The 55,687-nt window shown below is 70.6% G+C and carries 53 protein-coding genes and 1 riboswitch (1 of these 54 cut by a window edge); of the genes, 23 read left to right on the top strand and 30 right to left on the bottom strand.

Features of this window, described 5'->3' with window-relative positions; translation table 11 throughout:
- Positions 1–450 carry the 3' portion of a CGNR zinc finger domain-containing protein gene (locus tag ACIRP2_RS12165; protein ID WP_404249043.1) on the top strand. The gene continues 180 nt to the left of window position 1, outside the view, so 450 of the gene's 630 nt are visible here — the last part of the coding sequence; its start codon lies beyond the left edge, outside the window; the stop codon is at positions 448–450.
- Here the strand turns inward: ACIRP2_RS12165 and sodX are convergent.
- On the bottom strand, positions 354–869 hold the full coding sequence (gene sodX / locus ACIRP2_RS12160; protein WP_404249041.1) for a nickel-type superoxide dismutase maturation protease: 516 nt from the start codon (positions 867–869) through the stop codon (positions 354–356). The genes ACIRP2_RS12165 and sodX overlap by 97 nt on opposite strands.
- A 123-nt stretch (positions 870–992) precedes the next feature.
- Between sodX and sodN the strand changes: the two genes are divergently transcribed.
- Positions 993–1,388: a superoxide dismutase, Ni gene (gene sodN, locus ACIRP2_RS12155; protein WP_093899557.1), complete on the top strand. Its 396-nt coding sequence runs from the start codon at positions 993–995 to the stop codon at positions 1,386–1,388.
- 258 nt (positions 1,389–1,646) lie between these two features.
- Here the strand turns inward: sodN and ACIRP2_RS12150 are convergent, their stop codons facing one another.
- From ACIRP2_RS12150 to ACIRP2_RS12140, 3 genes are all read right to left on the bottom strand, one after another.
- The gene (locus tag ACIRP2_RS12150) at positions 1,647–1,922 is read right to left on the bottom strand and encodes a hypothetical protein (protein WP_404249039.1); all 276 of its coding nucleotides are present in this window, start codon (positions 1,920–1,922) and stop codon (positions 1,647–1,649) included.
- A 51-nt stretch (positions 1,923–1,973) separates the two neighbouring features.
- Complete coding sequence (locus ACIRP2_RS12145; RefSeq protein ID WP_404249037.1) at positions 1,974–3,500, bottom strand: hypothetical protein; 1,527 nt, start codon at positions 3,498–3,500, stop codon at positions 1,974–1,976.
- A gap of 136 nt (positions 3,501–3,636) precedes the next feature.
- On the bottom strand, positions 3,637–4,554 hold the full coding sequence (locus ACIRP2_RS12140; RefSeq protein WP_404249035.1) for an alpha/beta fold hydrolase: 918 nt from the start codon (positions 4,552–4,554) through the stop codon (positions 3,637–3,639).
- Between the two features lie 113 nt (positions 4,555–4,667).
- On the opposite strand from ACIRP2_RS12140, the gene ACIRP2_RS12135 reads away from it, so the two are divergent.
- The 3 genes from ACIRP2_RS12135 (at position 4,668) to ACIRP2_RS12125 (ending at position 7,588) form a co-directional block, all read left to right on the top strand.
- On the top strand, positions 4,668–5,303 hold the full coding sequence (locus ACIRP2_RS12135; protein WP_404249033.1) for a TetR/AcrR family transcriptional regulator: 636 nt from the start codon (positions 4,668–4,670) through the stop codon (positions 5,301–5,303).
- 330 nt (positions 5,304–5,633) lie between these two features.
- Positions 5,634–6,203, top strand: a complete 570-nt coding sequence (locus ACIRP2_RS12130) for a DinB family protein (RefSeq protein WP_404249031.1) — start codon at positions 5,634–5,636, stop codon at positions 6,201–6,203.
- Between the two features lie 905 nt (positions 6,204–7,108).
- Positions 7,109–7,588, top strand: a complete 480-nt coding sequence (locus ACIRP2_RS12125; protein ID WP_404249029.1) for a VOC family protein — start codon at positions 7,109–7,111, stop codon at positions 7,586–7,588.
- Positions 7,589–7,687: 99 nt separating this feature from the next.
- On the opposite strand, the gene ACIRP2_RS12120 is transcribed toward ACIRP2_RS12125, so the two are convergent.
- Entirely contained in the window at positions 7,688–9,193 is a 1,506-nt protein-coding gene (locus ACIRP2_RS12120; RefSeq protein WP_404249027.1) for an MFS transporter, read from the bottom strand.
- A 101-nt stretch (positions 9,194–9,294) separates the two neighbouring features.
- Between ACIRP2_RS12120 and ACIRP2_RS12115 the strand changes: the two genes are divergently transcribed.
- Entirely contained in the window at positions 9,295–9,906 is a 612-nt protein-coding gene (locus ACIRP2_RS12115; protein ID WP_404249025.1) for a TetR/AcrR family transcriptional regulator, read from the top strand.
- Positions 9,907–9,997: 91 nt separating this feature from the next.
- Here ACIRP2_RS12115 and ACIRP2_RS12110 read toward each other — a convergent pair whose 3' ends face one another.
- From ACIRP2_RS12110 to ACIRP2_RS12095, 4 genes are all read right to left on the bottom strand, one after another.
- On the bottom strand, positions 9,998–10,924 hold the full coding sequence (locus ACIRP2_RS12110; protein WP_404249023.1) for an NAD(P)H-binding protein: 927 nt from the start codon (positions 10,922–10,924) through the stop codon (positions 9,998–10,000).
- Entirely contained in the window at positions 10,921–11,280 is a 360-nt protein-coding gene (locus tag ACIRP2_RS12105; RefSeq protein WP_404249021.1) for a DUF952 domain-containing protein, read from the bottom strand. Before ACIRP2_RS12105 ends, ACIRP2_RS12110 begins: the two co-directional genes overlap by 4 nt.
- 424 nt (positions 11,281–11,704) lie before the next feature.
- Positions 11,705–12,712: an NAD-dependent epimerase/dehydratase family protein gene (locus ACIRP2_RS12100; RefSeq protein WP_404249482.1), complete on the bottom strand. Its 1,008-nt coding sequence runs from the start codon at positions 12,710–12,712 to the stop codon at positions 11,705–11,707.
- An 85-nt stretch (positions 12,713–12,797) separates the two neighbouring features.
- Positions 12,798–13,751 (bottom strand): LysR substrate-binding domain-containing protein, encoded by a 954-nt coding sequence (locus ACIRP2_RS12095; protein ID WP_404249019.1) that lies wholly within the window; start codon positions 13,749–13,751, stop codon positions 12,798–12,800.
- 246 nt (positions 13,752–13,997) lie between these two features.
- Here ACIRP2_RS12095 and snpA point away from each other — a divergent pair, with 246 nt between their 5' ends.
- A complete protein-coding gene (snpA, locus tag ACIRP2_RS12090) occupies positions 13,998–14,672 on the top strand; it encodes a snapalysin (protein WP_404249017.1) in 675 nt (224 codons plus the stop codon).
- Positions 14,673–14,804: 132 nt separating this feature from the next.
- Here snpA and ACIRP2_RS12085 read toward each other — a convergent pair whose 3' ends face one another.
- The 5 genes from ACIRP2_RS12085 to ACIRP2_RS12065 form a co-directional block, all read right to left on the bottom strand.
- A complete protein-coding gene (locus ACIRP2_RS12085) occupies positions 14,805–15,164 on the bottom strand; it encodes a GntR family transcriptional regulator (RefSeq protein WP_404249015.1) in 360 nt (119 codons plus the stop codon).
- Between the two features lie 2 nt (positions 15,165–15,166).
- Positions 15,167–16,150, bottom strand: coding sequence for a DUF1648 domain-containing protein (locus tag ACIRP2_RS12080; protein WP_404249013.1), 984 nt, complete (start codon positions 16,148–16,150; stop codon positions 15,167–15,169).
- Between the two features lie 235 nt (positions 16,151–16,385).
- Positions 16,386–17,054 carry a DUF6304 family protein gene (locus tag ACIRP2_RS12075; protein WP_404249011.1) on the bottom strand — a complete coding sequence of 223 codons (669 nt, stop codon included), beginning with the start codon at positions 17,052–17,054 and terminating at the stop codon, positions 16,386–16,388.
- Positions 17,055–17,317: 263 nt separating this feature from the next.
- A complete protein-coding gene (locus ACIRP2_RS12070) occupies positions 17,318–18,448 on the bottom strand; it encodes a family 2 encapsulin nanocompartment cargo protein polyprenyl transferase (RefSeq protein ID WP_404249009.1) in 1,131 nt (376 codons plus the stop codon).
- A gap of 88 nt (positions 18,449–18,536) precedes the next feature.
- A complete protein-coding gene (locus ACIRP2_RS12065; protein ID WP_404249007.1) occupies positions 18,537–19,943 on the bottom strand; it encodes a family 2B encapsulin nanocompartment shell protein in 1,407 nt (468 codons plus the stop codon).
- A gap of 178 nt (positions 19,944–20,121) precedes the next feature.
- Between ACIRP2_RS12065 and ACIRP2_RS12060 the strand changes: the two genes are divergently transcribed.
- From ACIRP2_RS12060 to ACIRP2_RS12050, 3 genes are all read left to right on the top strand, one after another.
- A complete protein-coding gene (locus ACIRP2_RS12060; RefSeq protein WP_404249005.1) occupies positions 20,122–20,571 on the top strand; it encodes an RrF2 family transcriptional regulator in 450 nt (149 codons plus the stop codon).
- 106 nt (positions 20,572–20,677) lie between these two features.
- Positions 20,678–21,874 carry a globin domain-containing protein gene (locus ACIRP2_RS12055; protein WP_404249002.1) on the top strand — a complete coding sequence of 399 codons (1,197 nt, stop codon included), beginning with the start codon at positions 20,678–20,680 and terminating at the stop codon, positions 21,872–21,874.
- 172 nt (positions 21,875–22,046) lie between these two features.
- Positions 22,047–22,985: a 1-aminocyclopropane-1-carboxylate deaminase/D-cysteine desulfhydrase gene (locus ACIRP2_RS12050; RefSeq protein ID WP_404249000.1), complete on the top strand. Its 939-nt coding sequence runs from the start codon at positions 22,047–22,049 to the stop codon at positions 22,983–22,985.
- A 38-nt stretch (positions 22,986–23,023) separates the two neighbouring features.
- Here the strand turns inward: ACIRP2_RS12050 and ACIRP2_RS12045 are convergent, their stop codons facing one another.
- Positions 23,024–24,628 (bottom strand): Na+/H+ antiporter, encoded by a 1,605-nt coding sequence (locus ACIRP2_RS12045; protein WP_404248998.1) that lies wholly within the window; start codon positions 24,626–24,628, stop codon positions 23,024–23,026.
- Positions 24,629–24,663: 35 nt separating this feature from the next.
- Here ACIRP2_RS12045 and ACIRP2_RS12040 point away from each other — a divergent pair, with 35 nt between their 5' ends.
- The 3 genes from ACIRP2_RS12040 to ACIRP2_RS12030 all read left to right on the top strand — a co-directional run bounded on the left by ACIRP2_RS12040 (position 24,664) and on the right by ACIRP2_RS12030 (position 26,552).
- Positions 24,664–24,924, top strand: a complete 261-nt coding sequence (locus tag ACIRP2_RS12040) for a UBP-type zinc finger domain-containing protein (protein ID WP_404248996.1) — start codon at positions 24,664–24,666, stop codon at positions 24,922–24,924.
- 264 nt (positions 24,925–25,188) lie between these two features.
- Complete coding sequence (locus tag ACIRP2_RS12035) at positions 25,189–25,602, top strand: anti-sigma regulatory factor (protein WP_073781878.1); 414 nt, start codon at positions 25,189–25,191, stop codon at positions 25,600–25,602.
- Entirely contained in the window at positions 25,599–26,552 is a 954-nt protein-coding gene (locus tag ACIRP2_RS12030; RefSeq protein WP_404248994.1) for an RNA polymerase sigma factor SigF, read from the top strand. The genes ACIRP2_RS12035 and ACIRP2_RS12030 overlap by 4 nt, the downstream gene beginning before the upstream one ends.
- Positions 26,553–26,891: 339 nt before the next feature.
- Here ACIRP2_RS12030 and ACIRP2_RS12025 read toward each other — a convergent pair whose 3' ends face one another.
- On the bottom strand, positions 26,892–27,269 hold the full coding sequence (locus tag ACIRP2_RS12025; RefSeq protein ID WP_404249480.1) for a hypothetical protein: 378 nt from the start codon (positions 27,267–27,269) through the stop codon (positions 26,892–26,894).
- Between the two features lie 266 nt (positions 27,270–27,535).
- Between ACIRP2_RS12025 and ACIRP2_RS12020 the strand changes: the two genes are divergently transcribed.
- Both ACIRP2_RS12020 and ACIRP2_RS12015 read left to right on the top strand, forming a co-directional pair.
- Positions 27,536–28,504 carry a diacylglycerol/lipid kinase family protein gene (locus ACIRP2_RS12020; protein WP_404248992.1) on the top strand — a complete coding sequence of 323 codons (969 nt, stop codon included), beginning with the start codon at positions 27,536–27,538 and terminating at the stop codon, positions 28,502–28,504.
- Positions 28,505–28,823: 319 nt separating this feature from the next.
- Positions 28,824–29,081 (top strand): WhiB family transcriptional regulator, encoded by a 258-nt coding sequence (locus ACIRP2_RS12015; protein WP_003953983.1) that lies wholly within the window; start codon positions 28,824–28,826, stop codon positions 29,079–29,081.
- A 172-nt stretch (positions 29,082–29,253) separates the two neighbouring features.
- Here ACIRP2_RS12015 and ACIRP2_RS12010 read toward each other — a convergent pair whose 3' ends face one another.
- Both ACIRP2_RS12010 and ACIRP2_RS12005 read right to left on the bottom strand, forming a co-directional pair.
- Positions 29,254–30,720, bottom strand: coding sequence for a histidine kinase N-terminal domain-containing protein (locus tag ACIRP2_RS12010; RefSeq protein WP_404249478.1), 1,467 nt, complete (start codon positions 30,718–30,720; stop codon positions 29,254–29,256).
- Positions 30,721–31,061: 341 nt separating this feature from the next.
- The gene (locus tag ACIRP2_RS12005) at positions 31,062–32,132 is read right to left on the bottom strand and encodes an SIS domain-containing protein (RefSeq protein ID WP_404248990.1); all 1,071 of its coding nucleotides are present in this window, start codon (positions 32,130–32,132) and stop codon (positions 31,062–31,064) included.
- Between the two features lie 194 nt (positions 32,133–32,326).
- Here ACIRP2_RS12005 and nagB point away from each other — a divergent pair, with 194 nt between their 5' ends.
- Positions 32,327–33,112, top strand: coding sequence for a glucosamine-6-phosphate deaminase (gene nagB, locus ACIRP2_RS12000; protein ID WP_404248988.1), 786 nt, complete (start codon positions 32,327–32,329; stop codon positions 33,110–33,112).
- Positions 33,113–33,385: 273 nt separating this feature from the next.
- Here nagB and ACIRP2_RS11995 read toward each other — a convergent pair whose 3' ends face one another.
- The 4 genes from ACIRP2_RS11995 to ACIRP2_RS11980 all read right to left on the bottom strand — a co-directional run bounded on the left by ACIRP2_RS11995 (position 33,386) and on the right by ACIRP2_RS11980 (position 38,224).
- Positions 33,386–34,930 (bottom strand): glycoside hydrolase family 3 protein, encoded by a 1,545-nt coding sequence (locus tag ACIRP2_RS11995; RefSeq protein WP_404248986.1) that lies wholly within the window; start codon positions 34,928–34,930, stop codon positions 33,386–33,388.
- 9 nt (positions 34,931–34,939) lie between these two features.
- Complete coding sequence (locus tag ACIRP2_RS11990; RefSeq protein ID WP_404248984.1) at positions 34,940–35,797, bottom strand: carbohydrate ABC transporter permease; 858 nt, start codon at positions 35,795–35,797, stop codon at positions 34,940–34,942.
- On the bottom strand, positions 35,794–36,789 hold the full coding sequence (locus tag ACIRP2_RS11985) for a carbohydrate ABC transporter permease (protein ID WP_404248982.1): 996 nt from the start codon (positions 36,787–36,789) through the stop codon (positions 35,794–35,796). The genes ACIRP2_RS11990 and ACIRP2_RS11985 overlap by 4 nt, the downstream gene beginning before the upstream one ends.
- A 133-nt stretch (positions 36,790–36,922) precedes the next feature.
- Positions 36,923–38,224, bottom strand: a complete 1,302-nt coding sequence (locus ACIRP2_RS11980) for a sugar ABC transporter substrate-binding protein (RefSeq protein ID WP_404248980.1) — start codon at positions 38,222–38,224, stop codon at positions 36,923–36,925.
- A gap of 279 nt (positions 38,225–38,503) precedes the next feature.
- Between ACIRP2_RS11980 and ACIRP2_RS11975 the strand changes: the two genes are divergently transcribed.
- The 5 genes from ACIRP2_RS11975 to ACIRP2_RS11955 all read left to right on the top strand — a co-directional run bounded on the left by ACIRP2_RS11975 (position 38,504) and on the right by ACIRP2_RS11955 (position 45,302).
- Positions 38,504–39,268, top strand: a complete 765-nt coding sequence (locus ACIRP2_RS11975) for a GntR family transcriptional regulator (RefSeq protein WP_404249476.1) — start codon at positions 38,504–38,506, stop codon at positions 39,266–39,268.
- A gap of 270 nt (positions 39,269–39,538) precedes the next feature.
- The gene (locus ACIRP2_RS11970) at positions 39,539–39,793 is read left to right on the top strand and encodes a DUF3311 domain-containing protein (RefSeq protein ID WP_404248979.1); all 255 of its coding nucleotides are present in this window, start codon (positions 39,539–39,541) and stop codon (positions 39,791–39,793) included.
- Positions 39,790–41,427 carry a monocarboxylate uptake permease MctP gene (gene mctP, locus ACIRP2_RS11965; RefSeq protein ID WP_404248977.1) on the top strand — a complete coding sequence of 546 codons (1,638 nt, stop codon included), beginning with the start codon at positions 39,790–39,792 and terminating at the stop codon, positions 41,425–41,427. The genes ACIRP2_RS11970 and mctP overlap by 4 nt, the downstream gene beginning before the upstream one ends.
- Before the next feature lie 171 nt (positions 41,428–41,598).
- Positions 41,599–41,734: riboswitch (cobalamin riboswitch) on the top strand.
- A 137-nt stretch (positions 41,735–41,871) separates the two neighbouring features.
- A complete protein-coding gene (locus tag ACIRP2_RS11960) occupies positions 41,872–44,283 on the top strand; it encodes a ribonucleoside-diphosphate reductase subunit alpha (RefSeq protein ID WP_404248975.1) in 2,412 nt (803 codons plus the stop codon).
- Positions 44,283–45,302, top strand: a complete 1,020-nt coding sequence (locus tag ACIRP2_RS11955) for a ribonucleotide-diphosphate reductase subunit beta (protein WP_404248973.1) — start codon at positions 44,283–44,285, stop codon at positions 45,300–45,302. The genes ACIRP2_RS11960 and ACIRP2_RS11955 overlap by 1 nt, the downstream gene beginning before the upstream one ends.
- Before the next feature lie 58 nt (positions 45,303–45,360).
- On the opposite strand, the gene ACIRP2_RS11950 is transcribed toward ACIRP2_RS11955, so the two are convergent.
- Positions 45,361–45,573, bottom strand: a complete 213-nt coding sequence (locus ACIRP2_RS11950; RefSeq protein WP_404248971.1) for a hypothetical protein — start codon at positions 45,571–45,573, stop codon at positions 45,361–45,363.
- An 81-nt stretch (positions 45,574–45,654) separates the two neighbouring features.
- On the opposite strand from ACIRP2_RS11950, the gene ACIRP2_RS11945 reads away from it, so the two are divergent.
- Both ACIRP2_RS11945 and ACIRP2_RS11940 read left to right on the top strand, forming a co-directional pair.
- A complete protein-coding gene (locus ACIRP2_RS11945) occupies positions 45,655–46,629 on the top strand; it encodes a GlxA family transcriptional regulator (protein ID WP_404248969.1) in 975 nt (324 codons plus the stop codon).
- A 104-nt stretch (positions 46,630–46,733) separates the two neighbouring features.
- Entirely contained in the window at positions 46,734–48,644 is a 1,911-nt protein-coding gene (locus tag ACIRP2_RS11940) for a family 20 glycosylhydrolase (RefSeq protein WP_404248967.1), read from the top strand.
- A gap of 69 nt (positions 48,645–48,713) precedes the next feature.
- On the opposite strand, the gene ACIRP2_RS11935 is transcribed toward ACIRP2_RS11940, so the two are convergent.
- The 7 genes from ACIRP2_RS11935 to ACIRP2_RS11905 all read right to left on the bottom strand — a co-directional run bounded on the left by ACIRP2_RS11935 (position 48,714) and on the right by ACIRP2_RS11905 (position 55,315).
- On the bottom strand, positions 48,714–49,451 hold the full coding sequence (locus tag ACIRP2_RS11935; RefSeq protein WP_404248965.1) for a D-Ala-D-Ala carboxypeptidase family metallohydrolase: 738 nt from the start codon (positions 49,449–49,451) through the stop codon (positions 48,714–48,716).
- Positions 49,452–49,619: 168 nt separating this feature from the next.
- A complete protein-coding gene (gene def / locus ACIRP2_RS11930; RefSeq protein ID WP_391741658.1) occupies positions 49,620–50,258 on the bottom strand; it encodes a peptide deformylase in 639 nt (212 codons plus the stop codon).
- 104 nt (positions 50,259–50,362) lie between these two features.
- A complete protein-coding gene (locus ACIRP2_RS11925) occupies positions 50,363–51,355 on the bottom strand; it encodes a hypothetical protein (protein WP_351075401.1) in 993 nt (330 codons plus the stop codon).
- Between the two features lie 91 nt (positions 51,356–51,446).
- The gene (locus ACIRP2_RS11920) at positions 51,447–52,715 is read right to left on the bottom strand and encodes an HD-GYP domain-containing protein (protein ID WP_404248962.1); all 1,269 of its coding nucleotides are present in this window, start codon (positions 52,713–52,715) and stop codon (positions 51,447–51,449) included.
- Positions 52,712–54,166, bottom strand: coding sequence for an HD-GYP domain-containing protein (locus tag ACIRP2_RS11915; protein ID WP_404248960.1), 1,455 nt, complete (start codon positions 54,164–54,166; stop codon positions 52,712–52,714). Before ACIRP2_RS11915 ends, ACIRP2_RS11920 begins: the two co-directional genes overlap by 4 nt.
- 175 nt (positions 54,167–54,341) lie before the next feature.
- Positions 54,342–54,662 carry a mycothiol system anti-sigma-R factor gene (rsrA, locus tag ACIRP2_RS11910; RefSeq protein WP_404248958.1) on the bottom strand — a complete coding sequence of 107 codons (321 nt, stop codon included), beginning with the start codon at positions 54,660–54,662 and terminating at the stop codon, positions 54,342–54,344.
- Positions 54,659–55,315 (bottom strand): sigma-70 family RNA polymerase sigma factor, encoded by a 657-nt coding sequence (locus ACIRP2_RS11905; RefSeq protein WP_189273941.1) that lies wholly within the window; start codon positions 55,313–55,315, stop codon positions 54,659–54,661. The genes rsrA and ACIRP2_RS11905 overlap by 4 nt, the downstream gene beginning before the upstream one ends.
- Positions 55,316–55,687: the final 372 nt, after the last annotated feature.

Below are 55,687 nucleotides of genomic sequence, written 5' to 3'. Positions count from 1 at the left end.
CTGCGCGCGGTCTTCGAGGCGGCCGACGGCGGTGACGAGACGCTCGCCGTCGACCTGCTCAACTCGCTACTGCTGGAGTTCCCCGTCAGCCCGCAGATCTCCGGGCACGACCTGCGCGACGAGGACGGCAAGCCGGACTGGCACATGCATCTGGCCGACCACCCGTCGAACGCGACGGCCGGGTACGCCGCCATCGCGGCGATGGGCCTCGCGTTCCATCTCACCTCCTACGGCGTGGACCGGCTCGGCCTGTGCGAGGCGGCGCCCTGCCGCAACGCCTACCTCGACACCTCGACCAACCGCTCCCGCCGCTACTGCTCGGACCGCTGTGCGACCCGCGCCAACGTGGCCGCCTACCGGGCCCGCAAACGCCTGGAGACCGAACGCGCCGCCGACACCGGCCGCAGCGCGGAGACCGCCCAGGTCACCACGGACCACAACGACCGCTGATCCTTCTTCAACGGCCGGTAGCGCGCCCGGACCCTGGCCAGCACGAACTCGTCGGGCACCGTCCCGTAATCCGTGCTGTCGCCACCCGCGAAGCTGTTGTCGGCCAGCACCCACCAGCCGCCCCGTCGGCGCTCGGCGGCCCGTTTGACGATCAGCAGGTCCTGCTGGAACGGATGGCGCAGAATCACCACGTCCCCGGGGCGCACCGGCGCCCCGTACTGCACGAGCAGCCAGTCCCCGTGATGCAGCGTGGGCACCATCGACGGCCCGGTCACCTCCACCACCTGGAACGGCACACGCCCGGCCAGCCCTCGTGCGGGCTGCTCCCGCGTCAGCTCCGGCACCTCCGGCACCTCCCGCATCTCTCCGGCACCTTCCCGGTCCATCCAGTACACCGTCCAGTACAGCGTTCCGTACATTCGGCCACTGGGCCCACTCCCACCCTGGACTTTTGGCCTAAGCCCATGGGGGCACCCACGAAAACCCTCCTCTCACGGAGTAATGTCCCACCTGAGAAGACGATCACGAGGAAGGACAGCTCAATGCTTTCCCGCCTGTTTGCCCCCAAGGTGAAGGTCAGCGCCCACTGCGACCTGCCCTGCGGCGTGTACGACCCGGCCCAGGCCCGCATCGAGGCGGAGTCGGTCAAGGCCGTCCAGGAGAAGTACCAGGCCAACGAGGACCCGCACTTCCGGGCCCGCGCGGTGGTCATCAAGGAGCAGCGCGCCGAGCTCGCCAAGCACCACGTCTCGGTGCTGTGGAGCGACTACTTCAAGCCCCCGCACTTCGAGAAGTACCCGGAGCTGCACCAGCTGGTCAACGACGCCCTGAAGGCGCTGTCGGCGGCGAAGGCCTCCACGGACCCGGCGACGGGCCAGAAGGCGCTGGACTACATCGCCCAGATCGACAAGATCTTCTGGGAGACCAAGAAGGCCTGACCCTGGCCCGGGCCGCCCGACCTTCCTTTCGTGGGTCGAATCGCCCACCCGACCGCACCCGGTCCGCGGGCCGCCGAACACGGCGTCCATGACGGACCGGGTGCGGTCTTCTGCGTACGTGCACATGGGGGCGTGGATCCGCGGCGTGACGACGGCGGACGCGTGACCGAGGACGGGCTGGGCCGCTTGATGCGCCGCCGCGGTGTTGAGGACGCAAGCGTGGGAGTGGCGCAGGCCGTGGGTCACCGTGCGGGGCGGCTAGACGGGCTCGCGGCCCTCGCGCTCGGCCGCCTCGCCCTCTGCGGCCCGGGGTGCGCGGCAGGCGCAGTTCCATTCGGCTTTCCGGCGAAGGAAGTTGAGGGGCTCTCCCCTCTCCGCCGTGAACAACCGCTCCTTGGAGGGGCGCGCGTCGACGTGCATGAGGAGAGCGCCGGTTCCGCCCTCGTCGACCGGGACGGTACGCAGGGACTCGGCGGTCTTCGGCGGGCCGCCCCTCCCGGACCGACCGCCGATATCGCTCCAGTGGACGGGCATGTCGCTCCGGTCGGCCTCGCATCCGGGCGAGGCCGACCGGCGAACCACGCTTCAGAAGCAGTTCCACTCTTCGCCGGGCAGCGAGTGCCACAGGTCGAGCCAGTCTTGGAGCAGGAAGAGCGGTCGGGTCAGGGCGACGTCGCCGGCCCGCTGGGACCGGATCACCAGGCCGAGGTCGGTGAAGACCGGATCGGCAGCGGGGCTGTACATCAGGCTGCCGGGCCGGGGCGCCGCGCGGTGGGCGAGCCAGTCCTCCACCTGGGAGGGCGCGCAGCCGGTCAGCGGGGCTGCGTCCAGTCTCACCTGGGGGCCGGTGAGTGCGTTCACGGCCACACACCCCAGGCGGCCGCCCCGGAAGAGGGTCCTGATCCCGCTCGCGTCGAAGTCGGCGAAGTTCAGCCGGTGGTCCTCACCGTGAGGGGAGCAGGACGAACCGGTCGGTCGTTCGCCGAGGGCGCTGGTGATCTCCTCCAAGGTCATCCCGAAGTGCAGCGGGCCGACCCCTATGTACGGCGTGAACGTCCACTCGGAGCGCTCCTCGCCCCTGGCGATCCGCCACGGGCCCTCGTACCCCGCCTCGCTCCCCGGGGCGGCCACAGGCGGCTCGGGTGCCGGCTCCTGCGGGACGGCCGCCCGCGCAGGTGGGGTCCGGCCTGCACGCCGGCGGCCGGACCGTTCCAGGGCCGCGGTGTCCTCGGGTTGCTCTTCCAGCCAGTGGATCGCCTGTTCCTGGCCTTCCTCGAACGGGTCGTCCGCCAAAGCGCGTGCCCGGTCCAGGGCCGCACGGTGCTCCTCTTCCGCGGCGACGAGACCGGTGACGTCCTCGCCCCAGGCCGCCAGCCGTTCCCGGGCGATCCACCGGTAGTGCGAGTCCACGCTCGCGGAAAGGATCGCGCGAACGGCGGGCGCGTAGCGGGGTATGGACGAGGCGAGGACGGGGTCGGCCATGAGCAGGGCGGTGGCCGCGAGCGCGGCCTCCCTCACCTGCGGATCGTCGTCGTCGCAGAAATCCGCGATGCGGTCGTGGAGCATCGGCCGTACCGCACGGGCAGCGGCCAGATCCTGCGCCGTGCCGGCACCGTCCTCGACGTCCAGGCGGGCGATGTCGGCGAATGAGGCCAGCCAGTTCAGCAGTTCGGCGCGCAGCGGCCGCCGGCCTGCCCTGCGCTCCCACCGGTCTTCGGCGAGAGTGCGCGGATCGTCGAGAAGACGAGCGACGACCGAGGCCGCCGGAGCGGTTGCCGGAAACACGCGCTCCTGATTGAGGAGCAGCCGGTAGAGGTCCCCCACCGCCCGAACCCGGCGGCCCGGATCGGCGGAGAGCACATCGATGAGGACGTCCGGCGTATCGGGCACATTGTGTCGACCTGTACAGAAGTGCGGCAGTTCCTCCCAGGCGGTCCCGGCGAGCTCCGCCCGAGCTGTGGGCGGCAGGTGGTCGACACAAGCACCAGGAAGGTCTGCGGTTGTCTCGTTGATCACGGCCGCAGTGTTCCAGCCGCCTCCGACACCGGCGGCGCCGATGAGAATCCCCATCACGTCGTCGTCGATCCGGACGGCGGGGGCGTCGACGCTCACGGGTCCGACGGCGCCGGCCGGCTTGTCAGGACGACATCGCCGTGCTCTCGGCCGCCCAGGCACACCGTGTTCGTGGCGGAGATCCTCATGATGCGGCGACGAGAGCCGTTCCTCGGGCCCCCGGATGCGGGGACCGTCAGTCCATGGAGTCCATGAAGCTCAGCATGCGGCGGTTGATCTCGTCCGCGTGGTCGATCTGGGGTCCGTGGCCGGTGTCGGAGATGATTTCGGCTCGTGCGCTCGGTATCAGGCGTGGGACGCGCTCGACCTGCCTGTGCGGGTGCACGAGAAGGCTTCGCTTGCCGAGCGCCAGGTAGAGCGGGGTGTGGATGGTGGACAGTTCGTCCTCGGACAGAGGCAGCGGGGCGGGACGGCGTATGCGGTAGGCGCGAACGCCCAGCCTGATCATGGTGCGCAGCTCCGGCACGACGAGGACCGGCTGTTCCAGCCACGCCGCCAATCGCGGGCGCAGCGTCTTGGGCGCGGAGGTCGCGAACAGGCTGGCGAAGATCCATACGAAGAAGCGCAAACCCACTTTCTCCAGGCCGCCGGGATCGAGGAGTGTGACCGAGGCGAGGCGGTCGGGCCTGCGGTGGGCCTGGTTCAGAGCGAGCCATCCGCCGTAGGAGGAGCCGACCAGGTGCACTCGTTCGAGCCCCAGCTCTGCAAGTGTCTCGTCCAGCCACTGCGCGGCGCGTTCGGGGCGATGGATGGGTTCACGCTGGAGGCTGCGGCCGGGATCGCCCGGGGTGTCGATCGCGTAGACCGGGCGGGCGGCGCTGAGGGCGGGGGTGTTCGGGTACCACATGGCGGAGCAGGAGCCTGCTCCGTGCACCAGGACGACGGGGGTGCGCGACTGGGCGGCCGGGTCCGTGGGGCCGTACCGGTAGACATGCGTGGTGCCGAAGGACGTCTCCACGTCCGTTTCCGCGAGAGCGGGAGCTCCCAGCCCATAGACCGCATCACAGGCCGCGAAGTAGCGATCGCGCCAGGCATCGCTCACATAGCGGCCGACATCGGCCTGGGTGCGGGTCTCGGTCCGGGACACGTCCACCTCCGGGTGTCGATTCTTTATGGTACGAACGTATCACGATGATGGTACGGCCGTACCATCAAGGTGGGTGGGAGGTACCCGTCCAGCGAGAACAGTGAGCGGAGGGGCGGTCGATGCCCAAGCGTGTGGACCACACAGAGCGGCGTACCGAGATCGCCGAGGCGCTCCTTCGGGTGGCGGCGCGTCGCGGGCTGCATGCCGTGGGCATGCGCGATGTGGCGGCGGAGGCGGGCGTCTCGCTGCGGCTGGTGCAGTACTACTTCGAGACCAAGGAGAAGCTGCTGCTCTACGGGCTGCAGCATCTGGCCGAGAGGTTCGGGGAGCGGGTCGCCGCCCGGGTCCGGGGCGCCGGCCACCGACCGGGACCGCGCGCGATGATCGAGGCGATACTGACGGCGGCATTGCCGACCGACGAGGAGAGCCGCACCTTCCATCTCGTCTTCACCTCGTACGCCGTTCTGTCCGTCACCGACAAGGTGCTCGCCACCCAGCCCTTCATCACGAACCCCGATGCCGCCGAGAGCACCCTCGTCGCTCTCCTCCGGCAGGCAGAGGAGGGCGGTCTCATTCAGCCCGGCGTGGACGCGCACCTGGAAGCCGTCAGCCTGCTCGCCATGTCCGCAGGACTCGGCACCAGCATCCTTGTCGGCCAGCGCACCCCGGAATCGGCCACCAGAGTTCTGGACCACCACCTGGACCGAATCTTCCGAGACGACCCTGTCGACACGGGGACGCGGACGCAGGAGTGACGTCTTCCCGGAACAACGCCGGTGCGCTTGCCGACCGGCCCGGTGCGCGCCCATGGCTGTTCCATCGGCCCCGGGGCCGGTTCCGCAGGGGCGACGTTGCAGGCGGGTTCGGCGGATCGCCGGGTCCACTGTCCATGGGTTCGCCGTTCGTCAGCGACACCTCGATCCGGCGAGTTCACTGCGCCGCGCCCCGTCCTGCGGCTCGCCGGTGCGGGCGCGGATCCGCGGCGTGACGGCGGCGGACCCGTGACCGAGGACCGAGACCGACCTGCTGGACGCCCGCACGCCGATGAGAAACGCACTGGCCGACTCGGGCCCTCGCGGCCCAACATGACACGCATGAGCGACACGCCCGCACGCTGGAGCCCGGCAACCGTCCACCCCGACATGTGGGTCGATCCGGACGACGACCCCCGCCACAACGAAGGAGGCGGCTCGGACGGTGAGTTGGCGACGCTGCAGGACTTCCTGACGAACTACCGGCTGACCCTGCGGATGAAGTGCCAGGGCCTGGACGCGGAGCAACTGGCCCGTCGGTCGGTTCCGCCGTCGACGATGTCATTGCTCGGCCTGGTTCGGCACCTCGCCGAGGTGGAACGGGACTGGCGCAACTGGATCAGCGACGGTGATCCGCTGCCGAAGCTGTACGGCAAGCGCGACGCGGACTTCGACGGCGCCGTCGCCGAGCAGGCCGAGGTCGACACCGCGTACTCGGACCTGGAGCGCGAGCAGGCCGCGACCGATGCCGCGCTGGCCGAGCACCCGGATCTGGGCGAGCGTGTGGGGAAGGACCGGATTGCGGTGCGGGAGCTGATGGTTCACCGGATCGACGAGTATGCCCGTCACTGCGGGCACGCCGACCTGCTGCGCGAGTGCGTCGACGGAAGGGTGGGCCAGTGAGGTTCCCCCGGAGAGGACCGTCTCCGGGGCTTGCCGAGGACGAGGGTGGGGCTCCTGCACCTGCTCCGTGAACGAGCTCGCCGGTCCACGGGCCGGCGGCCACGATAGGCGCCGCCCCGGGACTCTCCGACGGCACCCTGGGCATCGGCAGTCGTGCGACCGTGTCCGAAGTCGGTTGCGGGGACGCGGGGTTGCTGGAGTGCCTGGCGCGAATGGTGCCGGGCGGCCGCGCGCTGCGCGAGGGGCCGCCGAGGACGGCACCGGGAACGGCCCGGCGGGCCGGGCTGTCCGGGCCGTTCGCACGGCATCGGCCAACGGCTGCGGGACCGGCGGGATTCGAACCCGCGGACGGGGAGGGCAGGTCCGCCCGAACCCCCTCGGTCGACATGCGGAGGACCTCCCGCACGCCGATTGCAATGGGCCGCTCTGCCACGGCTCCCGCAACCTGCGGGACCGCGCGGTCCCGTTCCGAGGAGCCTAGGGTCAACTCCCTTCGGAGAACAGCCGTTTGTTGGGGGCGAGAACCGGGCGGCCGCCACGGCCCGCACCGTCACCAAGGACGCGCCGGCCCTCGTCCGATACGGGGGGGCGATCGTGCCGGTCCGTTCGCCTGCTGCGATGCTGTCGGTCGCCGTCCGTGCGGCCGCCGCCTTCGTCGCCGGTCGCGCCCGCCGCACCCACCGGGACCATATGGAGCCGGACGGGACCGATTCCCCTCTTCGTGGACGGAGGCCGGGATCGATCCCGGCCCGGACCGGACGCGCACCGATCCGTGGCTGTCGGCCGTCGACCGGGGTGTCACCGATACCCCACATGTGACCGATGAGTTTCCGGGGCGGGATCAGTCGGTATGGGTGGACATGCGCGCAGCACGGACAGACATGCGCTCACGACAGGAGACAGCGATGACCACCGAGGGCTTCACCACATGTCTGTGGTTCGACGGACAGGCAGAGGAGGCTGCGGAGTACTACCTCACGGTCTTCAAGAACTCCCGCCTCGGCAGGATCGGCCGCTACACCGAAGCGGGCCCCGGGCCCGCCGGGTCGGCGATGGCGGTCGAGTTCGAGATCAACGGCCAGAAGTTCGTCGGGCTGAACGGCGGACCGCAGTTCACCTTCAACGAGTCCATCTCGTTCCAGATCCACTGCGCGGACCAGGACGAGGTGGACTACTACTGGAGCAGCCTCACCGACGGTGGCGAAGAGGGGCCCTGCGGCTGGCTGAAGGACAGGTACGGCGTCTCCTGGCAGGTCGTCCCCGACGCGCTGATCGATCTGATCGGCGACCGGGACGCGACGAAGGCCGCCCGGACCACCGCGGCGATGATGGCCATGAAGAAGCTGGACATCGCCGCGCTGCGAAAAGCGCACGACCAGGGCTGACAGAGCGGAGAAGCCGGACGGGAACCGATCCGTCCGGCATCCTCGCACCACCGCGGGAACCCACGAAGCAGGCCCGTGTCGCCGCGGAGGCGTCCCGCGTCACCGCCGCGAGCCGACCCTCGTCCGACGGGGGCCGAGGAAGGCTCCCGCCAGCAGCGCGCCGGCCAGCACCAGGACCGAGTCGACCAGGATCGCGACCGAGACACCCGACAGGACACCTTCGGGTCCGGTGTCGCCGAGGAAGGACATCCGGGCGGTGGCGACGGCGCTCATCACCGGGATGCCCATGGTGATGCCGACCTGCTGGGTCATGGTGGCGAGGCCGGTCGCCAGGCCCTGTTCCTCGTCGGGGAGCCCGGAGGTCGCGGTGACCATGAAGCCGACGATCATCAGCATGTTGCCGATGCCGCCGATGAACGTGGCCACCAGCAGGAGCCAGATCCATGACCCCGACGTTCCGAGCGCCACCAGGCAAAGGGTGGCGGCGGCCTGGACGATGCCACCCGTGACGATGGTCGCCCGGCTGCCGAACCGACCGACCGCGCGACCGCCGGACGCGCCGCCGATCACGGTGCCGATGCCCAGGACACCGAAGGCGAGACCGGTGGCGAGCGGCGAGTAGCCGAGAACCTCCTGCAGATAGAGGGTGAGCAGGAAGACCAGTGAGGTCTCGGTGACGAAGGCGATCAGGCCGGCGGTGTTGCCCCAGATGACACTGCTCCGCTTCAGGATGCGCACGGGAACCAGTGGCGCGGCGGCCCTCTTCTCCACGTGCCAGAAGCCCACGAGGAGCACGAGACCCGCGAGGAGTGCGGCCAGGGTGGTGGGCGTGGTCCAGCCGGACTCACCTGCCCGGGTCAGTCCGTAGACGAGCAGGAGCAGCCCACCGGTGACGGTCACGGCTCCGGGGACGTCGAGCCGGGGACGGTTCGCAGGGCGCGAGTCGGTGATGACGGCGGGGGCGAGGGCCACCACCAGGGCGGCCACCGGCACGTTGACGAAGAAGGCCCAGCGCCAGGAGAGCAGATCGGTGAGCAGCCCACCGAGGATGGCCCCGGCGGTGAATCCGGCGGACATCAGAGCGCCGTTGAGACCCAGCGCACGTTCCCGCAGCGGGCCCTCCTTGAAGGCGGTGGTCAGCAGGGCGAGTCCGGCCGGGGTGACCGCGGCCGTGGCGAGCCCCTGCAACACCCGTGCGGTGAGCAGGACTTCGGGCGAGGTGGCGAGTCCGCCCAGGGCGGAGGAGAGACCGAGGACGACCATGCCGCCCAGGAACAGCCGCCTGCGGCCGACGAGGTCGGCGACCCGGCCGAACAACAGGGTGAATCCGGCGGCGGCGAGCGCGAAAGCGGTGGCGATCCACTGCAGGCGGGAGAGCGGGAAGCCGAGGCCCTCGCCGACGACGGGCAGCGCGACGTTCAGGATCGAGAAGTCCACGGCGATCATGAACTGGGCGCCGAGAAGGAGAGTCAGGACGAGCTTCTGCCGTCCGGTCATACGGATCTCCGCGTGCGGGGCGACGACCGGAGCGGCGATGCCGGTGACGCCGCCAACACCTGTGGCGTCGGTGGCGTCGGGCGATGGTGCGTGACTGGGTGCGGACATGATGGCCCTTCCTCGACGAGAGGCGTAATGGGGCAGCGGTTCCGTTAAGATGAGAGTCACGGTAACAGAGTCGGACCAACTAATGGAACTGGAGACCCGTTATGAAGCCCGAGGATGCGGAACCCGGCACCGTCCGACCCGGCGGCCGTACCGCCCGGGTACGCGAATCCGTCCTGCGGGCCGCGGGCGACGCCCTGGCCGAGCACGGCTTCGACGGCCTGGACCTCGCCGATGTCGCGCGCCGCGCGGAAGTCGGCAAAACCACCGTCTACCGGCGCTGGTCCACCCCCACCGGCCTGATCGCGGACCTGCTCCACGACATGGCCGAGCAGTCCTCACCCCGTACGGACACGGGTTCCTTGGCCGGGGACCTCAGGGCCAACGCCCGGCTGGTGGTCACCACCCTCACCGATCCGCGCCAGGGTGCCCTGTTCAAGTCCGTGATCGCGGCGGCGACCTGCGATCCGCGCACCGCGGAGGCGCTGCACCGCTTCTACGCGATCCGCGTCAAGGAGTGGTCCGGCTGTGTCACCGACGCCGTCGGCCGCGGCGAACTGCCCGCGGGCACGGACCCGGACGAGGTGATCCGCGCCGTGTCGGCCCCCCTCTACTACCGGTTGCTGGCCAGCGGCGACCCGCTCGACGAGGCGGCGGCGGACCGCGCCGCCGAAGCCGCGGTCGCGGCGGCGCGGGCGGGCGCGTACGTGAGGTGAGGGGCGGCCGGCCCCGCGGGCGCGTGGACAGGCCGCCCCGTGGTGGCCGGCGTCCGGGCGTCGCCCGCCGCGCACCCGGCCCGTCCGGGGCTCAGTCCGTCTTCAGCAGATGCCGGTAGCTTTCCGGATTCTCCCCGAGATACGTGGCCAGGCTCGTCGCCGGATGCCCGGTGAGGTGCGGTACGGCGTCCGAGACCGTGGACATCTCGCCTGCGGCGATGGCCTCGTACGACGTCACCCAGCCGGCCACCTCCCAGTCCTCGGCCCCGTACCGGGCCCGTGAGGCGTAGGCCTCCTCACGGGTCTCGGGTACGTAGGTGACGGTCCGTCCACTGGCCCGGCCGATCTCCTCGGCCGCTTCGGCGAGCGTGAACGCCTCGGGGCCCGTGAGGTCGTACGTGACCCCGTCGTGCCGGGTGCTGTCGCTCTCGGTGTCGGCCAGCAGCACGGCGGTCGCGGCGTCCGCGATGTCCTCGTGCCCCACCGCCGCCACCCGGCCGTCACCGCCCGGACCGCGCAGCACCCCGTCGGCACCGGTCATCGCCGGGAGCCCCGCGAGGTACAGATTGTCGCGCAGGAAGGTGTAACGGACCTCGGCGACCCGGATGTGCGCCTCGGTGTGCCAGTGGTCCCTGGCGAAGGTGAACGTCGCTTCCGGCGCGGCGCCGACGAAGGAGACGTAGACGATGCGTTCGACGCCCGCGGCGACCGCCGCGTCCACCGCAGTCGTGTGCCGGCGCACCCGGTCGGGGCTCTCGTGCGCCGATACGAGGAACAGGGTGTGTGCCCCGGCGAGGGCGCGGCGCATGGCTTCCCCGTCGCCGTAGGGGGCGGGCGGCGCGGTGGCGGCGCCGGGCAGCTCGGGCAGCCGGGACGGGTCGCGGCCGAGGAGTCGCACGGGCACCCCGGCTCGTGCGAGGCGCCGTGCGACACGGCCGCCGACCGCACCGCTCGCGCCGGTGACGGCGACGATGGGAGCGCTGATGCCCGCCGGGCCGGTGGGGGGTGCGGGGTTCATACGGGGTCGCCTTCCTTGCGGAGCCAGGGGCGCACCTCCACGACCGCGTCCACCGGGACGGGTCCGTAGATGTGCGGGAACTCCTCGCCGCCGGGCGCGACGGACTCGTACCGTACGGGTGCCGGGAGCCGGGCGGGGTCGATGACGAGGACCACCAGATCCTGGTCACCGGCCCCGGCCCGGTTCCCGGCGCCGTACAGCATCTCGGCCACGCCGTCGAGCTGGTGCGGCAGCGAGCAGTGGATGAAGCCCTCTTCGTGCAGGGTGCGGCCGCGGGTGGACATCTCGTACGTCCCGATCCCGCGGGCCGCCTCCCACAAGGGGCGTTCGGTGAGGTGCAGCAACAGTTCGGCCATGGGCCAAAGTTAAGGGCTGTCCCGTGATCCCCGGTGGATCAGCGCGCGGCGTCGGATGCGGTGCCGCGCAAGGCGAAGGAACGTCCGCACCCTGGATGCATGCGGTTGGTACCGCTCGTCGCGAGCGTCGTCACGCTCGACCGGTTGCCGACCGGCACGCCGCCCTGGACCGGCCGGTGCCCTTCAACCAGAACTCGGTGGCGCGGGGAGGTTCCACATCCGGTGTCCGCGGAGTCCGGCCCGCGGCGGCAAGCCCATCGGCGTGCCGATGTCGCGACTGCTGCCGTGGCCGTGGACCAGCACGGTCGCGCCGTCCGGAATGCCGTTGGACGTGGGTCGCCGCGGTCAGGTCGCCGCCCAGGGGCGGAGACCGCGTCGTGGCAGGCCGCGGCGCGTCGGCGCGAGCCACGTGGGCGGGCGTGCGTCAATCCGTGCCCGCCAGCAGTTCGGCCTCCACCCGCGGGTCCAGGCCGACCGGGGCCCGGTCCGGCCGTCGCGGGGCCACGCCGCCCAGCTCGCCCAGCCACCTCCAGGTGTCGTCGACCGTCTCCTCGACCGGTCGGCAGCGCAGACCGGCCGCGTGGGCCTTGCTGACATCGCCCCGGTGCAAGGTGTCGTACAACTCGCCCGGCGGCAGCCAGACCGGCAGATCGCTCCAGGGCTCCACCCCTGCCGCCAGGATGGTCTCCGCGGGGATCCAGCGGAGTTCCGCACCGGAGCCGGTGGCGCGTACACAGGCTTCCAGCAGCTGACCCATCGTCGCGTGACCGGGTCGGCTGACCAGGTTGTACGGCCCGTGCAGACCGGCGCGGCCGGCGTCCAGGAGCCAGTCGGCGAGGTCGCGGGCGTCGATGTACTGGAGCATCAGGTCGGGCGTTCCCGGGGCCAGTACGGGTCCGCCGCGGGCGATCCGCAGCAGCCACCAGGGCAGCCTGCCGATGTTCTCCCCCGGCCCCAGGATCAGCCCCGCCCGGACCAGGAGTGCGCGGTCCCCGAAGGCGTCGAGCGCGGCCAGTTCCCCGCCGCGTTTGGCGAGCGCGTACGGGACGTCCCCACCGGCGTCGGGCGAGGCGCCGGTCACCAGTGGCCCCTCCTCGGACAGACCGGCCGGGGCCGGGTGGTCGTACACGGAACGGCTGGAGACGTACGCGTACCGGTCGGCCCGGCCGGCCAGCAGACGGGCCGCGTCCCGTACGGCCGCAGGGGCACCGCTCCAGGTGTCGACGACCAGGTCCCAGGCATCTGCGCCCGCACCCTGACCGGCGGACCCGGCCAGCGCGGCGAGGCCGCCTTCGGCGGTGCGGTCGCCGAGCAGTTCCGTCACACCCGGCGGGGGCGCGTGACGGCCCCGGTGGAACACCGTCACGTCCCAGCCGCGCGCGAGCGCCGCCTCGGTGACGGCGCGGCCGACGAATTCCGTTCCGCCCAGCATCAGAAGCCTCATGCAACCCGACGATGCCCGCCAAACGCACGGACCGGACCGTTTCTCGCTCTCGGCGGAATCGGACAGCGATCCGTCACGGCGTACGGGCGAGCGGACTGCGGTTGCGCAGCAGCCACTGGTGGTACCCGGCCGCGCGCTGGGCCGCCTCCCGGTAGGCCGCCTCCAGCTCCGCGTACACCGCCGCCATGTCGGCGCCCGGCCGGGACACCAGCAGCAGCCGCACCGCGAGGGGGTCGTCGCGCAACGGCCGGATCGCCATGTCGTCGCGCGGTCCGGAGGTGGGCTGGCAGGGGGCGACCGCTTCGCCGAGCACGACCAGGGACGCGGCGGTGAGGTAGTCGCCGTGCAGAACCGTGGGCGCGAGTCCGGCCGCGCCGAACACCCGGCGCAGCCCGTCCCATTCGCCGTCGACGGTGGGGTCGACCATCCATCGGTCGGCGGCCAGGTCCCCGAGGTCGACCACGGGCCGGGCGGCGGCCGGATGATCCCGGGCCATGCAGATGAACTGCGGTTCACGGTCCAGGAGCACGCGCTGCACCAGGCCCTTCGGGACGGTCAGCGGGCAGCCCTCGACCTCGTGCACGAAGGCGACGTCGAGCCCGCCCGCCTCGACCGTGCGCAGCAGCGCGCTGGCCGATACGTCGACCCTCAGCGAGATGTCCGTGTCGGGCAGCCGGTGCCGCAGCCTGCGCAGCCAGCCGCCGATGACCCGGCTGGCGGTGCAGCCGATGCGCAGCCGCGGGCCGGAGGCGCGCACCGCGTCGGCCTCCGCCTTCGCGTCGCTGACCAGAGCGGTCATCCCGTCGACCAGGGGGCGGGCCCGGCTGAGGACGGCACGGCCGAGCAACGTCGGCCGGCAGCCGGTCCGTTCCCGGCGGAACAGCTCCGCGCCCAGAGCGTTCTCGATCCGGCGCAGCTGGGTGGTCAGGGAGGGCTGACTCACGCCCAGCGTGCGGGCCGCTCGGTGCAGGCTGCCCGTGTCGGCGATGGCGCACAGCGCCCTGAGGTGTCTCACCTCAAGCTCCATGCCGTCGAGCCTAGGGCGGCGGGCGGCCGACGCACCAGACGCCGCAATCCCATCAAAACCCTTTAATTCAGCGGGAGTTGTCAGATGCTTCGTCGACAGTACCGGAGCTGGCGATAGGCCGGTGCTATCGCCGGTTGACATCATCCGTCATGGCCTCCGCTCCCCGACACTCTCTCCGTACCGCCTCCCGTCCGAGTCCGATCATCGGACGGGTTCATCGGATCGGTAATCGGTAGGAGACCCCCCATGAGACACCCCAGGACCGTCCTGTCGGCCGTGGTCGGCCTCGGCTTCGGACTCGCGGCCGCGCTGGGCGCCGCACCCGCCATCGCCTCCTCTCCCGCACCCGCCGCACCGCCCGCCGCCTCGGCGGCACAGGCGGGCTACACCCCCCACTCCGGGTCGCACGAGAGCGCCGCCGCCAACAAGGCGTTCTTCGAGGCGGTCGCCAAGTCCGTCGCCGAGAAGCGGGCGGCCAACCCCGGTGCCCAGTCGGTCACCATCGTCTACAGCACCGCCAACGCGCCGAGCTTCCGCACCCAGATAGCCAACAGCGCGCAGATCTGGAACAGCTCGGTCTCCAACGTCCGGCTGCAGGAAGGCTCGAACGCCGACTTCGCCTACTACGAGGGCAACGACCCGAGCGGCTCGTACGCCAGCACCGACGGGCACGGCAACGGCTACATCTTCCTCGACTACGCGCAGAACCAGCAGTACAACTCGACCCGCGTCACCGCCCACGAGACCGGCCATGTGCTCGGCCTGCCGGATCACTACTCCGGTCCGTGCAGCGAGCTGATGTCGGGCGGCGGCCCCGGCACGTCCTGCACGAATCCCTACCCCAACGCGAACGAGCGCAGCCAGGTGAACTACCTCTGGCAGAACGGCTTCGCGGCCGCGCTCGCGCGCAGCTCCTCCTGACACCGTCCGGCAGCTCGACGGCCCGGACGGCCACCTCGTAGGACGGGGTGGCCGTCCGGGCCCGCGGACGAGGACCGGGAGAAGCACTCCGGCGACCTGTCGCCAGGCCGTGGCCGGCCGCCGCGCCCCGGCCTACGGGCTGTCGAGCGCGGCACGCACCAGGTCCAGCAGCTCGTCCTCCGTCATGCCCAACTCACGTGCGTCCGCGACCACTTCGCGCACCCGCCCGAGCAGTCGGGCGCGGTGCGGGGATGCGCCGCCGGTGACGACCGCGCCCCGCCCCCGGCGCAGTTCGATCAGCCCCTCCTCGCGGAGCTGCTGATAACCCCGCAGCACCGTGTGGACGTTGACCCCCAGGGACTCGGCGAGCACCCGCGCGGCGGGCAGCCGCTCGCCCGGTGCCACCGTCCCGTCGGCGACGGCGCGGCGCACGGATGCCGCGATCTGGTCGCCGAGCGGCACGGTGGAGGTGGGATCGACCCGGAAAAGCATGGTCAGTGCTCCGCCCGTCGCTGGTCGATCAGAGTGTTGAGGAGTGCGGCCGCGGTCGCCGAGTCGTCGACGGTCACCGCGAAGTTCCGGCCGCCCGCCAATGTCGCCACGATGCCCTCACCGGAGCGGATCATGACACCGGTCCGCCCCGGGCGGATGCGGTAGCCCCAGCCGCCGTACTCCGTGAGGGGGTTGATGTGCCGGCTGGTGACGGTCTCGATCCGGTCGAGCGGCACCCTCAGACGCGGCCAGGGGAGCATGCCCGAGACGGTGATACCGCGCCGGTCCACCACCACGTACGGACGGGCGAAGCCGGCCATGAGCACCCCGAGGAGCAGCAGCGGGACAGCGGCCGCCCAGCCCGAGACGAACAGCACCACCACTCCGCCGACCACGAGCGCGAGCGCGATCAGTGGCAGCCACCAGCTCCCGGTGCCGCGCGCCCATCCGGCGACCTCCCCGTCGGCGAGCGCGATCCGCGCTTCGTCCCCGACCGGCACGGTCGCGGCCGACGGCTCCGGTACGGGCGTGAGCGCGGCCATCGCCAGCCCCAGCCCCCCGGCGAGCGCGGCGACCCCCAGAGCGACGGCGAGCTGCCAGATCGGGAGCGACACCCCCTGGGCGTCGCCCCGCGCGTTCTCGGCGGCATCCACGTTGGCGATCAGCACGGCGGCCATCATCCAGCCGAGGAACCCGGCGAAGGCATATCCACCGGCGGTCAGCCTGCGGTGGGCGCGCCCGTAGAACTTCCCCCGCACCACCATGACGGTCCACAGCCCCCCGATCACGACGAACAACAGGACGTCGAGCACGGCATACCCCGTCTGCCCCATGTGTCTGTCGCCCCGGCCGTCGGCCTGGAAGTGACTGGCCAGCTGTCCGGGCATCCGGTCACGGAACGCGGCGAACAGGACCAGGTCGGCGACGAGTGCCAGCAGGAACGGCAGGGCGACGAGTAGCGCGCGGCCCAGGTTCTTACGCATCATGAAAACCTCCATTGTTTGCATGCTAGTAGAACAATGGAGGCCCGACAAGATTCTGATGAGCGCAGCGCAGGTCTTCGCGCCATCACATCGGGCAGCCCCACGGGAGCCCCGTGGGCGGCCACGTCCGGAGTTTCACGGCGGGCGGGGACTCCCGGGGCCCGGAACAACGAAACCGTCCCGTACCGGATCGGCTCCGGTACGGGACGGGACGGTTTCAACGGTGGGACGAGGAGGGTCAGGCCAGCTCCAGCGGGAACGCGCCCCGGTGGCCGGTGCCGGCGCCCCGGTCCGGGCGGGGCTCGTACTCGCGGCAGCTCCAGATCTCCTGGACGAAGCCGGTGCGCCGGTCCCACAGGTCCACGACATCGCCCTCACCGGCTGCTCCGCGGTAGGCGTCCTTGGCGCCCCGGAAGCATGCGAGACCGCCGGAAAGACCCCGGCCGGGGGCCGGGAAGTAGTCGGAGAACGCGCAGGCGATGCAGGTCTGGAGGCGCACCCCGGGCGGCAGGGCCCGCTGGATCGTGGCGAGGGCGGACGCGAAGTCGCTCTCCGCGCGGTGGGATCCGTAGGCAGCCCCGCCGAACTGCAGCTCCAGGTGGAGGTACGGATCGGGGCGACGCAGCGACAACAGGCAGCTGAGCGTGGCCTGGTGGACGACTTCGTCCCAGAGGACCGGGAGCGGCAGGTCCCACTCCAGGACGCAGTCGCCCAACGCACCGTCCACCAGGGCGAACAGGCCGTCGGCCGGTGGAGTGCCGGCCACCGGGGCGAGGCCGTCGAAGCTCTCCCCCTCGAAGTCGATGCCCCTGGTCCGGAGGCGGAGTTGCTGTCCGTCGGTGGTGAGGATGACCGCATCGGAACCCTGCCGGTCCCGGTACCACCCTGCCCATGACTCATCTGTCATGGGCACGGACTGTAGCCCGTGCCCATGACAGTCGCCCGGTCGCCCTCCTCTTCACCTCACGGGCCTTGTGACCTCGGCTCCTTGCTCCGTTCTCCCTTCCACCGTCCCCTTCCTCGCTCCGCGCCGTCCGCTCCTCTTCGGGGTACCGCCTCCGCTGCCGTCACGCGTCCCGCCTCCTCCTCTCCGCCCCGGCCCGGCGCGTCCGGCCCGGCGCGTCCGGCCCGGCGCGTCCGGCTCGGTGCGCCCGGCCCCATGCCTCCGGTTCAGTGCGTCCGGCGGGTGACGAACTCCGCCAGGGTCAGGAGGTCGCCGGCCGGGGCCAGGTCGGATACCGCCCGGGACAGGTGGTGGACCGCGCGGGCCATCCGGTCCGCGGCGCCGATCTGCGCCCAGTCCCGGCCGCCGGCCCGCTCGACGGCGTCGGCGGCGCGGCCGACCTCGTCGGGTGTGTTCATGGATCCCCGGTAGAGCTCGGCGAGTTCGGCCGCCGCGGGGGTGGCGGAGGTCAGTGCCGCGACCACGGGCAGGGATTTCTTGTGGGCGACGAGATCCGCCCCGACCGGCTTCCCGGTCTGTGCCGGATCCCCCCAGATACCGATCAGATCGTCGATGAGCTGGAAGGCGAGACCGGCCTCCCGGCCGAAGCCGTCCATCGCGCCGACCGCCCGCTCCTCCGCGCCGGCGTACAGGGCTCCCAGCGCACAGGCGCAGCCGAGCAGCGCGCCCGTCTTGGCAGTGGCCATGGTCAGGCATTCGTCGAGCGACACCTCGTCCGGACCCCGGTCCTCGAAGGCGCAGTCGGCCTGCTGGCCCGCGCACAGCTCGATGACACAGGCCGAGAGCCTCGCCGAGGCTCGGGCCGAGGCCGGGTCCGTGTCCTCTGCCAGCAGCCGCTGGGCGAGCGCGAGCATGGCGTCGCCGGTGACGACCGCGTCCGGGATGCCGAAGACCGCCCAGGCGGTGGGCCGGTGCCGACGGGTCCGGTCCTCGTCGATGATGTCGTCGTGCAGCAGGGTGAAGTTGTGCGCCAGCTCCACTGCGACGGCGGCCCGTACCGCCCGTTGCGGATCGCCGCCGAGCGCGCGGGCGGCCGCGAGGACGAGCGCGGGTCTGATCGCCTTGCCGGCCCGCGCCGCGGACGGGGTGCCGTCGGCCTCCTGCCAGCCGAAGTGGTACATCGCCACCCGGCGCAGCGATCCGGGCAAGGACTCGACGGCGGCGCGCAGTTGGGGGTCGACGAGGGCCCGGGCCTGTTCGAGGAGGGCCGCGGCCTCCTGCCCCTGCGCGGCCGGGAGGGGTGCCGTGGCCTCCGGGCCCCGGAGGGACCGGGCGGCCGGATCGTCGTCCCCCGGGGCCCGGGGGGTGGGGGATGGGGGTGCGTGATGGGTCTTCACTGGGACGTCCTCCCGAGGCGCCCCGGGCACGGCTGCCCGGTGGCGGGGGTTGACGGGGCCCGGACACCGGCGTCCGGGCCCCGGGGGTCTACCGCCGGCGGCTGACCTCGACGTTTTCCAGCACGCCGAGAGCGTCCGGTACGAGGATGGCCGCGGAGTAGTAGGCCGTCACCAGGTAGGAGATGATCGCCTGCTCGTCGATGCCCATGAAGCGGACGGACAGACTGGGCTCGATCTCGTCCGGGATGCCGGTCTGGTGGAGTCCGATGACACCCTGCTCGTCCTCGCCCGTCCTCATGCAGATGATCGACGTGGTCCCGGCATCGCCGACCGGGATCTTGTTGGACGGGAAGATCGGTACGCCCCGCCAGGCCGGTACACGGTGTCCGCCGACGTCCACGGTCTCCGGCACCAGACCGCGCTTGTTGCACTCGCGGCCGAATGCGGCAATGGCCTTCGGGTGGGCGAGGAAGAGCTTCGAGCCGCGGCGGCGCGAGAGCAGCTCGTCCATGTCGTCGGGGCCGGGCACCCCGTCGTGCGGCTGGAGGCGCTGCCCGTAGTCGCAGTTGTTGAGCAGACCGAACTCGCGGTTGTTGATCAGCTCGTGCTCCTGGCGCTCGCGCAGCGCCTCGACCGTGAGCCGCAACTGCTGCTCGGTCTGGTTCATCGGCTGGTTGTAGAGGTCGGCGACCCGGCTGTGGACCTTCAGCACGGTCTGGGCGACGCTCAGTTCGTACTCGCGCGGCGCCGCCTCGTAGTCGACGTACGTGTGCGGGACGACGGCCTCGCCGACATGGCCTGCGGAGAGGTCGATCTCCGCCTCGCCGTACTTGTTGGTGCGCTGCCGCGGGACGCTGAGCAGTCCGGCGAGATGGGCGCGGAGCGAGCCCGCGCGCTCGGCGAGGTTGAGCACGTCCGCCCGCCGGAGCGTCAGCACCTTGCAGTCGGTGACGGCGCGGGCGGTGTACTCCCACACGGCGTCGCCGTCGATCAGGGCGTGGTCGCCGAAGTAGGCCCCGTCGGCGTGGACCCCGAGCACCGTCTCGTCCCCGTACCGGCCGGTGCCGACCTTCTCGACCTTGCCGTGCGCCAGCAGGAAGACGCGGTCCGCCGCGTCCCCGGTGGTGGCCAGCACCCGGCCTGCGGCGATGTCGCGCTGCTCACACCGCCGTGCGAGCTCACCGAGCACCTCTTCGTCACCGAAGTCCCGCAGAGCCGGAAGCTCTCCGAGCTCGGCAGGAACGACCGCGACCCGGTCACCGGTCTGCACGAAGGTCACCCGGCCGTCCCCCACCGAGTGACTCAGCCTGCGGTTCACCCGGTACGTGCCGCCCTGGACCTGCACCCACGGCAGCATCTTCAGCAGCCACCGCGAGCTGATCTCCTGCATCTGCGGAGCGGACTTGGTGGTCGTCGCGAGGTTCCGCGCCGCCGCCGTGCCCAGACTCTGCTGCGGCGGCACCGGCTCGTTCTGAACCTCTTCACCAACGGACATGTGACGCCCTTTCGATCATTGGTCGACCTGCGCGAAGAAGCCTTTCAGCACGGAGAGTCGGCACGCCATTACACAAATGAGTGCGACTAATCGGGCTTTGGGCTGGGCACGACGCTCAGCGATGCCGACGGGCGGCATTAACTTGCATCTTCGATGCAAGTTATCTAGCGTGACCGTCATGCGGCTGACGAGATTCACCGACGTGGCACTGCGCGTACTGATGCGCCTCGCCGTCGTGAAGAACGAGGATCCGCCGACCACGCGGGAGGTGGCGGCCACCATGGAGGTGCCGTACACCCACACCGCCAAGGTCGTCGCCAAGCTCCAGCATCTCGGCCTCATCGAGGCACGCCGGGGCCGCGGCGGCGGACTCAGTCTCACCGGAGCGGGCCGGTCCGCCTCCATCGGCGCACTCGTCCGGGAGCTCGAAGGACCCGGTGACGTCGTCGACTGCGAGGGATCCGTCCCCTGCCCCCTGCGCGCGGCCTGCAGACTGCGCGGCGCGCTGCGCCTGGCCGAGGAGGCCTTCTACGCCTCGCTCGACCCGATCACCGTCACCGAACTCGTCGCCTCCCCCACCGGACCGCTGCTGATCGGCATCAGCAGCCGCCGCCCGGCCCCCGACTGATCCGCGGCCGGGCCACCGCACACCACACCACGGGCGCCACCGCCTGGTTCCACGCTGTCCAAAAATAAGAATCTCACATACCAATTCTAGATTCAGGAGTCCGCAGATGCTCTCCGAGACGTCGACCGCCACTGTCCGCGCCACCCTCCCCGCCGTGGGGGCGGCCATCGGGGACATCGCCGATCTCTTCTACCGCAAGCTCTTCGACGCCCACCCCGAGTTGCTGCGCGACCTCTTCAACCGCGGCAACCAGGCGTCCGGCGCCCAGCGCCAGGCTCTCGCGGGCTCCATCGCCGCCTTCGCGACCCTGCTGGTCGAGCAGCCGGACACCCGACCCGACGTGATGCTCGGCCGGATCGCCCACAAGCACGCCTCGCTCGGCATCACCCCCGCGCAGTACGACATCGTGCACACACATCTGTTCGCCGCCATCGCCGAGGTCCTCGGCGACGCGGTCACCCCGGAGGTCGCCGCCGCCTGGGACGAGGTCTACTGGCTGATGGCGGGCGCCCTGATCTCGATCGAGGAGCGGCTGTACGCGCAGCGCGGCATCGTCGCCGGGGACGTGTGGCGCGAGTGGGAGGTGGTCGCCCGGGTCGAGGAGACCCCGGACGTCGCCACCTTCCAGCTCCGACCGGCCGACGGCTCCCCCGCCCCCGCCTTCAGCCCCGGTCAGTACGTCTCCGTGCAGGTGGAACTCCCCGACGGCGCCCACCAGATCCGTCAGTACAGCCTTTCCAGCGCCCCGGGCTCGCCGCTGCGCTCGATCACCGTCAAGCGGGTGCACGGCGGTGGATCGCCCGACGGCGAGGTCTCCCGCCACCTCCACGCCGAGGTCGGAGCCGGTGACCGGCTGCGGGTCTCCGCCCCGTACGGCGACCTCGTACTCGACTCCGCGGACGCCCCGCTGCTGCTCGCCTCCGCGGGCATCGGCTGTACCCCGATGCTCTCGATGCTGGAGCACCTCGCGGCGACCGGCCACCGCGCCCCGGTCACCGTCGTGCACGGCGACCGCTCCCCCGCCGACCACGCGCTGCGCACGGACCACGCCCTGCTGACCGACAAACTCCCCGACGCCGCCGCCCACTTCTGGTACGAGAACCCGGTGCCCGGCCACCGCGCCGACCGCACCGGACTGGTCGACCTGAGCGACTTCGCGATCGCCCCGGGCACCCACGCCTACCTCTGCGGTCCGCTGCCCTTCATGCGCACCGTGCGCGGTCAGTTGCTGGCCAAGGGGATCCCGGCAGCCGACATCCACTACGAGGTCTTCGGTCCCGACCTGTGGCTCGCGCAGGACTGAACCCGGCTGCGACAGGGCCGACCACGCCGGACCCGGCGACGACGCACTGCGCGCCGCCGTCGCCGGGAAGCGCCTCCCCTCCGGCGACGAGGCCGGGATCCGGGACCGCCCGAAGTGGCCCGTACCCGCCCCCTTCCGGCCCGGTCCGGTGCGGCACGACGACAATGACGTCATGTCTTTCGAAGCGCTCGACCTGTCCCGCCTGCGGCCGGTGCTCCCGTCACCTCTGCAACCGGCCGAGGACGAACGCTTCGCGCGCCGCGGCGTGCGGCTGCTGCTCAAGCGGGACGATCTGATCCACCCCGATCTCCCGGGCAACAAATGGCGCAAACTCGCCCCCAATCTGCGGGCCGCCGCCGGGCGCACCGTACTGACCTTCGGGGGCGCGTACTCCAACCATCTGCGGGCCACCGCCGCCGCCGGGCGGCTGCTCGGCTTCCCCACCGTCGGGGTCGTACGCGGCGACGAACTCGCCGACCGCCCGCTCAACCCCTCGCTGGCCCGGTGCGCCGCCGACGGGATGACCCTGCATTTCATGGACCGCGGGACGTACCGCGCGAAGGCCGATCCGGAGGTCCTGGCAGGACTGCTGAGCACGTACGGGGAGTGCTGTGTCATCCCGGAGGGCGGGAGCAACGCCGCGGCCGCACAGGGCTGCACGGAGCTGGGCCAAGAGCTGCGCGGCAGGGCCGATGTGGTCGCGGTGGCCTGCGGTACCGGCGGCACCCTCGCCGGTCTCGCCGCCGGTCTCGCACCGGGGCAGCGCGCCCTCGGCGTCCCCGTGCTGCGCGGCGGTTTCCTCGGCGACGCGGTACGCGAACTGCAGCAGGAGGCGTTCGGCGGGACGGCCGGGTCCTGGTCCCTGGACGAACGCTTCCACTTCGGCGGATACGCCCGTACGCCCCCGCCGCTGCACGCCTTCGCGGACGACTTCGAGCAGCTGCACGGACTGCCCGTCGAGCGGCTCTACGTCGCCAAGCTGCTGTACGCGCTCACCACGCTCACCGAGGAGGGCGCCTTCCCCCCGGGAACCACGGTCGCGGCCGTCGTCACCGGCCGGCCCCAGGGTCTTTCGTCCGGATCGGACGGGGCTCCGCGCCCCGGTGCCTGATCCGGCCCGATCCGGACGGACGGCTCCGGACGCCCCCGTCAGGGCGCGCCCGACTCCTCCCGGTAGGCCGCCGCCTCCTCCAGGTCGAGCCGTCTGAGCAGCGTGCGGAGCATCTCGTCGTCGATCCGCCGCTCGTCCCGCAGCCGTACGAAGACCTCGCGCTCGGCTTCGATCATCTCCCCGGCCAGACGCCGGTACGTGTCGTCCGCCGACTCCCCGGTCACCGGGTTGGCGGCGCCCAGGCGCTCCCACACGGCGTTGCGGCGGCGCTCCAGGACAGTGCGGAGGCGGTCGGCGAGCGGACCCGGCAGGGCGTTGCGCCGGTCGGTCAGAAGCTCCTCCAGGCGTGCCTCGGCGGCCGTGGACGCCTCGCTCTGCGCCTGCGCCTCCGCCAGCGTCTGCGCCGTCGCGTCGGGCGCCGGAAGCTTGAGGACACGCACCAGTGGTGGCAGGCTGAGCCCCTGAATGACGAGGGTGCCGATGACGGTGGTGAAGGTCAGGAACAGCACCAGGTCGCGGGCCGGGAATGCCTTTCCGTCGGCCATGACCACCGGGATCGAGAAGGCGATGGCGAGCGAGACGACCCCGCGCATCCCTGCCCAGCCGACGATCAGCGGCGCCGTCCAGTCGGTGTCGGGCTCGCGCTCCCTGATCCGTTTCGACAGCCACCTGGGCAGATAGGTCGCCGGGAAGACCCAGGCGAAGCGGACCACGACGACGGCGAGGAACACGGCGACCGCGTACCAGAGCGCGTCCGCCACCGCGTACGTACCGAGCCCCTTCAGCACGAAGGGCAACTGGAGCCCGATCAGCGCGAAGACCGCGGACTCCAGGATGAACGCGACCATCTTCCAGACGGCCGCCTCCTGGAGCCGGGTCGCGAAGTCGACCTGCCAGGCCCGGTGGCCCAGATAGAGCGCGACGACGACCACGGCGAGCACCCCGGAGGCGTGCACGCGTTCCGCCGCGGCGTACGCCACGAAGGGGATCAGCAGGGACAGCGTGTTCTGCAGCAGCGCTTCCTTGAGGTGCGTACGGAGCCAGTGCAGCGGCACCATCAGCGCCAGACCGACCACCACGCCGCCGACGGCCGCGAGGAGGAACTCGCCGATCCCGGCGCCCCAGCTCATGCCCTCGCCGACGGCGGCGGCGAGCGCCACCTTGTAGGCGGTGATCGCGGTGGCGTCGTTCACCAGGGACTCGCCCTGCAGGATCGTCGTGACCCGGGCGGGCAGTCCGACCCGGCGGGCGATCGCGGCGGCCGTGACGGCGTCCGGCGGGGCGACCACCGCGCCGAGCACCAAGGCGGCGGTGGGCGGCAGATCGGGCACGAGGCGGTACGCGAGCCAGCCGACCGCCACGGTCGCGAACAGCACGTAGCCGACGGAGAGCAGCGCGACCGGCCGGAGATTGGCCCGCAGATCGAGGTACGAGCTGTCGACCGCCGCCGTGTAGAGCAACGGCGGCAGCAGCAGGGGCAGCACGACGTGCGCGTCCAGGGTGTACGTCGGCACCCCGGGCAGGTACGAGGCGATCAGCCCCGCCGCGACCAGCAGAAGGGGGGCCGGCACGGGGGTGCGGCGTGCCGCCCCCGCGACGGCCGCACTGGCCGCGACCAGTGCCACCAGCGGCAATGCGTCCATCTCACGGTCCTCGCATCCGTCGTAACCTGACAATCATGAGTGACTGCCCGCACCTGTCCGAACTGCCGCGCCCCGAGCCGGCCCCGCTCAGCAGGACCTGTACCGGCTGCCTCGCGGCGGGCACCCATCCGGTACAGCTGCGACTCTGTCTGGTCTGCGGCCATGTCGGCTGCTGCGATTCGTCTCCGCTGCAGCACGCCACCGCCCACTTCAAGGAGACCGGTCACGCGGTGATGCGGAGCTTCGAGCCCGGCGAAAGCTGGCGCTGGTGCTTCGAGGACGGTTCGATCGTCTGACGTCCGGGTACGTCAATCCGGCGCCGGTTGTTCGTAATTGGCCTCGACAGACCCCTATCCACCGTGTGTACTCATGGGCTTACCATGAGTGACAGTCGTGGGCCGGGGCCGTCCGTTCGCGATCCGCGGGCAGCCCTCGGGGCCCGGCGACACGGCATCATGGATCGCGATAGCGTCGCCGGACCAGAACCGAAGACGTACCGCATGGCTCCGGGGCACCCTTCCCGGACCCTCGAAAGAGTTTGTGCCACCTTGGAGGTGAGGGTGTCCCAGATCGCAGGCGAGCCCGGGAATCAGGACTTCGTAGAGGTCCGGCTGCCCGCTGCGGGTGCCTACCTGTCAGTGCTGCGTACGGCCACGGCCGGTCTCGCAGCGCGCTTGGACTTCACACTCGACGAGATCGAGGATCTCCGCATCGCCGTCGACGAGGCCTGCGCGATCCTGCTCCAGCAGGCCGTGCCGGGCTCCGTCCTCAGCTGCGTCTTCCGGCTCATCGAGGATTCTCTCGAGGTGACGGTGTCGGCGCCGACGACGGACGGCCGGGCGCCGGAACGCGACACCTTCGCCTGGACGGTGCTCTCCGCACTGGCCGGCAAGGTCGACTCCTCGGTCGCCGACGACCGCACGGTCAGCATCAGCCTGTACAAACAGCGCGGCGCGGGACCCGGGCCGGCGTGAGCAACGGGAACGGGGACGGTCCTGTGCGGGACGAGACGATCCGACCAGGGGTGGTGCGCGCAGCGGGCATCCCGGAGCAGCAGGCCCTGCCCCATCCGGAGGACGGGGCGGACGGGCCTGTGGGCCCCACGGTCGCGTTGGAGCAGTCGCAGGCGGAGCGGGCAGGCCAGATGAGCGAGCACGAGCACCACGATCCACACGACCGCAGCGGGGCGCGGGCGCTGTTCGTCGAACTGCGCGCGCTCCCCGACGGATCGGCCGAGAAGGCGGAGCTGCGCAATCGGCTGGTGCGGATGCACCTGCCGCTCGTGGAGCACCTGGCCCGCCGGTTCCGCAATCGCGGCGAGCCGCTGGACGACCTGACCCAGGTCGCCACGATCGGGCTGATCAAGTCGGTCGACCGGTTCGACCCGGACCGGGGCGTCGAGTTCTCGACGTACGCGACACCCACGGTCGTCGGCGAGATCAAGCGCCACTTCCGTGACAAGGGCTGGGCGGTCCGGGTACCGCGCCGGCTCCAGGAGCTGCGACTCTCGCTCACCACGGCCACCGCCGAACTCTCCCAGCAGCACGGCCGCTCGCCGACGGTGCACGAGCTGGCGGAGCGGCTGGGCATCTCCGAGGAAGAGGTCCTGGAGGGCCTGGAATCGGCCAATGCATACAGCACGCTCTCGCTGGACGTGCCGGACACGGACGACGAGTCCCCCGCGGTGGCGGACACCCTGGGCTCCGAGGACGAGGCACTGGAGGGTGTCGAGTACCGGGAGTCGCTCAAACCGCTGCTGGAGGACCTGCCGCCGCGTGAGAAGCGGATCCTGCTGCTGCGGTTCTTCGGCAACATGACCCAGTCGCAGATCGCCCAGGAGGTCGGCATCTCGCAGATGCACGTCTCACGACTGCTGGCCCGCACCCTGGCACAGCTGCGTGAGCGGTTGCTCGTCGAGGAGTAGGGCGAGCGTCCGACGCCTGCGCGCGGTGTCGAAGCGGACGCCGACTCCGTGCGCCGGGCAGTCGCCGCGGGACGGTCGGCTCGGGCGTGGCGCGGCCGGGCACGGGCAGCGGCTCGTGCCCGCCCGGCAGGCGGTGGCCGGGCGATCGGGTTCGACGGCCGGGTCTCGCGCGTGACAGTCGCGGTGCGACGGCCCGCTCATGCGTCCCGGCGGGCGGCGGCCGGACCATCGGCCCGTGCGTCCCCGCCACGGCGGGGCGGTCCGTCACACGTGCGACCGGGACGCCGCGAGGCGCGGCACCGGCCCCCGCGAGTCCGGCATGATCCGGACGAAAGACCCCTAGGCGTCCGGTGTGGTGCCCGGTCGGCGAATGCCCAGTTCGTCGATCGTCGTCGGCCTGACCAACTGATAGAGCGCCGTCAGGACCACCGCCGCGAGGACGATCCCGGCCGGGATCAGGACACCGTGGGACCTCAGCAGGGTCCAGGCGACCGGAAGCCCGATGATCTGCGTGATGAGCGCGGGGCCGCGGCTCCAGCTGCGCCGCAGCAGCAGGCCACGCGCGGCGATCAGCGGGATCAGGCCGAGCGCGATCAGTGTGAGGCCGCCCATCTCCGCCTGCTGCGGGCTCTCGGGGCGCCCCAGCAACCCCATCACCAGCATGTAGATCCCGCCGGCGACGAGCGCCGCCCCTTCCAGGGCGTTGAGTCCGGCCACGAGCGTGATCCTGCTCGGCTTCGCCGGTCCGACCGAGGGTGCGGGCGACTCCGGATCCGGCTCGGAGGGCGGCTCGGAGGGCGCGTTCTGCTGAGTACTCACCCTTGCAGGTTGGCATCCCGGCACCGCGAAAGCGAAGCCGGGGGTCGGATTCGTACGGGAACGGACGAGCGCCCCCCGCCCCACCGCACCCGATCCGTCACCGAGCGTGAAGGCCATGGGGCAGGACTTCAGAGCGATACCACGCGGTAGGTAGTCTGGCCGTCATGCGCGCACTCCTTGTGGTCAATCCAGCTGCTACCACCACCAGTGCGCGGACGCGTGATGTGCTCATCCACGCGCTGGCCAGCGAGATGAAGCTGGAGGCCGTGACCACCGAGTACCGGGGCCACGCCCGGGACCTGGGCCGACGGGCCGCGGACTCCGGGGAGATCGACCTGGTGGTCGCCCTGGGCGGCGACGGCACGGTCAACGAGGTCGTCAACGGTCTGCTCCACAACGGCCCCGACCTGGACAACCTGCCGAGCCTCGCGGTGGTCCCCGGCGGTTCCACCAATGTCTTCGCGCGCGCCCTCGGCCTGCCCAACGACGCGGTGGAGGCGACCGGCGCGATCCTGGACGCGCTCGCCAACCGGACCGAACGCACGGTCGGCCTGGGACTGGCGGCCGGCACCCCCGGCACCCCCGACGAGGCGGCCCCGGAACGCTGGTTCACTTTCTGCGCCGGACTCGGATTCGACGCGGGCGTGGTCGGCCGGGTCGAACAGAAACGCGAATCGGGTAAGCGCTCCACGCACGCGCTCTATGTCCGCCAGGTCGTCCGGCAATTCCTGGAGGAACCGCACCGCAGACACGGGGCAATCACACTGGAGACGCCCGGGCAACCGCCCGTGACCGATCTTTCACTGTCGATAATCTCCAACACGGCGCCCTGGACCTACCTGGGGAATCGCCCGCTGTACGCGTCCCCGAAGGCCACGTTCGACACCGGCCTGGACGTACTCGGACTGAAGCGGCTCTCCACCCCGGCAGTGGCCCGGTACGGCACCCAGCTGCTCACTTCGAGCCCCGAGAAGGGCCCGTCCGGGAAGCACGCGGTTTCACTCCATGACCTCACGGACTTCACCTTGCATTCAAAGGCGCCGCTGCCCTTTCAGATGGACGGCGACCATCTGGGAGTGCGCACCAGTGTGACGTTCACAGGCGTACGCCGTGCACTGCGTGTGATTGTGTGAGTGGAAGAGACCAAAGTCCTTTAACTCGAACGTTTGGGCTGGACTCCACCCCATAGAAGTACGGCTGTGACCTAGTCGACACCGAGGAATCAAAAAAAAGTTTCCAGAAGGGGTTGTATCCGCCGCCGAGGTTTGCGAATCTCTACATGGCGATCGGGACGGCCCGCAACAACGGCCTCCACTGAGAGCCAGAACCCCTCCTCAATCCACAGGACCACAACCAGTTCATCTGGGCGTCGGCCCGTTGACTGCGGGGGGATTCGTGAAAGCGTTCACATTCACAAGCAACAGTATGTAATACCAAGGAGAGGTAGCAGCCATGGACTGGCGTCACAACGCCGTTTGTCGTGAGGAAGACCCCGAGCTGTTCTTCCCCATCGGCAACACCGGTCCTGCGCTGCTGCAGATCGAGGAAGCCAAGGCCGTCTGCCGTCGCTGCCCCGTCATGGAGCAGTGCCTGCAGTGGGCGCTCGAGTCCGGCCAGGACTCCGGCGTCTGGGGTGGCCTCAGTGAGGACGAGCGCCGCGCCATGAAGCGCCGTGCCGCTCGCAACCGGGCGCGTAACGCCAGCGCCTGATCCGACGCCACCGCTACGAGCCTCAGCCAGGCGGCGCGTACAGCGCGTACGCACAACCCCGCCCCCGAGTCGCAGCGCGCAGTACCCCCCGAAGCGCATGCATGAACAGTGAGCCCGGACCGTGATCAACGGTCCGGGCTCACTGCTGTGTTCGCGCCGGTCGCGGCCTGGGCTACTTCTCGGCCCGGACCGGGATGTCGAGGACGACTCTGGTGCCGCGCTCGGGGGCCGGGATCATTCCGAAGGTGCCGCCCAACTCGCCCTCCACCAGCGTCCTCACGATCTGCAGCCCCAGGTTGCCGGCACGCTGCGGGTCGAAGCCTTCGGGCAGACCGCAGCCGTCGTCCTGAACCGTGATCAGCAACCGTGTCTCGGCGGAGGAACCGCCGCGCACCGCCGACACCTCCACCGTGCCGGACTCGGCGAGGGTGAAGGCGTGTTCCAGCGCGTTCTGCAGGACCTCGGTGAGCACCATCGCCAGCGGGGTGGCCACCTCGGCGTCGAGGATGCCGAAGCGTCCCGTCCGGCGGCAGGTGACCTTGCCCGGCGAGATCTCGGCGACCATCGCGATGACCCGGTCGGCGATCTCGTCGAACTCCACCCGCTCGTCCAGATTCTGGGACAGCGTCTCATGCACGATGGCGATCGAACCGACGCGCCGTACCGCCTCGTTGAGCGCCTCACGGCCTCGCACCGAGTCCATCCGACGGGCCTGGAGCCGCAACAGGGCGGCAACGGTCTGGAGGTTGTTCTTCACCCGGTGGTGGATCTCCCGGATGGTGGCGTCCTTGGTGATCAACTCCCGCTCGCGGCGACGCAGTTCGGTGACGTCCCGGAGCAGGACCAGGGAGCCGATCCGGACGCCCTTGGGCTTGAGCGGAATCGCCCGGAGCTGGATCACCCCGCCCGCGCACTCGACCTCGAACTCCCGGGGCGCGTAGCCGCTGGCGAGTTTGACCAGGGCCTCGTCCACCGGGCCCCGGGAGGGGGCGAGCTCGGCGGTGATCCCGCCCAGATGCTGGCCGACCAGGTCGGAGGCGAGGCCGAGGCGGTGGTAGGCGGAGAGGCCGTTGGGGCTGGCGTACTGGACGACCCCGTCGGCGTCGAGCCTGATCAGCCCGTCGCCGACGCGCGGCGACGCGTCCATGTCGACCTGCTGGCCGGGGAACGGGAAGGCCCCGGCAGCGATCATCTGAGCCAGGTCGGAGGCCGACTGGAGGTAGGTGAGCTCCAGCCGGGACGGTGTACGGACGGTCAGGAGGTTGGTGTTGCGGGCGATGACGCCGAGGACCCGGCCCTCGCGCCGCACCGGGATCGACTCGACCCGCACCGGCACCTCCTCGCGCCACTCCGGGTCGCCTTCGCGCACGATCCGGCCCTCGTCCAGCGCCGCGTCGAGCAGGGGACGGCGGCCGCGTGGCACCAAGTGGCCGACCATGTCGTCCTGGTAGGAGGTGGGGCCGGTGTTGGGCCGCATCTGGGCCACGGACACGTAGCGGGTGCCGTCCCGGGTGGGGACCCACAGCACGAGGTCGGCGAAGGACAGGTCGGAGAGCAGCTGCCACTCCGAGACCAGCAGGTGCAGCCACTCCAGGTCGGTGTCGCTGAGGGCTGTGTGCTGGCGGACGAGGTCGTTCATGGAGGGCACGTGTGCGAGCGTACCCGCGGATGGGCAATGGCTCCGAACCGTACGCCCCGGGCGTACGTGTCAGAGGAGGAGACCCGGAAATTGCGGTGCTCCGACGGATGGACACGGGCGAATGGTCTAGTCCACAATGCTCAAGACAGAGCTTCCGCTCTCCCCGCACAGGAGAGTGGATCGAGGTACCCGCGCTCTCTGCCCTGACTGCGCGAGCACCTCTCCCCGGCCGGGGGCACCGCACACCGCCGGCCGAGCAACTCCGGGCTGCGGTGCCGGACGGGCTGAGGGTCCCGATCCGGCGCCGTGGCCCGCGGGTGTTCCTCGGGCCCGTTCCGCGATCAGCGGGTCTCGGTGACCTTGGCCAGCGCGCGGGGCGCGTCCGGGTCCTGGCCACGGGCGATCGTCACCTCGTACGCCAGCAGCTGCAGCGGCAGGATCTCCAGGATCGGCTGGACCTCTTCGGCGACCCCGGCCGTCGGCAGCACGAAGCCGGCGGACGCCGCGGCCACCTGGGCCTCGGGGCCGACCACGAACAGATCCGCGCCACGGCCGCGCAGCCGGTCCAGGACCGGCTGGAGCGCCTCGCCGCCCCGGCCGTCGGTGACGACCGCGATCACCGGGGAGATGTTGTCGACCATGGCGAGCGGCCCGTGCAGCAGATCGGCGCCGGAATAGGAGAGAGCGGGGATGTAGCTGGTCTCCATCAGCTTCAGCGCGGCCTCCTTGGCCGTGGGGTAGCCGTAGCCGCGCGAGGTGATGACCATGCGCTCGGCGAAGCGGTAGCGCGCGGCCAGCGCCCTGACCTCGTCCTTTCGGGCCAGGATCGACTCGGCCCGCTCCGGCAGGATCGCGGCGGCCGCACCGTCGCCGCCGCTCAGGCCCTCCACGAAGAGGTAGAGGGACAGCAGCGACGCCGTGTAGGTCTTGGTGGCCGGGAGGGCCTTCTCCGGGCCCGCGAGGATGTCGATGTGGTACTCGGAGACGGCGGCCAGCGGCGAATCCCGGTTGTTGGTGACGGCCAGCGTGATCGCGCCGGCCTCGCGGGCGGCCCGGGTGGAGGCCACCAGGTCGGGCGAGCCGCCGGACTGGCTGACGGTGACGACCAGCACGTCCCTGAGGTCGGGCTTCGCGCCGTACGCGGTCGTGGTGGACATGGAGGCGAGCCCGCAGGGCAGACCGAGCCGGATCTCCAACAGGTACTTGGCGTAGAGCGCGGCGTTGTCCGACGTACCGCGGGCGGTGAGGAGGACGAAGCGCGGCTTCCGTGCCGCGATCCCGGCGGCCACCTCGAGGATCGCGGGGGCTCCCTCGTCGAGGATCCGGCGCAGCACTCCGGGCTGTTCGGCCATCTCGCCGGACATGATCCGGCCCGGCTTCTCGCGCTCCTCGGACGATGACGTGGTGGGCATGTCGAGCCTCCCAGGAGTGTTCCGGTGCGTCAGGAACGCTGTTCGCCCCAGTCGACCACGGGGAACCGGACGCCCGCCAGCGGGGTGCGGCCGGGACGGGCACGGCCATCGTGTCCGCGCCGTCGGGTTCTGCTAGATTGGACCTCGATTGGTCTATACCACATGATTCAATTCTCCAGATCGGCAGGCCCCGCGTGGAAGTTGTCATCGTCCCGGACGCCAAGGCAGGCGGCGAACTCATCGCAGAAGCCATCGGCGCGCTGCTGAGCCGCAAGCCCGACGCCCTCCTCGGCGTTGCCACCGGCTCTACCCCACTGCCCATCTACCAGGCCCTGGCGGCCAAGGTCCGTTCCGGCGCCGTGGACGCCTCGCGCGCCCGGATCTGCCAGCTGGACGAGTACGTCGGGCTGCCGGCGGGCCACCCCGAGTCCTACCGCTCCGTGGTGCTGCGCGAGGTCGTCGAACCGCTCGGTCTGTCGGAGGCCTCCTTCATGGGCCCCGACGGCTCCGCCGAGGACATCCCGGCCGCCTGCCAGGCGTACGACCGGGCGCTGGCCGAGGCCGGCGGGGTGGACCTGCAGCTCCTCGGTATCGGCACGGACGGGCACATCGGCTTCAACGAGCCGTGCTCCTCGCTCGCCTCCCGCACCCGGATCAAGACGCTCACCGAGCAGACCCGGATCGACAACGCGCGCTTCTTCGACGACGACATCACGCAGGTGCCGCACCATGTGATCACCCAGGGCATCGGCACCATCCTGGAGTCCCGGCACCCGATCCTGCTCGCCACCGGCGAGGGCAAGGCCGAGGCCGTGGCGCAGACGGTCGAGGGTCCCGTCGCCTCGATCGTGCCCGCTTCCGCGCTGCAACTGCACCCGCACGCGACGGTGGTGGTGGACGAGGCCGCGGCGTCGAAGCTGAAGCTGGCGGACTACTTCCGCGCCACGTACGCGTCGAAGCCGCCGTGGCAGGGCATTTAGGGCCTCCCGTTCGGATCGTGACGGGCTCGCGGGGTCCGGCACGATCCGGACGGAAGACCCCGATCGTCGCTGACGCGGGAGAGGGCCGGAGCGCACCCGACCAAGGGTGCGCCCCGGCCCTCTCGTATGCCGACGCGTGTCCCGCGGGCGTCCTCGGCCACCGCCCTCGCGGTGCGTGGAGGCGCGGCCGCGGGAACGGGCGTCCTCCCCGCCGGGCGGGCTCGATCCGGCCCGGCGGGGAGGTGTGCTGCGGCCCCTCGTCCCGTCCCGTACTCAGGCCCGGGGGTGGCCCGTACCGGCGGTGATGATCTCCGCGGCCGCCAGTCCGCAGACGCGGGCCGCGCCGTGGGTGGCGATGTGCAGGGCGCCCCGGGGGGCCGCCTGCGGGACGCCCATCTCGACCACCACCGTGTCGGGGCGCTCCGCCACCAGGACGTCGAGGGCCTCCGTCATCCACGCGTGGCGGTGGGCGTCGCGGACGACCACGACGACGCGCCGCTCCCCCGCGGCCCGCAGCACGGCTGCCACGGGCTCCTCGGTCTCGCTGCTGTACGTGCCGGTCTCCGTGCCCGGCAGCAGCCGGCCCAGCTCCGCGGCGACGCCCCACGGGGTCTCGTCGCCGACCGCGATGTTCGACGCCGAGGTGAACGCGGCGACGTACGCGGCCTCGGTCAGCGGCTCGGCGGAACCGGTGACCCGCACCGCGCGGCGGGCGGCGACCAGGCCGATGTCAGAACGGATTCCGGTGCCGGGCGCGGTCCCCTCCTGCGCTGCCGCACCTGGCTCCGAGCCGGCCCGGTCCCGGGCCCCCCGCGTCCAGGCCGCGAGGGCACGTACCCGTGCGGCGGCGTCCGCGAGACGCTCCTCTGCGAGTTCACCGCTGCGTACCGCCGCGACCAGCGCGTCGCGCAGCCGCTGCACCGTGCCGTCGTCCTCGAGACCGCCACCGACGCACAGGGCGTCGGCTCCGGCGGCGATCGCGAGGACGGAGCCGCGCTCGATGCCGTACGTCCCGGCGATGGCCTGCATCTCCACGGCGTCGGTGACGATCAGGCCGTCGTAGCCCATCTCCTCGCGCAGCAGACCGGTGAGGATCCGCGGGCTCACGGTTCCGGGGCGGTCCGGGTCGAGCGCCGGCAGCAGGATGTGCGCGCTCATCACGCACTTGGAACCCGCGGCGACGGCCGCCCTGAAGGGCACGAGCTCACGGGCGTGCAGGGTCTCCAGGTCCACGTCGATGCGCGGCAGCGCGTGGTGCGAGTCGATCGCGGTGTCGCCGTGACCGGGGAAGTGCTTGGCGCAGGCGGCGACTCCGGCGGCCTGGAGGCCTTCGACGTACGCGGCGGTGTGCCGGGCCACGAGCCGGGGGTCGGCGCCGAACGACCGCACACCGATGACCGGGTTGCCCGGGTTGGAGTTGACGTCCGCGGACGGCGCCCAGTTGAGGTCGACGCCGCACTCGGCGAGCCGGCGGCCCAGCTCCTGGGCGACCGAGCGGGTCAGCTCCACGTCGTCGACATGGCCGAGCGCGAGGTTGCCGGGGAAGGAGGAGCCGGTGCGCACTTCGAGGCGGGTGACGTCGCCGCCCTCCTCGTCGATGGCCACGAGGAGGTCGTCACGCCCGGCCCTGAGCTGGGCGGTGAGCGCGGCGACCTGCTCGGCCGTACGGATGTTGCGGCCGAAGAGGGCGACGGAGGCGAGTCCTTCGTCGACCCTGCGCAGCACCCAGTCCGGGGCGGTGGTGCCGGTGAATCCGGGCTGCAGTACGGCGAGGGCGTCGCGGGTGACGGTGTCCGTGGCGGATATCAGGGTGGTCATGAGGCAGCGTTATCCCTTCACGGCGCCGGAGGTGAGGCCGGTCGCCATGTACTTCTGGACCAGCAGGAAGAAGGCCACGACCGGGATGGCGATCAGCGTCGAAGCCGCCATCAGCGCGCCGTAGTCGATGCCTCGCGAGGTGGTGAAGTTCATCAGCCACACGTTGAGCGTGTATTTGTCGTTGTCCTGCAGCACGACGTAGGCGAGCAGGTATTCGTTCCAGGCCGTGATCAGCGAGAAGATGGACGCGGCGGCGAGGCCGGGGGCCAGCAGGGGGAAGGTGACGCGCCAGAACGCTCCCATCCGGCTGCAGCCGTCGACCATGGCCGACTCTTCCAGTTCCTGCGGAATGTTGATCACGAAGCCGCGGATCATCCACGTCGCGAACGGCAGGGTGGACACGAGGTAGATGACGATGACGCCCCAGTACTCGTTGAGTCCGCCCAGGTCGTTGAGCTGGATGTAGATGGGGATCAGCATGGCTGTCGGGGGCAGCAGCTGGACGACGAGCAGCACGATCATGAAGAACTTGCGTCCGCGGAACCGGAAGCGTCCGATGGCGAAGGCCGCGATCGTGGCCAGCAGCATGCCGCCGAGGACGGCGACGCCGCACACGATGAGGCTGGATTCGATGGCCGTGCCGAAGTTCGGCTGCTTGATGGCCCGGGAGAAGTTGTCGAAGGTGATCGACGTCGGCCAGAGCGTCTGGTCGTAGCTGCGGATCTCGGCGTTGGGCCGCAGGGAGCTGACGATCAGCCAGTAGACCGGAAACGCCATCAGCACGAAGGCGACGAGGCCCGCGATGTTGTAGCCGATGCGGCTCTTCTTGCGGTCCGGGCGGAGGACCTGGGGGGTGGAGGTACTCACTCGACCTCTCCGATCTTGAGCAGCTGGCGCAGGTAGTACACGGCGACGCCGGACAGCAGCAGGACCGTGATGAGTGAGATGGCGGCGCCCTGGCTGAACGAGTTGGACTCGAATGCCTTCTCGAACGAGTAGATACCGAGGACGGAGTACTCGGGTTCCGGCTTGTTGCCGCGCATCAGGAAGATCTGGCCGAAGACGTTGAAGTCCCAGAGCACGGACAGGGTGGCGACCATCTGGAAGACCGGCTTGATGACGGGCCAGGTGACGAAGCGGAAGATACCGAAGGTGCCGGCTCCGTCGAGCGAGGCGGCTTCTTCGAGCTCCTTGGGAACCTGGGTCAGCGCTGCGTACAGGGTCACGGAGACGAAGGGAACAGCACCCCAGACCACCACCGCGCCGATGATGACGAAGCCCTGTTTCGGGTCCAGGAACCAGTTGTGTCCCTGCGCGTCGATCCCGAGATACTTGGTCAGCACCATGTTCAGGACGCCGTAGTCGGAGTCCGCGAACCACCGGAAGATGGAGGTGGCCACGAGGAGCGGCATGGACCAGGCGGCGACCAGCGCGGCGGTCAGCAGGAGCCGTACCCATGTGGACATCCGCTGCATGAGCATGGAGAGGCCCAGGCCGACGGCCATGGTCGCGACGACGCAGACGACCATGAAGACGATGGTCCGCCAGACGACGTCCCAGAACTCGCCGTCTCCGAGGATGTTGGTGAACTGATCGAAGCCCACCCACGGAGCGGCGTCCCCCGACCACAGCTCACGGCGGCCCACGTCCTGGAAGGACATGATGACCGTCTTGATGAAGGGCCAGACGAACACGGCGGCGATCGCGATGAACGCCGGGGCTATCAGGAGGTACGGCAGCAGAGCGCCGGCCTTCCGCCGTGGACGATTCACGTTCTTCGCAGGCTGAGGTTCCGTCGCCTCAGGGGCCCGCGGGACGGACACCGGCGGGTCGGCTGCTTTCATATCGGCGGCACTCACTGTGCTGGCCTTCCGTTCGGACCTGGTACCGGAGGACGGGGATGGCAGCTCCTTTCGGACTACCACCCCCGCAGATGATCAATCGAGTCGGTGGTTCCTGGACTCACCGGCTCGGATTCCGTGAGCCGGAGGCTCAGGACTCCTTGTTGATCATCGAGTCGATCTCCGCGTCGGCCGCCTTGGTGGCATCCGCGACCGACTTGCCCTTGATGATGTCGAGCAGCATGACCTCGAGGGTTTCCTTCTTCTCGATCGCCGTCCAGCCCGGGGCGATCGGCGTGAACCAGGCGTCCGGCACGGCGTTGGCGATGGCCGCGGTCTCCGGCTTGGCCTTCAGCGGCTCAAGCTGCTTGGTGTTGTTCGGAAGGATGTTCTTGGAAGCGAGCACCTCTTCGGACTTCTCGCTGGTGAACATCGAGATCCACTCCTCGCCGAGATCCTGGATCTTGGACTTGGAGATGGTGGCCAGGTCGGAGCCGCCGATGAAGGAGGGAAGGGCCTTGCCGTTCGGGCCGGGCATACCCGCAGTGGCGATCTTGCCTTCCAGCTTCGGGTTGCCGTTCGCCTTGGAGTCGACGACGCTGCCGGCTTCCCAGCCGTTGCCGTAGAGAAGCGCGGTCTTCTCGTTGGCCATGACGTTGGCGTGGTCCGCCTCGTCCTTGGTCTTGTCTCCGTGGTTGTACTTCTTGACCAGCTCGACGAAGTCCGTGATGCCCTTCTGGGCCTCGGGGGTGGAGAGGGTGGACTTCCACTCCTTCTTGCCCTCGTCGTACTCGGCTATCCGGCCGCCCTCGGCCGCGACGTAGGACATCGCGGCGTACCAGTAACGGCCCGGCAGGTACAGCGGCGAGAACGCCTTGTCCTTGCCGTACTTCGAACCGATCTTGTCGAGCGCGGCGGTCAGCTCGTCCTGCGTGGCGGGGAGGGTGTCCTTGCCGGTGCCGGCCTTGAACATGTCCTTGTTGTAGATCGCTACGCGGGCGCCGGCGTAGTAGGGCACACAGTACTGCTTGCCCTCGAAGGCGCAGGTGTCCTTCAGACCCTTGATCCAGGTGTCCGAGTTCTCGTACTTCTTCGGGTCGATCTTGCCGAGAGCCCCGTTGAGGATGTACGTCATGGTCTCGGTGTTACCGAGTTCGACGACGTCCGGGAACTTGTCACCGGCCAGAGCGGCGTCGAGCTTCTTGGCCTTGTCCGCCCACGTCTGGTACTGGACATTGACCTTGACGTTCGGGTACTTCGCCTTGAACTGGCTGTTGACATCCTTGACCAGTTCGGGCCAGGTGCTCTGCGCGTCCGACATCAGCCAGACGGTGAGCGTCTCCTTACGGTCCTTCGGGTCCTTGGACGAAGTCTTGTCGTCGTTCGAACCACACGCCGCGATCGAAACCAACATGCCCGCGACGCCGATCGCCGCGATGAGCTTGCGCTTCACGCCACCCTCCTCAGGGATGCTGCAACCCCTCCCCACCGCGAAGACCGTCGACGAGTACTGCTGGGGCTGGGACCTGGTCTTTAATGGTTTAGACCAGCACCGGGAGCTTGGCCTAGACCTTTTGGGGTGTCAAGGGTGTATAAGAAGTGCACTCGCGTCCGTTATAGGACCGACACCTGAGGGAGGGCGACGAGCCGTGACCGGACCGTGCCACCATGTGAGCCGCGACAGACGGAGGAGCCGGTGACGGCAGCAACGCAGCAGTCGGGAAGGCGGGCCATGGGTGCCGACGGGGGCAGTACGGAGAACGAGACGGGCGCGGCCACGCGGACGGCACGCGTCCCGAAGTACTACCGGCTGAAGCGACATCTCCTCGACATGACGGACACCATGCCGCCGGGCACCCCCGTGCCACCGGAACGGACCCTGGCCGCCGAGTTCGACACCTCGCGCACCACCGTGCGCCAGGCGCTCCAGGAACTGGTCGTCGAGGGCCGGCTGGAGCGCATCCAGGGCAAGGGCACCTTCGTCGCCAAGCCGAAGGTCTCGCAGGCCCTCCAACTCACCTCGTACACCGAGGACATGCGCGCCCAGGGACTGGAACCGACGTCCCAGCTACTGGACATCGGCTATGTCACGGCCGACGACACGCTCGCCGGGCTGCTCGACATCACGGCCGGTGGCCGCGTGCTGCGGATCGAGCGGCTGCGGCTCGCCAGCGGGGAGCCGATGGCGATCGAGACCACGCACCTTTCGGCCAAACGCTTTCCCGCGCTGCGCCGTTCACTGGTGAAGTACACCTCGCTCTACACCGCGCTGGCCGAGGTGTACGACGTCCGGCTGGCCGAGGCCGAGGAGACCATCGAGACCTCGCTCGCCACCCCGCGCGAGGCCGGACTGCTCGGCACGGACGTCGGCCTGCCGATGCTGCTGCTGTCCCGGCACTCCCTGGACGGGCAGGGCGAGCCGGTGGAATGGGTGCGCTCGGTCTACCGCGGCGACCGGTACAAGTTCGTCGCGCGCCTGAAGCGGCCGACGGACTGACCCCGGACGCGGCGGCCGACCGGTCCCGGCCCCTCGCGTCCGCGCACTCGACTGTCGGCGGCCCCTGGGGAACGCGTCTCCGCACGGGGGCCGCCCGCCTGCCTCCGCACGGGCCGACTCCCGCACGTTTGACAACATTCCGAACATTCGATCCCGTTCGCGGGACCGTTGCCGGACCGCAATGCGGACAGGGGGTGACGGTGACCGGAAGCCTCCCCTAGATTTCGTGCGCATTACACCAGGTGATCAGCGAGGGGACGGAGTCGCCGCATGGCAGCAGAGCCTGAAGGAAAACCGCCCACGATCACGCCCGTACGGGTGGTCATCGCCCTGTGTCTCGTCGCGCCGTTCGTGGCGATGCTCTGGGTGAGTTCGTACGCGAAGGTGGACCCCACCTTCATCGGCATCCCGTTCTTCTACTGGTACCAGATGCTCTGGGTGCTGATCTCCACCGCGCTCACCATGGTCGCGTACAAGCTGTGGCAGCGTGACCAGCGCGCCCGCAAGGGGGGTGCGTCGGCATGAAGGACGGCGTGAACGGCGTCGCGCTCGGCGTCTTCATCTTCTTCTTCCTGGCCGTCACGGTCATGGGCTTCCTGGCGGCGCGCTGGCGCAAGGCCGAGAACGAGGCCAGCCTCGACGAATGGGGCCTGGGCGGACGGTCGTTCGGCACCTGGGTCACCTGGTTCCTGCTCGGCGGCGACCTGTACACCGCGTACACCTTCGTCGCCGTGCCCGCGGCGATCTACGCGGCGGGCGCGGCAGGCTTCTTCGCCGTGCCGTACACCATCCTCGTGTACCCGCTGATCTTCACCTTCCTGCCGCGGCTGTGGTCCGTCTCGCACAAGCACGGGTACGTCACCACCTCGGACTTCGTCCGCGGGCGCTTCGGCTCGAAGGGCCTCTCGCTGGCGGTCGCCGTCACGGGCATCCTCGCCACGATGCCGTACATCGCGCTCCAACTCGTCGGCATCCAGGCCGTGCTGGACGTGATGGGCGTGGGCGGCGGAGAGAACACCCACTGGTTCGTCAAGGACCTGCCGCTGCTGATCGCATTCGCGGTGCTCGCCGCGTACACCTACTCGTCCGGCCTGCGGGCACCGGCGCTGATCGCGTTCGTCAAGGACGGACTGATCTACCTGGTCATCGCGGTGGCGATCATCTACATCCCGATCAAGCTCGGCGGCTTCCACGACATCTTCGCCAAGGCGGGCGAGGCGTTCTCGCAGACCAACCCGGCGACCGGCAAGCCGCGCGGCGCGCTGGCACCCGGCGAGGCGGGCCAATGGGGTTACGCCACCCTCGCGTTGGGCTCGGCACTGGCTCTCTTCATGTATCCGCACTCGATCACGGCGACGCTCTCCAGCCGCAGCCGCAACGTGATCCGGCGCAACACCACGATCCTGCCGCTGTACTCGCTGATGCTGGGCCTGCTCGCGCTGCTCGGCTTCATGGCGATCGCCGCCGGGATCAAGGTGGACAACGGGCAGTTGGCCATCCCCCAGCTGTTCGAGAACATGTTCCCCGACTGGTTCGCGGGGGTCGCGTTCGCCGCCATCGGCATCGGCGCCCTGGTGCCCGCCGCGATCATGTCGATCGCCGCCGCGAACCTCTTCACCCGCAACATCTACAAGGACTTCCTCAAGCCGGACGCCACCCCGGAGCAGGAGACCAAGGTCTCCAAGCTGGTGTCCCTGCTGGTGAAGGTCGGCGCGCTCGCCTTCGTCCTCACCATGGACAAGACGGTCGCAATCAACTTCCAGCTGCTCGGCGGGATCTGGATCCTCCAGACGATGCCGGCCCTGGTCGGCGGCCTGTTCACCCGCTGGTTCCACCGCTGGGCACTGCTCGCGGGCTGGGCGGTCGGCATGGTGTACGGGACGGTGGCCGCGTACGGGGTCGCCAGCCCGACCCAGGCGCACTTCGGCGGTTCGTCCAAGGAGATTCCCGGCATCGGCGAGATCGGCTACATCGGCCTGACGGCGTTCGTGCTGAATGTGGTCGTGACAGTGGTGCTGACCTTCGTCCTGAACGCGGTGAAGGCACCCACCGGGATCGACGAGACCTCCCCGGCCGACTACACGGCCGACGCGGGCGACCCGGGCGTCCAGGTGAAGCTCCCGCCGGCCACGGCCGGAGCGCCGGGCGGCGGCCACTGACGTACGCTCCACCACCGGCCGACGGCCCGTCGAGCCCCCTCCTGCGGGGCTCGGCGGGCCGTCCGCGCGATCGGGGCCACGCGGCCCCGGAGAGGGCCGCACAGCTCGTTCTGTGGGCTTGACCCGAGTCGGCCGACACAACATGTGGGGGCTGCCTCATCGGGCGGCCCCCACATGTATGCTCATGCTCGCTGTCGCCGCAGGGGAATCCGGTGCGAATCCGGAACTGTCCCGCAACGGTGTGTTCGGTGCGCTTTTGCGCACCCCCGAGTAAGTCCGAGGACCTGCCGACAGCGCATCCGGCTCGACCGAACCGGATGCCAGACGTCCGGGCCTCGCGGATGGGCCGGTGGACGCCGTACGGAGTGCTGCCCCGCTCGGGCCCGCCTCTGCCCGGCTGCCCCGTTCCCCGCCGGCCCCGAGCCGAGCGAGGGAGAGCACCACGTGACCATCGCGCCAGCCGATCCGGCTTCAGTCGCCGTGTCCGTAGCGGCCGAGTCCGAGGGGACCGCACACGACGGACCGGGGACCGCACTGCTGCGGACCCTGACCGACCTCACCGTCGATCTGCCCGACACCGACCCCGGTCGTGTCGCCGCCGCCGCGCTGCGCGGCCGCAGCGCCCGGTCGGACGAGGCCGAGCTGCGCTCGCTGGCCACCGAGGCCGCCGCGGGGCTGATCTCCGAGGACCCCGCGTACTCCCGGCTCGCCGCCAGGCTCCTGACCCGCGCCATCGCGGACGAAGCGGCCGGCCAGGGCGCGGTCTCCTTCTCCGCCTCCGTCGCCGTCGGGCACCACGAGGGCCTGATCGCGGACCGTACCGCCGAGTTCGTCGCGCTGCACGCGGACGCCCTCGACGCGCTGGTGGAGCGCTCGCTCGCCGACGGCGCCGACGACCGGTTCGGTTACTTCGGGCTGCGGACCCTGCACAGCCGCTATCTGCTGCGCCACCCGCACACCCGCCAGGTCATCGAGACGCCCCAGCACTTCATGCTGCGGGTCGCGTCCGGTCTCGCCGAGGACGATTCGCAGCGCGCCCTGGACGAAGTCGCCGCGCTGTACGGGCTGATGAGCCGGCTCGACTATCTGCCCTCCTCGCCGACCCTCTTCAACTCCGGTACCCGGCACCCGCAGATGTCCTCCTGCTACCTGCTGGACTCCCCGCTCGACGAACTCGACTCGATCTACGACCGCTACCACCAGGTGGCGCGACTCTCGAAGCACGCGGGCGGCATCGGGCTCTCGTACTCCCGCGTCCGTGCCCGCGGTTCGCTGATCCGGGGCACCAACGGGCACTCCAACGGCATCGTGCCGTTCCTGAAGACGCTCGACGCCTCCGTCGCCGCGGTCAACCAGGGGGGCCGGCGCAAGGGTGCCGCCGCCGTCTACCTGGAGACCTGGCACGCCGACATCGAGGAGTTCCTGGAGCTGCGCGACAACACGGGCGAGGACCAGCGGCGTACGCACAACCTCAACCTGGCGCACTGGATCCCCGACGAGTTCATGCGCCGGGTCGACGCGGACGGCGACTGGTCGCTGTTCTCCCCCGCGGACGTGCCCGAGCTGGTCGACCTGTGGGGCGACGAGTTCGACGCCGCGTACCGGGCCGCCGAGGCCGAGGGGCTGGCCCGCAAGTCGATGCCGGCCCGCGAGCTGTACGGCCGGATGATGCGTACCCTCGCGCAGACCGGCCAGGGCTGGATGACGTTCAAGGACGCCTCCAACCGGACCGCGAACCAGACCGCCGAGCCGGGCCGCGTCGTCCACTCCTCGAATCTGTGCACCGAGATCCTCGAAGTCACCGACGACGGCGAGACGGCCGTCTGCAACCTGGGCTCGGTCAACCTGGGCGCGTTCGTCGCCGACGGCGCCATCGACTGGGAGCGGCTGGACGCCACCGTCCGTACCGCCGTGACCTTCCTCGACCGGGTCGTCGATATCAACTTCTACCCGACCGAGCAGGCCGGCCGCTCCAACGCCAGGTGGCGCCCGGTGGGCCTGGGCGCGATGGGTCTGCAGGACGTCTTCTTCCAGCTGCGCCTGCCCTTCGACTCCCCCGAGGCCCGCGCGCTCTCCACGAAGATCTCCGAGCGCATCATGCTGGCCGCGTACGAGGCGTCCTGCGACCTCGCCGAGCGCTCCGGCCCGCTGCCCGCCTGGGCCGAGACGCGTGCCGCGCGCGGGGTGCTGCACCCCGACCACTATGACACCGAGCTGAACTGGCCGGAGCGCTGGGACGCGCTGCGCGCCCGGGTCGCCACGACTGGCATGCGCAACTCCCTGCTGCTCGCCATCGCACCCACGGCGACGATCGCCTCGATCGCCGGGGTGTACGAGTGCATCGAGCCGCAGGTCTCCAACCTGTTCAAGCGCGAGACGCTCAGCGGCGAGTTCCTCCAGGTCAACGCGTATCTGGTGGACGAGCTGAAGCAGCTCGGCGTGTGGGACGCCCGCACCCGTGAGGCGCTGCGCGAGGCCAGCGGCTCCGTGCAGGGCTTCGCCTGGATCCCCGAGGACGTGCGGAAGCTGTACCGCACGGCGTGGGAGATCCCGCAGCGCGGACTGATCGACATGGCGGCGGCCCGTACGCCGTTCCTCGACCAGAGCCAGTCGCTGAACCTCTTCATGGAGACGCCGACGATCGGCAAGCTCTCCTCGATGTACGCGTACGCCTGGAAGCAGGGGCTGAAGACGACGTACTACCTGCGCTCGCGCCCGGCGACCCGGATCGCCCGTGCGGCCTCCGGCCCGTCCGCGGCCACCGCCCCCATCCCCGTGCAGCAGGCCTCGACGCCCGACGCCGACGCGATCGCCTGCTCCCTGGAAAACCCCGAGTCCTGCGAGGCCTGCCAGTGATGAGCTCCACCGAATCCGAGAAGAACCTGCTCGACCCCGGCTTCGAGCTGACCCTGCGGCCCATGCGCTACCCGGACTTCTACGAGCGCTACCGCGACGCGATCAAGAACACCTGGACGGTGGAGGAGGTCGACCTCCACTCCGACGTCGCCGACCTCGCGAAGCTCTCCCCCGGTGAGCAGCACATGATCGGCCGGCTCGTCGCGTTCTTCGCGACGGGTGACTCGATCGTCTCCAACAACCTCGTGCTGACGCTGTACAAGCACATCAACTCCCCCGAGGCGCGGCTGTATCTGTCGCGGCAGCTCTTCGAGGAGGCCGTGCACGTCCAGTTCTATCTGACGCTGCTGGACACCTATCTGCCCGACCCGGACGACCGTGCCGCCGCGTTCGACGCGGTCGAGGAGATCCCCTCGATCCGTGAGAAGGCGCAGTTCTGCTTCAAGTGGATGGATTCGGTCGAGAAGATCGAGCGGCTGGAGACGAAGGCCGACCGCCGCCGCTTCCTGCTGAACCTGATCTGCTTCGCGGCGTGCATCGAGGGGCTGTTCTTCTACGGCGCGTTCGCGTACGTCTACTGGTTCCGCTCGCGGGGTCTGCTGCACGGTCTCGCCACGGGTACCAACTGGGTCTTCCGTGACGAGACGATGCACATGAACTTCGCGTTCGAGGTCGTGGACACCGTCCGCAAGGAGGAGCCCGACCTCTTCGACGACGAGCTCCAGCAGCAGGTCACCGACATGCTGAAGGAGGCCGTGGCGGCGGAGCTGCAGTTCGGCCGCGATCTGTGCGGTGACGGTCTGCCGGGCATGAACACGGAGTCGATGCGGCAGTACCTGGAGTGCGTGGCCGACCAGCGGCTCACCCGGCTGGGCTTCCCCGCGGTCTACGGCTCCGAGAACCCGTTCTCGTTCATGGAGCTGCAGGGCGTGCAGGAGCTGACGAACTTCTTCGAGCGCCGGCCGTCCGCGTACCAGGTGGCGGTGGAGGGATCGGTCGCGTTCGACGACGACTTCTAGGTCTTTCGGTCGGATCGGGCCGGATCGGCGAGCCCGGCGTGATCCGGACGGCATACCCCTAGATCCTGGCCCAGCTTCTGAGGTGGGGGCGCCGCGCAGCCATGACGGGCTGCGCGGCGCCCGTCGTTTCCGGGGGGCCGTCACTCCGTGCCCGTTCCGCGGCGCGCAGCTCGCGGTCGATGCGGCGCTCCCGGGCGAGTCCGGCCAGGGCAGGCAGCAGGACGAGAGCGAAAAGTGCGGCTATGCCCAGTACGTTCTGGAATGTGTTCATGGCTCTACTCTCGTCCGCGCGGACGGATTGCGGCAGTGGCAGGACTGTCATGGACCATCGAATTACTGCCACACTGGCGTCATGCTGAACAATGTCGCCGCCCTGCTGCTCGACGAGGTCCATCCCTTCGAGCTGGGTGTGCTGTGCGAGGTCTTCGGGCTCGACCGCAGCGACGAGGGCCTGCCGGTCCACGACTTCGCCGTGGTCTCCGCCGAGGGCCCGGTGCTGCGGACCCACGCCGGATTCACCATCAGTACGCCACACGGCCTCGACCGCCTGGAGGAGGCCGACCTCATCGCCGTGCCGGCCGGCAGCCACTTCATCGCACGGGACTACCCCGAGGAGCTCCTCGACGCCCTGCGCCGGGCCGTGGACCGGGGCGCCCGGGTGATGAGCGTCTGCTCCGGGGCCTATGTGCTCGGGGCGGCCGGGCTGCTGGACGGCCGTCGCTGCACCACCCACTGGCGTCATGCCGACGAACTGGCCCGCCGCTTCCCGCGGGCGGTCGTCGAACCCGACGTGCTGTACGTGGACGAGGGCCCGGTCATCACCTCGGCGGGCACGGCGGCCGGGATCGACGCCTGTCTGCATCTGGTCCGGCAGGCGTACGGCCCCGATGCCGCCAACGCCATCGCCCGCCGCATGGTGGTGCCGCCGCACCGCGACGGCGGGCAGGCGCAGTACATCAAGCGGCCGCTGCCCCGCACCCGGTGCGACACGGTCGGCGGGACCCTGGCCTGGATGGAGCGCCACCTCGACCAGGAGATGACCGTCGAACAGCTCGCCGCCCAGGCACACATGTCCCCACGCACCTTCGCCCGCCGCTTCCAGCAGGAGACGGGCACCACTCCGTACCGCTGGCTGCTCCGTCAGCGGGTGCTGCTGGCACAGCATCTCCTGGAGACATCCGATGAAACAGTGGACACGATCGCCGGGCGCACCGGCTTCGGAACGGCCGCCGCACTGCGCCACCAGTTCGTACGATCGTTGGGCACCACGCCGAACGCCTACCGCCGCACCTTCCGCGGCCCAGGCGCCATGACCGAGGTAGCCTGACCCGTCACAGATCTGACGTCGGATCATTCGTCCAACCGTTGAGCACACCTGTCCATGGACCATGGCCCGGGTGACCCAAGAGGGTCGGTCCCATGGACATGTGGATGGCACGACGAAGGACCATCGGGGCTGTGGTGGCTGCGCTCGCCGCCGCGCTGCTGCCCTGGCAGAGCGCGGCGGCCGAGGACGCGTCCGCCGCCGCACCACCGCCCGAGGTGCTGCCCTCTCTGCGGCAATGGCAGCCCGGCGAGGGCGAGTTCACGCTGGCCGACCGGGCGCGGATCGTACTGGACGGGGTGCGGGACGACCGCACCGTCGGCGACGCGCGCCGCTTCGCCGGCGAACTGACCGGGAAGGCTTCGGTGTCGCGGGGCGCGGCGGCGGCCCGTACCGGCGACATCGTGCTGCGGCAGGACCCGTCCCAGAAGAAGACGCTGGGCGCGGAGGGCTATCGGCTCGACGTCGGCGACCGGGTCACGGTCACGGCCGCGACCTCCACCGGCGTCTTCTACGGTTCGCGGACCGTCCTCCAGCTGCTGAACGACGACGGCCGCGCCGCGCGCGGATCGGCGACCGACGTGCCCGCGTACCGTGAGCGCGGGGTCGGGGTGTGCGCCTGCTACATCAACGTCTCGATCCCGTGGTTCGAACGGCTGATGAAGGACATGGCGTCCCAGAAGCTCAACCAGCTGTGGATCGAGGCCAAGGTCAAGAGCGACACCGACCCGGCGTCGGCGTTCTGGGGCTACTACACGAAGCCTCAGGTCCGCACCCTGGTGGCGCTGGCGAAGAAGTACCACATCGAGCTGGTGCCGGAGATCAACTCCCCCGGCCACATGGACACCTACCTGGAGAACCACCCGGAGCTCCAGCTCAAGGACAGGAACGGCGTCGCCTCCCCGCCCCGGCTCGACATCTCCCGGCCCGAAGCACTGACGTACTACACCTCGATGGTCGACGAGGCGCTGAAGGTGTGGGACACCCGCGCCTGGCACATGGGCGCCGACGAGTACATGATCGGCTCGTCCTACCCGAACTACCCGCAGCTGCAGACCGCGGCGACCGCGAGGTTCGGCGCGGGCGCGACCCCCGACGACCTCTTCGTCGACTTCATCAACCAGGTCGACGAGCATGTGAGGGCCGGGGGCCGTTCGCTGCGGATCTGGAACGACGGCCTGGCCGGCCGCAACGGCGTCGTCCCGCTGAACCGTGACATCACCGTGGAGCACTGGCTGGGCGGCGGCGCCATCCAGAAGCCGTCCGCGCTGCTCGCCGAGGGCCGACAGGTCATGAACTCGGCGTACGCGCTCTACCTGGTGCGAGGCGGCTACACGACGCAGACGCGACAGCTCTACGAGAGCGACTGGACGCCGCTGCGCTTCGAGGGCGAGACGCTGCCCGCGACGGCCGCGAACCTCACCGGCGCCAAGATCAGCCTGTGGCCGGACAGCGCGGCGGCCGAGACCGAGAACGAGGTGGAGGCGAAGACCTTCATGCCGCTGCGCTTCCTCGCACAGGCCACCTGGGGCGGCCCGAAACCCAGTGAGACGTATGCCGGTTTCGAGGCACTGGCCCGGCGGATCGGTCACGCGCCGGGCTGGTCGAACACCGACCGCACCCCGCTCGCCGACGGCACGTACCGGCTGACCGCGGGCGACCGGGCGCTCTCCCCCGCCGCGGACGCGGGCGTCTCCCTGGTGGGGGCCGGTACCGCCTCCTGGACGCTGACGGCCACCGCCGACGGCTACTACACGGTGCGGTCGTCCGAGACCGGTCAGTGCCTGGACGCGGTGCGCGGAAAGAAGTACCTGGGCGCCCCGCTGGAGGTGGGGGCGGAGCTCTCGCTCGGGGCCTGTTCGGCGACGGCGCGTACACAGCGCTGGCAGCTGGACACCGGGGCCGGGGGGCTGACCCTGCGCAACGCCATCTCCCAGCTCCGTCTGACGGAGCGGGCTCCGGACGGCGCCGCGGTCCAGACGACGGGCGCGACGCGGCTGACGGCAAGGACCGCCTGACACGGGCGGTACATGGAGATGGGCCCCGTACGCCGGTTCGGTCGGACCGGCGTACGGGGCCCTCGTGTGTCAGATGCCGCAGTTCGGTGCCGACCAGAAGTGGCTGGGCCCCTGGTTGACGTGGACGTGGTCGCCGTGGTCCGGGTAGCCGGGGCCGAGGATCCCGTTGAAGCCGTGGTTGCGGGCCTCCTTGGCGAGGGTGCACAGCGCGTGCGGTCCGGCGCCGAGGTCGGCCGCGTCCCCGTACAGATGACGGCTGTTGGACGCGCCGCCGACCGCGCTGTTGCAGGAGGTGGAGCGGAATCCGCTGGTGATCCGGATCGGCTGGTCGCCGAGCGCGTGCCGCAGCGCCTCCAGTTTCCACATGGTGCTCAGGGCGTTGGCCTTCGCCGTGCCCGCCGCGACGGCACCACCCGCCCAGGTCGAGTTGCACTGGTTGTGCTCGGCGTACGTGAAGTGGACCGGGGTGCAGTCGTTGTCCTGGAGCTCATAGATCTTGGCCTGGGTGGCCGGACCCGCGATGCCGTCCGCGGCGAGACCGTAGGCGGCCTGGAAGCGCTTGACGGCGGCGGTGGTGGCCGGTCCGTAGGAACCGTCGAGGGCGAGCACGGAGTTGTAGCCGGGGTAGCCGGCCACCCGTATCTGGAGCTGGACCACGTCGTTGCCGGTGGCGCCGGGGGACAGGGTGCGGGTCCAGGTGTAGCAGCCGTCGGCCTGTGCGGTGCCGGCGGTGACCACGGCCCCACCCAAAGCGAAAGCCATGGTCATGACAAGACCGAGCAGGAGTCGTGCGGTGCGTCTGAGCATGAGGGGTTCCCTACCACGACGGAGATGTGGTGAGAGAGCTTGTCGGACGAGTCGACGCGCGTCAACTGCCCACGGACAAACGGTGGTTGACGGACGGTCAACAGACAAGGGCCGACGGGCCCGGCCTCCCGCGCAGGGGATGCCGGGCCCGTCGGTGGCAGCCGGACGTCAGTCGTTCGGCACGATCTCGTAGCGCGGGGTGTTCTCCGCCATCTGCCGCAGGGCGTCCTTGCGGTCCCGCTTCGAGAGCCGGTCGATGTACAGGTACCCGTAGAGGTGGTCCGTCTCGTGCTGGAGGCAGCGGGCGAAGTAGCCGTTGCCACGGATCCTGACCGGGTTGCCCTTGGCGTCCTGTCCGCGGACCACCGCGTAGTCCGGGCGGGCCAGCGAGGCGTACGCCGTCGGGACCGAGAGGCAGCCCTCGTTGGAGTCGTCCAGGACCCGGTCCTCGGGCGCCAGCTCCTCGAGCACCGGGTTGCAGACGGCGCCCACGTGCCGTACGCCGTCGTCGTCCGGGCAGTCGTAGACGAAGACCTTCAGGTCGACGCCGATCTGGTTGGCGGCCAGACCGACACCCTCCGCCGTCCGCTGGCTGGCGAACATGTCGTCGATCAGCCGGGCCAGCTCGTCGTCGAACTCGGTGACGTCCCGGCACTCCTTGTGCAGCACCGGGTTGCCCACGACCGTGATCGGACGGGAGGTACCGCGCTCGCGATGTGCCGCCTCGCGCGCCTCGCAGTCCTCCGTGTCCACGACGAAACCTTCGTCGTCGAGGGTGATCTGCTCGTCCGTCTCCTGCTGCGCCATGTCCGCCGTACGCCTTCCTCAAAACCTGAAACCCGGGCATCCGAAGGTCGGGGGCCGGGTACCCGAGCACCGCGACCGGTGCCCGTACAGCCTACGGGCACCGGTCAGCAGACTTCTTCGAGATCCCGCCACTCACGGCTGTCCGGGCTGTCCGCCACCCAGCCGTCCAGCAGTCCGCGCACCAGCCCGGCCGGCGCCGCTATCCCGCACTCGCGCTCGGGCACCCACAGCTCACCTGCGGTGCGGTGCCCCAGCGGGCCCGGATGCCCCGGCTCGCTGTGGTCGTGCGGATCCAGGTGCTCGCCGTCGCCCTCGTCGCTCTCCATCCTGCTCTCCGAACAGGCCCGGCAGAGCAGCCGCACGGAGGACGACCAGTCCTCGGCGGCGAACCCCGCGTCGGAGGCCAGCTGCTCCAGCGCGTCCCGGTCCGCCTCGGTGGCCGCTTCCAGCAGCACCACCCAGGTGGGAACGGGGGACGGCGCCCACAGCTCGATCTCGTCGAAGACGGGGTACGCGGGGCCGGCCGCGGTGACCCGCTCGCCGTGCGGCACCCCGTCGTGCAGGACGACCTCTCCCCAGCGCCGGCCGGACGACGGCAGCGGGATGGAGAGCACCTCCATCCGGGCCGGATCGAGCCTGCGGCCCCAGACGACCTCGGCCTCGCCCTCCGGCGACAGCCGTACCGCGGCGCTGCCGAGCTCCATGCCGACGGGCTCGCTGTTGGCCGCCGAGGTGTGCTGGCCGGCCCCCGGCACCTTCAGGCCGTACGCCTGCCAGGCGCGGCGCGCCAGCGGCCAGTCCTGCAAGGCGGTGGCGGCGATCCCGACGTTCCACCAGTCGGGAGCACCGGACTCCTTGTCGAGCAGCGCGACGGCCCTGAGGCCGGCGGCTCTCGCCTGTTCCCAGTCATGCCGGAATTTGTGCAGCAGCGCCAGGTTGAACCATGACTCCGAGAGCCAGGGTTCCAGGTCCGCCGCACGTGTCAGCAGTGCGCCCGCGTCCTCGTACCGGCCGTCGCCGATCAGCGTGAACGCGCGGTCCGTGGCCTGCCGCCAAGAGGCGGAGGGCCGATGCCGTACCTTCCCGAAGATCCTCACGATTCCCGCCCGTCCCGACTGGACACCCTCGTTTTCCGCTCCTCTTCGCATCCAACCATGCCCGGCCGGACGCTCGCTCATTACCCATGGGTTACCCGGGCGGAACGGGGGTCGGACCGTCCCGTGCCAGGACCCGGGCCAGGGATTCCACGACCTCGGGCTGATAGTCGTGACCGGTCCCGAGCCTGAGTTGTTCCAGCGCGCCCAGCGGCCCGATGAGACTTTCCCCGCAGAGGTCGTCGTATGCGTTGACGGCCCTGACGATCCTGGCGGAAAGCGGCTGCTCGCGGAAGGGGTCGGCCTGTCGTTCCACCACGACCGCGACGTCGGCGTCCACCCCGGTCTGCCGGACCACCGCCCCGCCGAGCAGCGCGATGCGGCGCTGCTCGGCCCGGGGCAGGGTGGCCGTCGCACCGTCCGGGACCGGGTCGACCAGGGAGAGCTGGCCGATGTCGTGCATCAGGGCCGCGTACTCCAGCACGGTCAGCTCGTGTCCGGAGAGCCCCAGCTCGCGGCCGACGGCGGTGCAGAGCGTCGCGACCCTGCGGGCGTGGCCGTGCGGGGTGTACCCGGCGATCTCGGTGGACCGGGCGAGCGAGGTGATCGTCTGCCGGTAGGTGGTGCGCACGGCGACGAACCGGCGGAACGAGACCTGGGTGAGCAGCAGCGGTACGCACAGGACGGGCAGCGCCCACAGCCCCGCGACGGCGACCCCGAGTGCCATCACGACCCCGGTCGCGCAGACCGCGGACCCGATGCCGACGAGGGCGCGCAGCTCGTCGTGGAGCAGCGGCCCGTAGGGATGGCGGGTGCGCGAACGCAGCAGCAGCGCGGCGAGCACGGCGTCGCACAGCGCGGTCAGAACGAGGAGCAGGAGCGGGAAGAGCACGTAGTACGGGCCTTCGCCGAGCCGGCTCGCGACGCGGCCGGAGTTGTACAGCGGCTGGAAGCACACGGCGGCGAAGGCGACGGTCAGGATGCGGCGGGCCACCCGGTCGAGCGAGGGTCCGCTGCCCCGGGCCACATGCGGCACACAGGCGACGAGCTGCGCCGCGACGAGCACGGCGACCACCTGGAGGACGCCGTGGCCGGTGGGCGCGCCGCCGCTGCGGCCGAGCAGGGCGTACGCGAGCGCCCCCGCGGCCCCGAGCGGCGCGGGCTCGCGTTCGCCGGGCAGCGCGCCCCAGCGGGCCAGTTCACCGACGGTGATGAGGACCCCGAAGGCGAGGGCGTGGCCGGGCTGGTGGACACCGTCCCAGAGGGTGTGGCCGAGCCCGGCGGCGGCGAGCGCGGCGGCGGCGCCGCGCACGGCGAGGACGGCCGGGGGCAGCGCCTTTCGCCGGGTGCGGGCCGGGTTCATCCGGGCCGGTCCGCGGACGGCTGCGGACCGAGGGACGCCCCGAGGCCGTCGGCGGGCGCCACAGGACCGCGCGCCGCGTCGAACGCGTCCGACCGCGGCGGACGTGCCGGGGACATCGGTGCCTCCCCGTTCCGTGGCCGCGGAATCGCCTCGTCCGCCGTCACCGCTGTCGACGGCGACCACCCGTGCCGTTCCACCCCGCGCACCAGCGCCCGTACCATCTGCGGATCGAACTGCGTGCCAGAGCAACGATTCAGCTCCTCCAGCGCCGCGGGCACCGGCCGCCCCCTGCGGTACGACCGGGTCGACGTCATCGCGTCGAAGGCGTCCGCCACCGCGACGACCCGGGCGAACTCGGGGATCGCCCGGCCGCTGAGCCCGTACGGGTAGCCGCTGCCGTCGAGCCGTTCGTGGTGGTGCAGGATCGCGTCCCGGGCCTCGCCGAGGAAGCCGATGCCGCGGACGATCTCGTGCCCGTACTCCGGATGCAGTTCGATCACCCGCCGTTCCTCCGGGGTGAGCGGTCCGTCCTTGCGGAGCACCCGGGTCGGGACACCGAGCTTGCCCACGTCGTGCAGGATGCCGGCGAACCGCAGGACCTCCAGACGGCCCTGCTCCATGCCCAGTTCGCGGGCGATGAGGACGGAGGCCTGTCCGACCCGTTCGCTGTGACCCCGGGTGTACGCGTCCTTGATGTCGACGGCCTGCACCAGTGCCCTGATGGTGGCGCGGTGGGCGGCGTGCTCGCGGTGGTACTGGGCGAAGACCCAGCAGGAGATGTACATCGGCAGCAGGACGATGAGCGCGGACACCGGACCGTACGGACCGCGCCACAGCACGGCCATCATCAGTCCGGCGAGTCCGTGCACCAGGTGCGGTCCCAGTGAGCGGGACAGCAGCCCGTCCCAGGCGCGCCGTACGGGCAGCCGTTCGGCCACGACCAGGATGGAGCCGTCCAGGGCGGCCAGGACGAGGCTGAAGGCCAGGGCGGCCGCGCAGGCGGGCAGCAGGGCGTACGGGAGGTCGGGGAGCCGGTCGGCGCCGGACCCACCGAGCGTGGCCGCGCCGCCCAGCAGCCCGTGGACGCACGAGGCCGCCTCGACGGTGACGGCGAGCTGCGCGGCCCGCCAGACCCGCCGTGCGGCGGCGGGCCTGTTCTCCACCCGGCCGACGAGCGATCCGGGGATCGCGACCAGGCCGGCCGCGGCGGGCGGCAGCAGAAAAGCCGCGGCAAGCAGCAGCGGAAAGAACGATCCGGCTCCGATGGGCACGGTGCTGCCGAAGAAGGGGCAACGCCCGGGGAGTTCACAGGCCAGATAGAGCGCGGTCAGCAGTCCGACGGTGGCCCAGGGGATCCCGGCGCCCGTGCGCAGCGCCGGCAGCACACAGAGCAGGGCACCGGCCGCGGCCACCAGGACGTACGCACGTGCCGCCCCCTGTGTCGCTCCCACCCGCCCGGCCCGCCCCCCAACATGGTCAATGGAGGCGCCAGGCTAGCGAGTTGTGTTTCCCACCGAGCCCCGATGGGCCCGATTAGCACATTCGGGTGATGTGGTGCGGACGCGGATGGTGCGCGGGCGGACCCGGGCGGCCGGGCCCCGGCGGGACGGCCGCCGGGCTACGGCGTCATTCCGTGGCTGCGGCCGGGCGGCCGGTCTCCGACGTCGTCACGTCCTGCTCGGGCACGGCCTGTCCCGAGCGGATCAGATCGATCCGGCCCATCACCTTGGAGCGCAGGTCGGTCGGCACGTCGTCCTGGCCGCAGCAGCGTTTCACCAGCTTCTTCACGGCCTGCTCCAGGCCGTACTTCTCCAGGCACGGGGAGCACTCCTCGAAGTGGACCTCGAACTTGGTGCAGTCGCTGTCGGGCATCTCGTGGTCGAGGAACTCATAGAGATGATCGAGGACCTCTGAGCAGTCCGTCTCGTGCGGCTCTCCGCAGCTCATGAGCCCGAGCCTTTCCGATCGTCCGACTCTCCGGCACCGGCCGGGACGAGCCCGCGCTCACGGGCGTAGTCCTCCAGCATGCCGCGCAGCTGGCGGCGGCCCCGGTGCAGTCGGGACATCACCGTACCGATGGGAGTCCCCATGATGTCCGCGATCTCCTTGTAGGCAAAGCCCTCTACATCGGCGAGATAAACGGCGATGCGGAACTCTTCGGGGATCGCCTGCAGAGCGGACTTCACGTCCGAGTCGGGCAGGTGGTCGAGCGCCTGCGACTCGGCGGAACGCAGACCCGTCGACATGTGCGACTCCGCGCGCGCCAGCTGCCAGTCCTCGATCTCCTCGGCGGCGCTGCGCTGAGGTTCGCGCTGCTTCTTGCGGTACGAGTTGATGAACGTATTGGTGAGGATGCGGTACATCCACGCCTTGAGGTTGGTGCCCTCACGGAACTGGTGGAAGGAGCCGTAGGCCTTGGCGTACGTCTCCTGGACCAGGTCCTCGGCGTCGGCGGGGTTGCGCGTCATGCGCAGCGCGGCCGAGTACATCTGGTCGAGGAAACCGAGCGCGTCCCGCTCGAAGCGCGCGTTGCGCTCGGCGGTCGTCTCCTGCGCGCGGCCGTCGTCGGTCCCTGTGTCGGTCCCAGTGACCGGACCCACCTCCTCCAACGCTGTGGCGGAGCCGAAACCGGACCCGCTCGAATCGGAGAATAGTCGACCTTGCTTCGAGACGGGCTGTCGATCCGATCCGCTCAGCGCCCGCTCGGGAGTGGTCCTGGCCGCGTGCAGGACCGTCCACTCCAGTTCGGCGGCGTTCGAGCGGCGCGGGCAGATGGTCGAACCCATGCGACGGACTCCCTCTCCACGTACGACGTTGATGTACCGATGACACCGACAACAGTGGCCCCCGGCTCAACATTCCCGGGGGTGGGGGGGGGGGGGCGGGGGGGGGGGGGGGGGGGGGGCCCCGCCCCCCCCCCCCCGCGCGCGCGGCCGCCCCAACCGGGGCGCGCCGCGGGGCGGGGGGGTGGT

The sequence above is a fragment of the Streptomyces sp. NPDC101194 genome (assembly GCF_044767885.1).
Lineage (GTDB): Bacteria > Actinomycetota > Actinomycetes > Streptomycetales > Streptomycetaceae > Streptomyces.
The sequence above is the reverse complement of the archived record's forward strand: the minus strand, read 5'-3'. Positions and strand labels throughout refer to the sequence as shown.

What these genes read in the sequence shown, in the direction of transcription:
- sodX (WP_404249041.1), bottom strand. Translation starts at nt 869, where the DNA reads ATGTACGGAACGCTGTACTGGACGGTGTACTGGATGGACCGGGAAGGT.
- sodN (WP_093899557.1), top strand. Translation starts at nt 993, where the DNA reads ATGCTTTCCCGCCTGTTTGCCCCCAAGGTGAAGGTCAGCGCCCACTGC.
- ACIRP2_RS12150 (WP_404249039.1), bottom strand. Translation starts at nt 1,922, where the DNA reads ATGCCCGTCCACTGGAGCGATATCGGCGGTCGGTCCGGGAGGGGCGGC.
- ACIRP2_RS12135 (WP_404249033.1), top strand. Translation starts at nt 4,668, where the DNA reads ATGCCCAAGCGTGTGGACCACACAGAGCGGCGTACCGAGATCGCCGAG.
- ACIRP2_RS12130 (WP_404249031.1), top strand. Translation starts at nt 5,634, where the DNA reads ATGACACGCATGAGCGACACGCCCGCACGCTGGAGCCCGGCAACCGTC.
- ACIRP2_RS12125 (WP_404249029.1), top strand. Translation starts at nt 7,109, where the DNA reads ATGACCACCGAGGGCTTCACCACATGTCTGTGGTTCGACGGACAGGCA.
- ACIRP2_RS12120 (WP_404249027.1), bottom strand. Translation starts at nt 9,193, where the DNA reads ATGTCCGCACCCAGTCACGCACCATCGCCCGACGCCACCGACGCCACA.
- ACIRP2_RS12115 (WP_404249025.1), top strand. Translation starts at nt 9,295, where the DNA reads ATGAAGCCCGAGGATGCGGAACCCGGCACCGTCCGACCCGGCGGCCGT.
- ACIRP2_RS12110 (WP_404249023.1), bottom strand. Translation starts at nt 10,924, where the DNA reads ATGAACCCCGCACCCCCCACCGGCCCGGCGGGCATCAGCGCTCCCATC.
- ACIRP2_RS12105 (WP_404249021.1), bottom strand. Translation starts at nt 11,280, where the DNA reads ATGGCCGAACTGTTGCTGCACCTCACCGAACGCCCCTTGTGGGAGGCG.
- ACIRP2_RS12100 (WP_404249482.1), bottom strand. Translation starts at nt 12,712, where the DNA reads ATGCTGGGCGGAACGGAATTCGTCGGCCGCGCCGTCACCGAGGCGGCG.
- ACIRP2_RS12095 (WP_404249019.1), bottom strand. Translation starts at nt 13,751, where the DNA reads ATGGAGCTTGAGGTGAGACACCTCAGGGCGCTGTGCGCCATCGCCGAC.
- snpA (WP_404249017.1), top strand. Translation starts at nt 13,998, where the DNA reads ATGAGACACCCCAGGACCGTCCTGTCGGCCGTGGTCGGCCTCGGCTTC.
- ACIRP2_RS12085 (WP_404249015.1), bottom strand. Translation starts at nt 15,164, where the DNA reads ATGCTTTTCCGGGTCGATCCCACCTCCACCGTGCCGCTCGGCGACCAG.
- ACIRP2_RS12080 (WP_404249013.1), bottom strand. Translation starts at nt 16,150, where the DNA reads ATGATGCGTAAGAACCTGGGCCGCGCGCTACTCGTCGCCCTGCCGTTC.
- ACIRP2_RS12075 (WP_404249011.1), bottom strand. Translation starts at nt 17,054, where the DNA reads ATGACAGATGAGTCATGGGCAGGGTGGTACCGGGACCGGCAGGGTTCC.
- ACIRP2_RS12065 (WP_404249007.1), bottom strand. Translation starts at nt 19,943, where the DNA reads ATGTCCGTTGGTGAAGAGGTTCAGAACGAGCCGGTGCCGCCGCAGCAG.
- ACIRP2_RS12060 (WP_404249005.1), top strand. Translation starts at nt 20,122, where the DNA reads ATGCGGCTGACGAGATTCACCGACGTGGCACTGCGCGTACTGATGCGC.
- ACIRP2_RS12055 (WP_404249002.1), top strand. Translation starts at nt 20,678, where the DNA reads ATGCTCTCCGAGACGTCGACCGCCACTGTCCGCGCCACCCTCCCCGCC.
- ACIRP2_RS12050 (WP_404249000.1), top strand. Translation starts at nt 22,047, where the DNA reads ATGTCTTTCGAAGCGCTCGACCTGTCCCGCCTGCGGCCGGTGCTCCCG.
- ACIRP2_RS12045 (WP_404248998.1), bottom strand. Translation starts at nt 24,628, where the DNA reads ATGGACGCATTGCCGCTGGTGGCACTGGTCGCGGCCAGTGCGGCCGTC.
- ACIRP2_RS12040 (WP_404248996.1), top strand. Translation starts at nt 24,664, where the DNA reads ATGAGTGACTGCCCGCACCTGTCCGAACTGCCGCGCCCCGAGCCGGCC.
- ACIRP2_RS12020 (WP_404248992.1), top strand. Translation starts at nt 27,536, where the DNA reads ATGCGCGCACTCCTTGTGGTCAATCCAGCTGCTACCACCACCAGTGCG.
- ACIRP2_RS12015 (WP_003953983.1), top strand. Translation starts at nt 28,824, where the DNA reads ATGGACTGGCGTCACAACGCCGTTTGTCGTGAGGAAGACCCCGAGCTG.
- ACIRP2_RS12010 (WP_404249478.1), bottom strand. Translation starts at nt 30,720, where the DNA reads ATGAACGACCTCGTCCGCCAGCACACAGCCCTCAGCGACACCGACCTG.
- ACIRP2_RS12005 (WP_404248990.1), bottom strand. Translation starts at nt 32,132, where the DNA reads ATGCCCACCACGTCATCGTCCGAGGAGCGCGAGAAGCCGGGCCGGATC.
- ACIRP2_RS11995 (WP_404248986.1), bottom strand. Translation starts at nt 34,930, where the DNA reads ATGACCACCCTGATATCCGCCACGGACACCGTCACCCGCGACGCCCTC.
- ACIRP2_RS11975 (WP_404249476.1), top strand. Translation starts at nt 38,504, where the DNA reads ATGGGTGCCGACGGGGGCAGTACGGAGAACGAGACGGGCGCGGCCACG.
- ACIRP2_RS11970 (WP_404248979.1), top strand. Translation starts at nt 39,539, where the DNA reads ATGGCAGCAGAGCCTGAAGGAAAACCGCCCACGATCACGCCCGTACGG.
- mctP (WP_404248977.1), top strand. Translation starts at nt 39,790, where the DNA reads ATGAAGGACGGCGTGAACGGCGTCGCGCTCGGCGTCTTCATCTTCTTC.
- ACIRP2_RS11955 (WP_404248973.1), top strand. Translation starts at nt 44,283, where the DNA reads ATGAGCTCCACCGAATCCGAGAAGAACCTGCTCGACCCCGGCTTCGAG.
- ACIRP2_RS11950 (WP_404248971.1), bottom strand. Translation starts at nt 45,573, where the DNA reads ATGAACACATTCCAGAACGTACTGGGCATAGCCGCACTTTTCGCTCTC.
- ACIRP2_RS11945 (WP_404248969.1), top strand. Translation starts at nt 45,655, where the DNA reads ATGCTGAACAATGTCGCCGCCCTGCTGCTCGACGAGGTCCATCCCTTC.
- ACIRP2_RS11940 (WP_404248967.1), top strand. Translation starts at nt 46,734, where the DNA reads ATGGCACGACGAAGGACCATCGGGGCTGTGGTGGCTGCGCTCGCCGCC.
- ACIRP2_RS11935 (WP_404248965.1), bottom strand. Translation starts at nt 49,451, where the DNA reads ATGCTCAGACGCACCGCACGACTCCTGCTCGGTCTTGTCATGACCATG.
- def (WP_391741658.1), bottom strand. Translation starts at nt 50,258, where the DNA reads ATGGCGCAGCAGGAGACGGACGAGCAGATCACCCTCGACGACGAAGGT.
- ACIRP2_RS11920 (WP_404248962.1), bottom strand. Translation starts at nt 52,715, where the DNA reads ATGAACCCGGCCCGCACCCGGCGAAAGGCGCTGCCCCCGGCCGTCCTC.
- rsrA (WP_404248958.1), bottom strand. Translation starts at nt 54,662, where the DNA reads ATGAGCTGCGGAGAGCCGCACGAGACGGACTGCTCAGAGGTCCTCGAT.